The following is a 57,671-nucleotide window of genomic DNA, read 5'->3' on the forward strand; positions in this document are numbered from 1 at the left end:
GCCGAATGTGTACGGGAAATTATAAAACGGTACACCCGTGATATGGAAATGTAGCTTAGACGCCCAGAAATGCGGATGGTATTCATCTAGTGAGTCACCAAAGGCTTCTTTCTGCGCTTCTACCATCAGCTCATTCAACCGATCCGCCGGCACTTCTCCTTGTTTACGCTCTTCATAAAAACGCTGTTCAAATAAGAAACGAGATTGAATGTTCATGAAAAATGCTACACTCCGCTGCAGCTTATCCTCTAACAAGCTGAGGCGCTCCTCTTCATTTGCCGCTTCTTTCAATGAAGCATCAGCCACAATCATTTCTGCGAATGTCGACGCCGTTTCAGCTACATTCATCGCATATTTGCGATTAAGAATGCGAACATCCTGCATCACTTCTTGATGGAACGAATGACCAAGCTCATGCGCAAGTGTCGCCACATTGGATGGACTTCCTGAGAAGGTCATAAAAATGCGGGACTCTCCGCTGTCAGGGAAATTTGTACAAAAACCGCCTACTCGTTTGTTCGGGCGATCCTCCGCTTCTACCCAACGCTCATTAAAGGCCTTTTCTGTAAAAGCAGCAAGCTCTTCTCCAAATCCAGCGAAATGCTTCACAATAAAAGCAGCTGCTTCCTGATACGGATAGATCTTGGTCTCACTGCCAATAGGAGCCCCAACATCAAACCAGCTTAGCTTATTCACTCCAAGCATGTCAGCCTTTCGATGTAAATAATCAATGAATGGCTGCTTATGTTCATCAATCACAGACCACATGGCATCAAGGGTTTCTTGTTTCATCCGGCAAATATCAAGCGGCTCTTTTAAGATATGATCCCAGCCTCTTGCTTCATATACTTGCAAACGAAAACCTGCCAAATGATTGAGCGTGCTTGCAAATAGATGTTCGTCCTGCGTCCATGCATGCTCTAGGTTATGATAAACAGCCTTTCTGACTTCACGGTCTGAATCATCCATCGCATTTTCCGCTTGGCCGACAGAGATCATCTGCGTTTCACCATGTTGTTCAAATGGAATCGTAATCTTATTCACTAAGCTAGAATAAAGCTCATCCCATGCATGGTAGCCATCTACGGCTAGCTTTTGAATCAATGTTTCTTGTTCAACAGGCAATTGATCCTTCACGCGTTCTCTGCGTTCATTTAATATGTAGCGAACATCTGAAAAGGCCTCTGAATTCATGAGATCCTCCCATTTTCCAGGAGAGATGGCAGCAAGCGCCTGATCAAACAGCGCAAGAATGGTACCTAAATCAGCTTCCAGCTTAGCAATCGTACCTCGAAGACTGCTAGCCTTCATATCCTTTGTATTTTGAGATTGAAGACAGGAAACAAATGAACCTGCTTGAGACAGTTTTTTATACGTGGTTTCATACGTGTCAAGGACAGACGTTAACCTATTCTCAATGTGTGTATCTTCTTTTGAAAAGGCATCGACCTTTTGTCGTAATTCATCTAATAGCTGCTGAATGTGTTGCAAGTATGTTTTAAATTCTGGTGAAGCGCTGCCTCCTTTAAAAAAGGCATCTAAATCCCACGTCTCTTGTAATGTTGTTAATCCCAAAATATTTCCCCCTTTATTTGCTAATTTCATCATACAAAGGATATAGAGTCAGTATGGCGTATGTATTCCTTTATATTCATTATATTTTCTCACAATAAAAAAAACCCGGCAAGAAGCCGAGTTTTTATGATAATTTCGAACGTAAGTAAGCATCGATAAATGAATCTAAATCTCCATCCATGACCGCTTGAACATTTCCCATCTCCGTATTGGTTCGATGGTCTTTCACAAGAGAATACGGATGGAATACATAAGAGCGAATTTGGCTTCCCCAGCCAATTTCTTTCTGCTCTCCTCTAATTTCATCCAATTCAGCCTGCTGTTCTTCGATCCGTCTTTGATAAAGTTTCGATTTCAGCATTTTCATCGCACGTTCTCTGTTTTTGATTTGTGATCTTTCTGTTTGGCATGTCACCACGACATTGGTTGGAATGTGTGTGATACGAACGGCAGAGTCAGTCGTATTGACGTGCTGTCCACCTGCACCGCTTGCTCGATACGTATCCACTTTGATATCTTCTGTTCGAATATCAATATCGATTTCTTCATTGAACTCAGGCATGACATCACAGGAAACGAAAGAAGTATGTCTACGGCCAGATGAATCAAAAGGAGAAATACGAACCAAACGATGGACCCCTTTTTCTGCCTTTAAGTATCCATATGCGTTATGCCCTTTGATGAGCAATGTCACAGACTTAATTCCTGCTTCATCACCAGGAAGGTAATCAAGCGTTTCAACCTTAAAGCCTCTGCGCTCTGCCCAGCGAGTATACATTCTCAGAAGCATAGAACCCCAGTCCTGTGATTCAGTACCGCCTGCGCCTGGGTGAAGCTCAAGGATGGCATTGTTTTTATCATATGGTTCACTTAAGAGAAGCTGCAGTTCAAAGTCGTTAAATTGCTTAGTTAAGTTCTTCAGCTCTTTCTCAAGCTCTACATGAAGCTCCTCGTCATAATCTTCCTTTAACAGGTCATGTGTCATTTGCAGCTCTTCATGAGATTCACTGAGCTCATGGTATGAATTCACATTATCCTTTAGTGCATTGGCTTCATTGATGACGCCTTGTGCCTTTTGCTGATCATTCCAAAAATCAGCCTCTGACATGGTCGCTTCAAGTTCTGCAATTTTGGCTTCTTTTGTTTCGAGGTCAAAGAGACCCCCTAAAATCAGCTAGCCTGCTAGCCATATTTTCAAGCTCTTGTCTAATTTCTACTAATTCCATATCCTTCACCTCATAGATGTAGGGCTGACATGAATAGAAAGAGGTTTTCACCTCTTTCCATTACTTATTCTGTCTTCCCATGACAATTTTTATATTTCTTGCCGCTTCCGCAGTGACATGGTGAGTTTCGACCAATGTCTACGACTTTACGTACCGGCTTCTTTTTCACTGTCTTCTCCTCATCACCCTCTTGAGGCTGATGAGCTGTTGTTTGACCTTGAACGACTTCTTCACGTTCTAAGTTGTTTTGGATTTCTGATTTCAAAACATATTTGGCCACATCATCTTCGATTGAAGCGACCATGTGCTCAAACATCGCAAATCCTTCCATTTGATACTCACGAAGCGGATTTGTTTGTGCATACGCACGTAAATGAATCCCTTGACGCAGTTGATCCATTGCATCGATATGATCCATCCACTTTGAATCCACCGCACGAAGAACGATGACTTTTTCAAATTCTCGCATTTGTTCGTCGCCATATGTTTCTTCTTTTGCATCGTATTTTTCTTTAATACGATCCATAATGAAGGAAGTGATTTCATCTGCTTCTTTACCGTAAACATCCTTGACCGAAATGGCTCCTTCATCTAAATAGTTCGTGTTGATTAATTCAACAAGACCATCTAGTTTCCACTCTTCTGGAAGCTCTTCTTTCGGCGTATAAGAACCAACAGCGCGCTCAATTGAAGACTGAATCATATTGATCACAATCGATTTTAAGTTATCAGAATCAATGACTTCAAAGCGCTGCTTGTAAATCACTTCACGCTGCTGACGAAGCACATCGTCATATTGCAGAAGCTGTTTACGGGAATCAAAGTTGTTCCCCTCAACGCGTTTTTGAGATGATTCAACGGCTTTAGACACCATTTTACTTTGGATAGGCGTAGTGTCATCCATGCCAAAGCGGTCAAGCATGGCCATCGTACGCTCTGCACCAAATCGGCGCATCAATTCATCTTCCATGGAGAGATAGAATTGGGTAATCCCTGGGTCTCCTTGACGACCAGAACGTCCACGCAGCTGGTTATCAATACGTCGTGATTCATGACGCTCTGTCCCAATTACAGCTAGACCGCCAAGCTCTTTGACGCCTTCGCCAAGCTTGATGTCCGTACCACGTCCTGCCATGTTGGTCGCAATGGTGACGGCACCCTTTTGACCAGCCTCTTCAATAATTTGTGCCTCACGCTCATGGTTTTTCGCATTTAACACTTGATGAGGAATCCCTTTATTTTTAAGCAGCTTAGAAATAAGCTCAGACGTCTCAACCGCTACTGTTCCGACAAGCACTGGCTGCCCTGTCATATAGCGCTGCGCAACATCTTCAGCCACTGCTTTAAATTTACCTTCCATTGTGCGGTAAATTAAATCAGGTCTGTCATCACGAACCACTGGTTGATTGGTCGGGATTGTCACAACCTGCATGTTGTAAATGTTACGGAATTCTTCTTCTTCCGTTTTCGCTGTACCCGTCATACCAGAAAGCTTTTCATACATGCGGAAGTAGTTCTGGAATGTAATCGTTGCAAGGGTCATACTTTCGTTCTGCACTTCGAGACCTTCTTTTGCCTCAATGGCTTGATGCAGACCTTCACTATAACGGCGTCCTTTCATTAGACGTCCTGTGAACGAGTCAACAATAACGACTTGACCTTCTTCAACGACATAATCCACATCTTTTTGCATCGCAACATGTGCCTTTAGCGCCTGGGCGATGTGATGGTTCAGTGCGACATGTTTGACATCAAATAAGTTTTCGATGCCGAATGCTTTTTCCGCCTTGGTCATTCCACTTTCTGTCAGCTGTACACTTTTTGTTTTAATATCGTATGTGAAATCATCTTCTATTTTTAATGTACGAACAAATGCATTGGCTTGTACGTAAAGCTTTGTAGATTTCGCAGCTTGTCCAGAAATAATAAGAGGTGTTCTCGCTTCATCAACTAAGATGGAGTCAACCTCATCAATCACGGCATAATGAAGCGGTCTTTGAACCATTTGCTCTTTGTAAAGCACCATGTTATCTCGTAAATAGTCAAAGCCAAGTTCATTGTTTGTAGAATACGTAATATCAGCAGCATATGCTTCTCTTTTTTCATCTTTGTCTAAGCTGTTTAAGTTTAAGCCAACCGTTAAGCCAAGAAACTCAAAAATCTTGCCCATTTCCTCTGCATCACGGCTTGCCAAATATTCGTTGACTGTCACAATGTGGACGCCTTTTCCAGAAAGAGCATTTAGATAAACAGGCATTGTTGAAGTCAACGTTTTACCTTCACCTGTTTTCATCTCAGAGATGTTGCCTTCATGAAGCGCGATCCCCCCCATGAGCTGCACCTTAAATGGGAACATTCCTGTCACGCGGCGTGATGCCTCGCGAACCGTTGCAAATGCTTCAACCAACAGGTCATCCACGGATTGTCCTTTTTCAAGTTTTTCTTTAAATTCGTTCGTTTTATTTCGTAAAGCCTCGTCAGATAATTTCTCAAAATCTTGAGCAAGAGCTTCAATTTCATTTGCTTTTTTTTCATATTTGCTGATCGTACGTTTCGTAGGATCAAACACTTTGTTTAAGATTCCAAGCATATAATAACGCTCCTCTATTTCATGCAATTTTTCGGCATGTCCAAAAGATTGACAGGTCCATATTTACCTGCATTTATCATACCATACCTTCCTTCATTTCCAAAGAATTTGCAATGATTTCGCACAAAAAACCCGCCCCTCATGGAGGGAACGGGTTTACTTTTTTTAGGTTGTTTTTAGATCAGATTAAGCGTTCGGCTCAATCAGTCCATATTTTCCATCATTTCGGCGATAGACCACATTGGTCAAATTTGTCTCAGCATTTGTGAAGACGAAGAAACTATGACCTAACATGTTCATTTGAAGGATGGCCTCTTCGCTATCCATCGGTTTTAAATTGAAACGTTTTTGTCTGACGATTTCTGTTTCATCAATTTCTTCGTCATCTTGAACAGCTACGTCAGCCGTCCCATTTCCTCCAGCAAATAAGTGCTTTTTGGCACCTTGTTCGCGGAATTTACGGTTTACTTTTGTTTTGTGTTTTCGAATTTGACGTTCTAATTTACTGGCTGCTAGGTCTACTGCATTGTACATATCTTCATTATGCACCTCAGCTCGAAGTGCTAGATCAGTCATTGGAATGGTAACCTCAACTTTAGATTCTTGATCATTGTAAAACTTCAAGTTCACGTTGACTGAAGCATCTACGTCTGTCTCAAAATAACGCTCCAGCTTTCCAATTTTTTTCTCGACATGATCTCTTAGTGCAGGTGTTACGTCGATGTTTTCTCCTCTGACATTGTAATTCATGTAAAGAACGCCTCCTTTAAAATTAAGGATATGTAAACCTATTTCTACTTTTCCCTCCTTTTCTCCTGCTCAAACGTAAAAAAAATGTGAATTTTTATTGAAATTTGTCGAATTTTGCGGTGCATCAATTGTTACTTGATAGGTGATGAATATATATTCGGCTCATTCTTGAAAAAGACCAGCGCACATTTAAATGGTGAAAGATGATATTGATGTTTTCAGCGATTGAGATAAGGTTTTTAAATCCTCCGCCGCTGCTTTCATTTCTTCATTTGCTGCCAATGATTCTTCTACAGCCGCAGACATGTACTCCGTCTCTTCTGAATTGCGTTTGGCTCCTTCTTCAATGACCCCAACCGTCTGAGATATTTCCTCTGTACTAGCTGAAATCTCCTCTGCAGTAGCTGAAAGTTCCTCTGCTTTCATCGAAATATCACGAATAGATTCCAGGATTTCATGAAAGCTCTGTTCTGACAATTGCGATACTTTCACACCTTCTGCTACATCCTGCTCAACCTTTGTCATCGAATGTGATGATTTTTCAGTATCTTTGTTCACGTTCGCGAGCAATTGACTAATTTGATCTGTCAGCTGACTAGATTCTTCCGCCAGTTTCCTCACTTCATCTGCTACCACCGCAAAGCCTCTCCCATGCTCTCCTGCTCTTGCCGCTTCAATAGCAGCATTTAAAGCAAGCAAATTCGTTTGATCAGCGATGGCATGGATATGACCTAACAAATCTTCAATGCCTGTAAACTGGGCTTGTACATGAGCCATTGTGGAATGGTGCTCGTTCACAGACGCTTTGATAGAGCTCATTTGTTTTACGAATTGCTGAATAAGCGCTGCACCCTCTTCAGCCTTTTCAGTCACTGAAATTGAGTGACCCGAAACATCGGATGTGTGTTCAGCTGCATTTTGCATACCAGTCGAGACTTCTTGAATGGCAGAAGCTACTTTTCCGACCGCGTTTGATTGTTCACGTGAAGCTTCACTGACCTGTTCAATCGAGCTAGATGTCTGCTCACTGGCCGATATGGTTTGATGAATCGTTTCCTCAAACTGAGCAGCAGAATCAGCTAATTGTCTTGATCCATGTTGCACCTGTAAAATGAGCTGACGCAAATGCTTTGTCATTTGATTAAAAGCAGTACCGAGTTGACCAATCTCATTTTTAGAGGTCACTTCAATCTCTTCAAGTGTAAGGTCACCATCTGCCATCCTTCTCGCAGCATTTGTGACAGACACAATCGGCTTTGTCATACGATAAACAAATCTTGTCCCAATCAACAAAAAGCCAACAATAATGACCGCACTAACTAGAATGAGAGTAAATAGTAATTGATTACTGTCTTGGTTGAGCTGATTGATTTTTTGGTCACGTTGCTTCAACTGGGTTTGAGCAAATTCTTTTGTAAAGGTATGTATTTCTTGTTCGATAGGTTGTAATTCTTGATTGAGGCGTGTGTTGAATTCTTTTTGATTTTGCATATTCAATGAATTAAATAGTCGGTTCGTTGAGGTGTAGTAGAGATAATTCTTTTCTGAGATTTGATCTAATAGATTTTTTGCTTGTTTGACAGAGCTCATTTTTGTAGCTTCCGTTGTTTTCTTATTAATCTCTTCATATGTTTGCTCAATTTTCTGTAAATTTTCAGCATCTTGCACGACAACATATGTTTTAATTTGTGCTTCCTGTTTTTGCAAAAGCGCCTCTAATTCCAGTGAGGTTTGATAAAGCTTTACTTCTTTGCTAAGAAGCGTCTTATAGGATTGATCTGTTTTGTAATAGATAAAGCTTGAGAATCCTAAAATACTGACAAACAATACACATATGACAATAAGCCCAAACAAAAATTGATTTTTTAGTCTCATAATTTCCTCCGAAAGTCTGAATTGAACAAAAATTAATGAATGACATACGGCCTCATACAGGCATGTATTTCATCCATCCACTTTCTATATTCAGGTATAAAATATGCTTTAAGGAATGATTGGAAGTGTATTGAAGGGAATGTATAGAAAGCTAGTATATCAAAACTTAAAAAAATTTGATCAAACGAACGAATCGTTTTGGCAAAGTGCTCATTTTCTATAATTGAAAGCAGAAGGGGATGTGTTGTCTCTAAATGAAAGAAGGCATGGATCAGATCATTAAAGATCCGATCCCCTTCTGTTTTAGCAAAATCCTTCTCAATTTCATCTAAATATTTTAGACTCTCTTCTATCGTAAATAGAAGTTCATAATATGTGGTTAATAAAATATAGTCATCTGAACGATACGCCACAGGTCTCACCTAATTATTTCCGTTTATCGTAATATACGCCGTCACTCGTCATAGGCTGGTATGGATTTTGATAATTCAGCTGTTTCGTTTTCTTTTTTTGAATGGCTTGAATATCTGCTTTGATCCCATTTTGGATCACAGTTAATTGCTTCGCCATCTGTTGATCTGTTTGGATGATTTCTTTGATTTTTTCTTTTTCTTGATCCGTCAGCTCATGCTGAATATCTCTCATTAATTCGTCTCTCTCAATTAAAAAGGCATCAAAGTCTTCAACCAAGGTGTCACTTTGCGGATTTGCCGTTATTTCGGCTGCCATTTTTAATGTTTGGTCATGCAGCTGGTCCACAATACTCATAGAGATCCCCCGATAGAGTGGTGACGCCCTTTTCGATCGGTTTGAATAACTTCCTTCCACGCATCACGAAAATCAGTTACGTATTGCTCTACTTCATTCAACATCTCTTCGTCATTTTGAAGATTGGCTTCAATCAGTCTGCGATAAATGTAATCATACATACTTGCCATACTATTTGATACGTCATAAGAACGATTTAAGGTGACATTTAATTCTTGAATGATGTTTTGAGCCTTTTTCAGGTTCACATTTCTCGTTTCTGCATCCTCTTTTTGAATGGCATACTTCGCGAGTCTAATGAACTTTAAGCAGCCTTCATAAAGCATAAGCGTCAACTCGGCAGGTGTTGCAGTCTCAATAGAATTTTTTTGATAGGCGGCATAAGGGTTCTGAATTGCCATATGTTATAAACCTCCAATTATTGTCCAAGCAGTTGAGAAAGATAGCCAGATTGGTTGTTTAGCTTTTGAATCGCGCTATCCATGGCGCTAAACTTTTTGTAGTAGCGGGTTTCCACCATTTTTAAACGATCTTGGAATGTATCCATTCGTTTTGTTAAAGAATCAAGGTCCTTACCAAGTCCGTATTCCTTTAATTCCATCGTTGTGCTTCCCGCCTTTGTTTGAATGCTCTTCGTGAAGGCAGTTAAGGAATTTTTGACACGATAAATGATTCCTTGTTCTTGATATTGTTGCTGTGCTTTGTCTTTATCTTTTGAATCCACATTTAAACTACCCGAGATGAACATTTGTCTGACTTTCTCCGGGTCTTCTTCAATGGCTTTTCTTAATTTCTCTACTCCATTAAGATCCTTACTAAATTCCAGCTTTCCACCATCTTTATACTTGGATGATGTCTCAATACCAATTTGTGTGAGCTGAATTTTATTCGCATCACTTGTCGTAATATTAGCATATAAATCACTTCTTATTTTAGAGGCACCAGCTCGTAAAATGGAATCACTTCTCAGCAAGCCAGACTTCGCGGTCGTTTCCCATAGCTCTATTTCTTTTTCAGACATCCCTTTTTTCTCTTCAGCCGTTAATGGTTGATAGTCTCTGTTTTTCTTTTCATTGACTTTACCATTAATTTGCTCAACGAGCTCATTGTATTTATCAACAAATTGTTTAATTTTATCAAAGATTGCATCCACATCTGTTGAAACGTTTAAGCTGACAGGCTGATCGGTTGTCCCTTTAAGCTCGTACGTAATACCAGCCTGCTCAAATATATTGTTGTTATTTTCCATTTTTAGGCCATTAATCTCGTATTGCGCTTTTTGTCCTTGAGTGGTCGCAACTAATTTGTTATCTCCATCTACTTGGAATCCTAATTGAGTGAAGAATGAAGCTGAATTACCATCAGCTGCTTTAATGCTGACACCTTCACCTGTTGTCCGAGAAGTAAGAGCGATTGTATCCACGTAGTTCGTTCCATCAAAGATCTGTCCTTTGTAAGCTGTCACACCTAATTGCGAGTTGTTCAGCTTTTTCACGATGTCATCAATTGTATCGGTATCAGCAGTATTGATCGTCACCGTTTTCGGTTTTGTCGAATCTGGTGTCGTCACCTCGAATGTAAACGTGCCATTTGCAGGTGTAAAACCAGAAGTACCAGACGATTTGAAGACAGAAGCTGTCGCTAGTTGGGTGACATTGATTGAGCCAGAGGCAGCATTTGTTGATCCAGTTGCTGTGACAGCAGATTCATTTGAGCTTGTCACTTTTTTGGCGCCATATGTAGTTGGACGCGTTAAGTTTAAACTATTGATCAAATCATCTAATTCTTTAATCTTCGAATTGACCTCGCGATAGCTGTCTCTTTGCCATTCAAGTGTTTGTTTCTGGCGTGTCATTTTATCAAGTGGTGCTTGCTCAGTTTTCATTAGCTTTGATACGATTTCATCAATATCAAACACATTTGAAAATCCAGTAATTCGATTGACCATTTTTTATGTTCTCCCTTCACTTACATTCTTTTATCTACAAATAAACCGACAATTTCTGTCATTGCCGCATAGAAATCAAGCCATTCCTTGGAAGGAATCTCTCTAATGACTTCTTCTGTTTGGTTATCTACGACTTTGACATAATATTCATTGAGTTTTTCATGTAATTCAAATTGCAGATGAAATTGAGTGGGTTCAATGAGCTTGTTTGCTCCTTGAAGCGTTTTTTCAATTTCTTCTTTTGAAACGACCTTGCCATTTGCTTGTAAATCAGAGTTTGCATTGTCATTCTGGTTATTAGAAACACGGGTTTGAAATGCATCGATAATTGGCTCTAGCGATGTCAACTTACCAACAGACATAGTTATTCAGCTCCTGTGCTTTAATCTACCTTTTATATCGGCTTGGAATTTTCAAATTAAATATAGATGGACCGATTTGTTAAAGTTTCATATAGATGGTGAACATCCAAACAGAAACGTGGAGAAGGATAGCTGAATCAGATAAAAAAATCCTCACTTTTTTTGTGAGGATAATTGAGAGAGGAGATCTACGGATAAACTCGCAGCACGACTGTTCTCTTCTTGAATAGACAGGTACACTTCTTTCCTGTGAATATCAATGTGCTTAGGAGCTTCAATCCCGATTTTCACTTGATCGCCTTCGATCGAAATAATCTTGATTTCAATATCATCGCCAATTTGAATCGACTGGTTTAATTTACGCGAGAGAACTAACATGAGGATGCCACCTCTAACAAATGTTTTGTATGATAGGCTGAATCATGCAAAATCACCTGCTTGGCTTTCATGTTTTTCCGGTTCACAATAATAGGCGCTCTTAAATTGGCTGTCGTTTTTTCAATAGAAGATTCCATTGTTAAAATCACCATAACTTCCACATCATTGGCATCTTCTACTTCTAGAATATCTACGACCGTTTCGTCTAGATCGAATTCATATTGATTAAAGAATAAAAACGGACTGCTGACAATAAAGCCTAACTCTGCATTTTTCAATGATTGAAGAACTAAAAATGGAGACTCTTCTGATAAAGGTAAAATGACAAACTGTTTTTGATCCAGAAATCCTGGTATTCCATTAGAGAAGTTGATGATTTGCTCCTCTTTGATTGTCACTTCACCATGGTATTTTGTTTGAATGATCATAATTCACGACCTTTTTCATTTTTCTTAACTATACCTTATCACCATTTTGGCCCGTTTCGTCAACTTCTATTTTTAAATCTGGGTATTGTAACATATCAATATTGACCTTACCTGGCTGATAGTTAACGATTGGTTTATGAGGCGTTGCCTCTATAATAGCTTTTTGAGGCTCCACTTCAATTTGAAGCTCAGATGGCTGATAGTGAATTTTCACACTAAAGAATGAAGGGATCACACCAATATTGAATTGTTTGGCTGGAGGAGTGCCATTGATTTTGGCAAACTCGGCAATTGCATTCCCACCATTCTCGATCTTGATGAGTTCACTGCCTTCTTCCGCTCTTCGGCCCATTCCCTCTCCAACAGCACGTTTCCCCTCAGCTGCCCATTCTTCAGAACGCCTAAAAATTGACTTGATATCCATATCGGCAAATGCTTCGGTTTGATCTATTGTTAATTTTGACGGTGTCCTTGTCATATTCATGACGGCTCTGGGCTGCTGAATCTCAAGGTCTGCTCTTGGCTGCTCTACTTCTTGCCGAGAAGGAGTTGTCGACATTTGCAGCTTTGCATAGGTTTGTTGCATTAACAATCTAGGGATTTGCATATAGGTACACCTCCATGATGCAAAAAAGCACCCAACGGATGCTTTTTATTATCTTAAGAAATCGACAAGGGATGGCTGAATAACTTTAGCCGTCGTTGCTAAAGCAGCTCTATTCACAACCTCTTGTTGAAGAAGATCAATAATTGCTTTTTCACTTTCTACATCTTCATTATCTGATTTGGCATTTTTCAGTACTTCGAATTGTGAAGTCAAGCGACTGCCTACTAAGTCAACACGATTTGAACGGGCTCCTAAGTCCGAGCGCTCAGCACTCATCACTTCTTTAAACTGATCGATACTTCCTAACGCATCATCAGAATTTGCGAACGTTCCATTTTTCAATGAGTTTTCTAAATCCGTCAGCATTTCAATGACATTTTGACCGCTGGCAGTCTGTCCACCAAACGCTGAAATTGGATTCGAGTTCACATTTAAAGTGATACCATCAGAAATGTTCGACTTAACAGAATTTGCATCTGTATAGTTTTCAAAGTTAAACGTAAACGTACCATCTGCGTTCTCAACAACTGGTTTGACATTTGTATTTGTTCCATTAAATACGAACTTACCTAACATCTGAGTGTTCATCGCGTCAATGATTTGTTTCTTCATCTGACCAATTTCCACGCCGACAGCTGCTAAATCTTCTGGCTGCTTTGTTCCATTAGCCGCATCAAGCACTTTATCTCGTACATTTGACATAATATCAATGATTTCAGTGACACTTGTTTCAGATGTATCAATCCAGTTCTGTGCTTCATTTAAGTTTTTTTGATATTGATCATTTCGAAACATTGCTGTGCTATATTGAAGGCTTTTTACTGCTGCAACGGGATCATCAGACGTTTTTGTGAAACGTCTCCCTGTTTGTGCTTGCTCATTTATTTTAGAAAGTTTTTCATAACTTTTACTAATATTACGAAGTGAGTTTTGAGAAATCATACCTTGTGTGACTCGCATCAGTTATACCTACCTTCCTACGACACCCATGCCGTTTATTACTTTATCCAATATTTCATCTTGTAATGTCACAACTCTCGCAGCTGCATTATATGCATGCTGAAATTGGATCATATTCGTCATTTCTTCATCAATGGAAACAGCACTCGTTGACATTCTACGCTCATTGGCTGAATTGACAAGAGCGGCTGAACTGCTTTCTAGCGTTATGTTCTTTTTCCCTTGAATCCCCATCTCAGCAATGACATTTTGGTAGTAATCCTGGATCGTCGTTGTATTGCCGCCGATTGGTACCTTTAAGTCTTGAATACCAGCTAATTTCGTAGCATTCGAACCGTCACCTTTTGTTTGATTGAGAGATGCTGCAATATTATCTGTTGATGCTAAAATAACATCACTCACTTTGATACGAGCAGCTAAACCTTTATTCAGATCATTATTATTCTCGATATCAAAAAAGTCTTGTCCACTTGTGCCATTTAATGTGTACCCCTGCTTATGCACATCATTAAATGTATCCATGAAGACTTGTGCTACTTCATCAAGCTCTGCAAGCATGTCTGGATACATGCCTTTTTCAGCACCATTTGACATGTAGCCATAAGCCTCAACAAGTGCTTTTACTTTACCATTCACTTGAAGCTGATCTGCTGCAATGGTTGTTGTTCCGAATTGAAGTGAGTTAACAAGTCCCGTTGTATTATCATAGGAGATTTGCAGTTCAGATTTTTCGTTCGTAATACCATTCAAAATCGTTCCAGCAGATTGTCCATTTGCACCGATAATGTCGATGTTGACAGTTCCTTCTGCAATTTTGAGTGCATTCCCGCCAGATGGATTGTAGCTCACTTTAATATCAACGAGTGAAGATAATTGATCTACCAACGCATCACGCGTATCATATAGATCATTTGGAAGATACCCGTTTGGTTCAACTGCTGCAATTTGTTTGTTCACTTCATCTATTTGAGATAAAATCGTGTTCACATTTTTGGCTGTTGAATCGAGTTCTGTTTTTAAATTCTTCTGTATCGTTGTTAAAGAAGAATTAAGTAGACGGAATTGATCTACTAAAGCCTGTGCACTTGTTTTAACAACTGTACGCGCAGACGCTGTATCAGCATTTTTGGTTTCGGATAGGACCTGCAATGATTTCCAAAGGTTATCAAAAGCTCTGTTTAAGCCTTCATCCGTCAAATCATTCATGACTCCCTCCATTTGCGAAAGGGCATCAGATTTTGTTGAGTAGTAGGACAAGTTATTGTTATGATCTCTGAATTGCAGATCTAAAAAGCTGTCTCGAATTCTTTCAACGGTTCCAACTTGAACTCCTGTCCCCATTTGGCCATACGTCTTGCCGTCATAAACTGAAATGACTGGATAAGGATTATCTGCTTTAAAGGTAACTCTTTGTCTTGAGTAGCCATCTGTATTTGCATTGGAGACGTTGTTTGATGTGACATAAAGCCCTGCACGCTGGGCTGTGATTCCTCTTTTTGCCGTTTCTAGTCCCATGAATGTAGAACCCATTGGTATCCTCCTTGTTTACGCCTTTGAATCAAACAAAGCCCTCTGCTGTTTAGGCTTTGAACTCTCAAGACCATTTTGTCCGTAATTCATATTTTCTTTATTAGGGTTAACGAGATCGAATGTCAGTGAAATAAATTGAAGCGACTGCTGAATGAGCTGTTTGTTCAGTTCATTTACATCTTTCAGTTCCACCATGATGTCTTTTAATTTGTCATATAACGAAATGAGCTCTTCTTGATCCGAACCTTCAGCCTTTTCGATACACGCTGTGATGGTTGGCGGTTCATCATTTTGTAAAAATTGAACTGTCGCTTCAATTCTTTTTTCTTCTAATTGAGAAATGGCCTGAATATATTTTTGCTCTAAATTCAGAACCTCTGAAAGAGCATCAATCTCATTACTTTTCAGCATTTCTGTTTTATCTTTCGACAGCTTCAAAAGCTGTTCATGCAATCCATAGAGACGATGCAGCTCTTCAATGATTATTTTAACTGACATTCACGCTACTCCCTTTTGTTATTGTTGTTTATAAAAATTCAGCATTTTATCAGCAATGCCCTTTGTATCTACTTGATATGTTCCGGCTTCAATGCTTTTTTTAATTTGGTCTATTTTATCTTGGCGTTCTTTCATGATATTCGGCACCTTTTGCATTTCGATTGCCTTTTTAGAAATTTCGACTTTATCAGTTGATTTTGCTTGATTTGATTGCAACGTTTGTTTCTCATATGTTTTCTTGTAAGGATTTACTGGTTGTGTTCCATATCGATTAATTTTCACGGGATTCCTCTCGCTTTCCGTTACAGTCTGTCTTGATTCTATCCATTTTATCGACCAAACTGCAACTTAGTTTAGGGAATCAATCGTTTTTAGGATTAATGGCATAATAGGTGTCTTTTTTCCTAGATTCAATCTCCCTTTTACGCTCTTCTTCTTGGTTCATTTGACTCATTTGTGACTGAATGTCCTGTTCACATTGACTGCACAGCTTGTTTTTTCTGATCGGTTGGCCACATCTTTCACAAGGATAGTTGATATTCGGAAATTGGCTAATTTGAAGTCTTTTCAAACGGATAAATTTCAAGATTAATTCTTCATCAACTTCTGTTGCATCTACTATTTCAGCAATGGTTGATTGTCTATTACTTTGCTTTCGCAAGAATTTATAAACGATATCAAAAGAACGTTCTTCTTCTTCAAAGCATTTGTTACAAACCGTTTGGATGGTCGTTTTTAAAAACAGCTGATTACATTGCGGGCAGTTTGCCAATTGATTCATAACCAAAACCCCTTACGTTATTTTCTCTTCTTATTATCGGTTAATTATCCTGAATTTTAACTACGGATCAACGTAAAAGAGGAAACACTTTTGGCACCTGCTTCTTTTAAAATTCTCGCCGCATCATAAATGGTGGCCCCTGTTGTATAAATGTCGTCAATTAAGATAACATCCCTTTGAACGATCGCATCTGTCTGCTTGATTTGAAACATTCCTTTTTGATATAAACGTTCATTTTTCTTTTTCTTGGACTGTTTGCTTTGATGTATTTTCACAAGCGGCTGAAGGATCGGCTCACCAATCAAGGAAGCAAGTATGACGGACTGATTAAACCCTCTTTCCTTTAGTCTTTCTTTACTTAAAGGAATCGGGATCAGCACAGGTTCTTTCATTGAAAAAGAGCGCTTAAATACTGCTCGGACATCTTGTTTAAAAAGCTCAGCTAAAGCTGTATCACCTCGAAATTTAAAGCGGGAAAGGACATCTTTCATCAAATCGTTGTAAGCATAGACAGACCTATTTTTCACAAGTACTGTAGTAGAATCAGGGCGTTCTTTCCACATGGAACAGTCTTGACATAATTGATCGTTCGACTGTGCTCTCCCGCAGGCTGGACAAATCGGGCGTTGAATTTTTTCTAGGTGATGCTTACATGCTATACATAGACGATCATCATTTAATAGAAGTAATGATTTCCATGTAAAAGAAGCGACAAAATGTCCCTCACAAATGAGGCAGATCAATTGTTATCCTTATTTATCGGCAGACGATTTTCGCATCTTGGAAATGTGGAGACCTTTGAGGCGGCTTCTGTCAGAATGACCAGCATGGCCGTATTCTTCTGTTTGTCCACCATCTCAGATTTACTGTAAGATATTTTATCGATATCTGTTATATACTGAGGCTTCACTTGATTTAGTGAAATCGCTAATACATCTTCTATACACTTTTCACAGTGACAAATCATGTTTAATTGGTTGAGATATTGATAGAGGATTTCCTTGAGTAGTGTTTCTTTTGCATTGAGTAGCATATTTGTCTCTCCTGCCATTTGTGTATTGTGAATATAAATGTACCATGAAATTTAGTTGAACCTACATTATTTTTCGGAGAACTCTTTTTCAGCTGTATCATTCATTTTTACAATATGCTTCATTGCTTGTTTCATACTTCTCGTTAAACCAAAATGAAAAAAGAAAACATCTCCTTTAAAAAAATCGGGATGTCTACCTGCTCTACCAGAAATCTGAACAAGTGCACTTTCTGTAAAGATAGTAGATTCTGCACCTAGTACCCCCACTTGCACATTTGAAATGGTTACACCTCTTTCTAGAATTGTGGTTGTAACTAGTACATCGTATTTGTAATCTCTGAATTGCTGGACCTTTTGTTTCCTATCTGGATCATCAGCAGACACCCCTTCTACATTTAAGTGGTGCTTTCTAAGAACCTTCGTTACCTTCTTCATAGTAGAAATAGAAGGAACAAAAAGTAAAACCCTTCTCTTTTTTGTAATATGTTTCTGCATCCAATTCATTACTTTAGGTGGGAGCTGATTCTTTTTAAATTTCTTCTTCCAATGTCCAATCCATTGAAAGGATGGGACCGGTAAAGGTTGTTGGTGAAAGCGCAGAGGAATTTTTATGGCTTCTAGTTGTCCACGAGATACATCTCTTATCATTTTCTTAGACGGCGTCGCACTTAAATAAACCCTAACCCCTTTCTTTCTCATTGCCTTTAAAACAGCAAATTGGAGACGTTCATCGATTGAATAAGGGAAGGCGTCGACTTCATCTATAATGAGCACATCAAATGCATGTTTATATCTCATCAACTGGTGAGTTGTAGCGATTACTAACGGTGCTATTTGGAACCTTTGAGGACTTCCTCCATAAAGAACAGCTATTTTCATTCCTTGAAAAGCTTTTTTAAGCCGCGGCTCTAGTTCAAGGACAACATCAGTTCTAGGTGTCGCAATGCAGACACTCATTCCTTGATGTAAGGCATATTCTATTCCGTGAAAAAGCACCTCTGTTTTCCCTGCCCCGCAAACTGCCCAGATGAGTAGATCAGATTTGTTTTTTATCGCTTCGATCAATTTCTCTGACGCTCTTTTTTGTCCTTTAGACAGGTTTCCCTGCCATGTTAATTCCGAGTGACATGCTTCTTCCATTTGTGGACCCGTCCATTCATAAAGAAAGCCACATTCCGTTGTTTTCCCCATCATGATGCATGATCTACAATACACACAATCTTTTTGACACTTGTCACACGAAGAGTGGGCAAAGTACCGATTTTTTGATACACCACATCTGCAGCAAATAAGACCATTTGCTTTCCTCTCAATAGCAGGTGTTCGGATAACTAACCCTTTCTCCTCCAGCCAATCCAAATCAGACTGTGAGCATCTTGTTTCAGCAGTAAGCAGGTGGCGTGACTCCAGGTGCTTCCTTAGTTCCATTGCTTTGTCCATGTTCAATTTCAACAAACACCTTTCAACTGATGTTTGCCTATTATGCGCAAAGACATGACCTTTCGTCCAACAGCTAAAAAAGAAAAACAAAACCCCTTTTCTAAGAGAAAAGAGGTTTTTAGGATTTATCTAATCAGCCAGCCAAGAGCTAAAGAGCCTTCGCCTAGATGAGTGCCGATTACGGCACCAAAATAACTTTTATAAAATTCAACATGAGGATATTTATCTGATAAGTGCGCAATCAAATCGTCTACTTCTTCTTCTCTATTACCATGTATCACTGTTGCTCTCATCGGGACACCACGCGATGCATCTTCATCAAATAGTTCAAACATACGTGAAATGGCTTTTTTCCGTGTACGAATCTTCTCAAAAGGGACAATTAGCTTGTTGTCAAAATGCAGTATAGGCTTTACCTTTAAGAGGCTCCCAATAAAAGCCTGAGCACCATTTAATCTGCCGCCTCTTTGTAAATGAGTTAAATCGTCTACCATAAAATAAGCTCTCTGATTCTCTTTCAGGTAATTGAGATGGGCTAACACTTCTTCTGGAGAAGCACCAGCTTGGATTTTCTCAGCAGCTTCTATCACATAAAAACCTTGTGCCATACAGCTAGTTTCTGTATCAAACGGATAAATGTCAATTCCGTCAACTAGGTCATTTGCTGAGGCTGCACTATTATATGTTCCACTAATTCCGCTAGAAAGGTGAATACTAATCACGGCATCATATGTTTCACTTAGTTTTTCATATAATTCTATTAGTTCACCGAAAGCAGGCTGAGAGGTGGTTGGAAGGTCTTTATGCTTTTTGACTTCTTCATAATATGTCTTCCAATCCATTTCTATTTCTTCACGGTATGATTCATTGCCAAAGATGACATTAAGAGGGATCATATGAATATGATGTTTATCACGCAGCTCTTGTGGTATATAAGCAGTACTGTCTGTTACAACGGCTATTTTCATTCTTAAATACCTTCCTTATCCGTTAAGTTGCTCTTTTTTATTTTCAAAGAATGATCATTGTTATTCATTAGATTTATAATAGTAATCAAAAAAGCCTGCCTAATCAATAGGCAAGCCCGTTATATCCGAAAAAGACTCCTTATCTACCTATCATTTCTCTCAAATTAACATGTGAGAAAATCAAAAACAGGCGAAAAAGGAGTACTTGTCCGGAATATTATCTCATTTCTACCCAGCCGTTCTTAATTGCTACAACAACAGCTTGTGTACGGTCGTTTACATTCATTTTTTGTAAAATGTTACTCACGTGGTTTTTGACTGTTTTCTCACTAATAAAGAGCGACTCACCAATTCCTCTATTGCTCTTTCCGTCAGCTAACATTTGAAGTACTTCGCACTCACGTCTCGTTAAGATATGAAGTGGTCTGCGAATTTCAGGATATACTTCATGCTGTGGATGTGCTGAAACGCCACTAGTCGCTAGGCGTCGGAATTCATTTACTAAGTTATGAGTAACTTTCGGATGTAAATAAGATCCTCCGTCAGCTACGACTTTCACTGCTTCAATGAGCGTGTCTGCATCCATTTCTTTTAACAGGTAGCCTCTTGCTCCTGTTTTCAATGCATGTGTCACATAGTTTTCATCATCATGAATAGATAGAATAATGACTTTTGATTCGGGATAAAGCTCAACTAGCTGCTTTGTAGCCTCTACACCATTTACATTCGGCATATTAATGTCCATAATGACAACATCCGGATGATAGTGTTCTACGATACGTGCAGCTTCGTCTCCGTCGTCTCCTTCTGCAACTACTTCAAAAGTAGGTTCAAAATCTAAAATCCGTTTGACACCTTCACGGAATAATTGGTGATCATCAATAATTACAATATTTACTTTAGTCACAAGCTACGCCTCCCCATGTTTATTGTTCTACACCTGAACTTTATGGTCAATATGTCTTTTGTCTCTATTTTACAATTTTATTTTGCAATGTTAATGGCACGCGAATCATGATGAATGTCCCTAGACCTATTTTTGAGTCTATGGTCATTTTACCTTCCAGTAAGTCTACGCGTTCTTTCATGCCAAGTAAACCGAAGGATTTGTTTTTGTTTGTTTTCACATCTTTCATATCAAAGCCTTTTCCATCGTCTTTGATAATTAACGTAACAAAGTCTTTCGTGACTTCTACTTTTACAGAGATTTCTTCAGCTTCGGAATGCTTTAGTGAATTTGTGACAGCTTCTTGGGCTAGTCTAAACAGTGCCACTTCAAATTGAGAAGCAATTCTTTCGCTTTCTGTATCCCCTAGGCATTGGAACGTGATCTTGGTTTTTCCATCATACTCTTCGATTGTGTTTAAATATTTTCTTAGCGTCGGAATGAGACCCAAATCATCTAAAGCCATTGGTCTTAAATCATAAATGATTCTTCTCACTTCGTACAGAGCATTTCGCACATTCTGTCTGAGACTTCTAATTTCTTTAAAGCCTTCTTCTGTCCCACGGTCTCTGAAAATACGTTCAATTAATTCGGAACGCATCATTACGTTTGCCAGCATTTGGGCCGGACCGTCGTGAATTTCACGGGATACCCTTTTACGTTCTTCTTCTTGGGCTTCAATAATTCTAAGTCCAAAATCTTGTTTTGCTTGAGCATCTTCAAGTAACACGCCAACTTGACGTAAGTCCTGATTGAGATAGTTGAGAACAACTGTGATCTGACTCACAAGAGTTTCAGAGCGTTCAATGACGTCTTGTAGGCTTAACAATCGTCTTTCCAGATCGTCTCTTCTTTCTCTCAGCTGCTTTTCGCGCTGCTGGATCATAGTGAGTTCCACTTGCAGATTATGTGCTTTTTCGTAGGCCTCCCGTATTTCTTCTTCGCTAAATTTGTTGAAGTTTCTGCTGACCTCAGATAAGCGATTTCTAGCATGTCTCGTATGGACTTCTAGTTTATCCCCAAAATCAATTACTTCGTTTACTTGCTGCTTGATTTGCTTCAGCTCTTCTACAAGGCTTTCATATTGTTGACGGGACTGTTCGCCTATCCTAAATACTTCGTCCTTGCTGCCATCAACTGTACTAAGCATTTTCATGATGATTGAATCCAATAATTTCGGATCCATTTTAGGTGTTGTCATGGCTTTTCCCTCCCGTAACAGTGATGTCATCTTTTTTTATTATAAATGTCATTGATCTGCATTTTATGTCGAATTATAATGAAAGAATGCGTATAAATCATGAAGTTTTTATGACGACCCTTTTTCTACCCCTATCATCATAACAAAATACGCTGTAAAATTCTAAAATCAATGCAAATTTTCTCTAGTCTTACAATTTGCTTTTCAGGAGGGTATGTCTTTTGCTGCATCGCTATCTTACAGTAAAAAGTCGTGGCGAGCATGAGATCGTCATTGAAAAATCACGTTTTATTTGTCATATACAGCGTGCTGTCTCAGAAGAAGAAGCACAAGCATTTATACAATCCATTAAAAAACAACATTGGAATGCCACACATAATTGTTCTGCCTATCTCATTGGAGAACATGACCTGATTCAAAAAGCGAATGATGATGGTGAACCAAGTGGTACAGCAGGTGTGCCAATGCTTGAAGTGTTAAAAAAACGGAAGCTGAAAGATACAGTCGTAGTAGTCACTCGTTATTTCGGCGGTATTAAGCTAGGCGCCGGTGGTTTGATTCGTGCCTACGGAAAATCTGTATCAGAAGCCATCAACCATGTTGGGATGGTAGAGCGCTGTTTAATGCGTACGATGCACACAACAATAGATTATACATGGCTTGGAAAGGTAGAGAATGAGCTTAGAGCCTCATCTTTTCAGCTAAAAGAAATTCATTATGCAGAAGATGTTATTTTTGAGACGTATGTAGAAGAAACACAAACAGAGCAGTTCATTGAATGGATGACAGAGCTGACAAATGGAAAGAGTGTTACAAAAGAAGGCGAACTGATTTATTTAGAAAAGGACATTGGTCCGATAAAGGAGACAGATGAATGGCACAACGAGTAAAAGTGCGTGTACGAAAGAAAAAGAGTAAGAAGAAGAAAATTTTCAAACGTATCCTGGTTTTATTTTTGCTTCTTATCATCTGCATGGGCGGATTTGCAGTCTATAAAATAGTCAATACACTTCAAGCCGCTGACAAAACATATGACGAACTAAACCGCGGAGAGAAATCGAAGCTTCGTGATGCGGTCATTGATATTAAAAAGAAACCCTTCTCTGTACTTTTTGTCGGAATTGAGGATTATGCCACAGATGGTGATCATGGCCGTTCAGATTCACTTATTGTCGCAACAATTAACCCTCAAGACAAAACGATGAAAATGGTTAGTATCCCCCGTGACACACGCGTACAGCTTGCAAGTGACACGACAGGAAGTAAAGAAAAGATCAATGCAGCATATGCTAAAGGCGGTAAAGACGAAACGATCGAAACTGTCGAACAATTCTTGAATATTCCGATTGATAAATATGCGACCGTTGATTTTGACGGATTCAAGGATGTCATTGATGAAGTCGGTGGAATTGATATTGATGTTCCATTTGACTTCAATGAAAAAAGTGATGTGAAAAAATCGAAAAAGATTTATTTCAAAAAAGGCAATATGCATTTAAACGGGGAAGAAGCACTTGCTTACGCACGGATGAGAAAACAAGATCCACGCGGTGATTTTGGACGTAATGATCGTCAGAAACAAATTTTACGTGCAATGATTGATCAAATGTCGAAGGCAAATAACATCGCGAACGTGGATAATATCGCTAAAGAAGTCAGTGATCATATTACGACCAACTTCCGTATCACAGAAGGTCTAGCGCTTCAGCAAATCTACAGCGGGTTTAAGGGAGACGACACAGAAACACTTTCTATTAAAGGGTCGGATCTTTATTTAGGGCCAAATCGAACGTATTACTTTGAGCCAGATCAAACCAATCTAGCTAACGTACAAAATGCATTACGGACGCATTTAAAGCTTCCTACTGAATCTGGTGAAACAGGATCAAGTGATACAACTAATCCTTCCAGCACATCAGGACAATAATAAAACAGCCCAGTTCCTAGGAACGGGCTGTTTTTTATTGTCTTTTCACCATTCGTTTATAGAATTTCGTAAATGGTTTGAACTCTTCGTTGACCAAACCCGTGACTTCCGCAATCACTTGCATAAACATCACCAGTAAAAAGATAATGATCAGCGATAACCAAATGGTCGCGCTTGTCAGCAAAATCGCACTTAAGCTAAAGACTAGCCCAATCATGTAAATCACGATGACAGCCATGCGATGGGACAAGCCAAAGGCCATTAGTCTATGATGAATATGGGATTTGTCCGGTGATGAAATGGGCTGTTTGTTTAATATGCGTCTAATGATTGCAAAGGTCGTATCAAATATAGGAACACCTAGAATGATCACAGGAACAACAACACTAAACAAAGTGACACTTTTGTATAACCCTAAAAGTGACAGCACCGAAATCATATAGCCTAAAAATAGCGAACCGGTATCTCCCATAAAAATCTTCGCCGGATGGAAGTTGTAAAAGAGAAAGCCGATCGTACTGCCAATGACGACAAGAGATAAAGAAAGAATCAGAATCTTATCAGCAGAAAATGCCATCACTGCAATCGTTGATAAACCGATGACAGAAATACCGGCAGCTAGTCCATCAAGGCCGTCAATTAAATTAATGGCATTTGTGATACCCACAATCCATAGCACGGTGAGGGGGTATGCCATCCAGCCTAACTCAATTCGATCTGTTAAAAAAGGAACAGAGAAGAAGTCCATTTTTAAGCCCGTGCTCACAATCAAACAAGCAACTAGGACTTGTACGAGAAATTTAAATCTTGCACTTAAATTATATTTATCATCAAATATACCTAAAATGACGATGAGTACGGCACCAACTGAAATTGCTGTAATTTTATTATGTAGAAACAGCCCACCTGCTAATGCTCCAGCCGCTACTCCAATAAAAATTGCCAAACCACCCATTCGAGGCATTACTTTATCATGAACTTTTCGTTTATTCGGCTGGTCCACTGCACCAATCTTAATTGCAAACTTTTTGACGATTGGTGTCACAATTAAAACTGTAGCCAGAGAGACAAAAAACGCTAATAAGGCGCGTTCGTAATCCATAGGTCAGTCTCCTTCTAAATTGAAATCTGTATTTTGTATATTGGCCGCTCTTTCCATTATACAATTGAATAGAGGATGATCACAAGCTCCCCCTGTGAGGAAGAAACAAATAAAAACGCACAATCCCGAATGAATTATGCGTTTTCTTTAATATTCGTTAGTTCCACCATGTTTGTGAACAGCGCGTGCCAATCTTTTTTCTTCGCTCGGCTTTGTCTTAGATGTCTATAGCTCGTGTCGTCTTTTTTGCTGATCACTTTCAGGCAGGCTTCTACGAAGAGCGCAGGATCATCGCCCTCTAAATATTCATACACATCCTTCTCTTTTAGCCTTTCCGTTGATGGGAGATTTAAACCGACAACCGGTATTCCAGCGGCTAAAAATTCATAAAGCTTGAGAGGGAACACCGCTTGATTGTAAGGGGATTGTTTATATGGCATCATACCTACATCAATCAGCTTCATATAAGCAGGCACTTCTTCTGGGGCAACAGCACCTGTCCAAATCACATTAGGCAGTTTGAGTGCATGCTGAAAAGATGGATCTCCATTCGTTCCATCCGGACCGACAAATAAAAATGTCCAATCAGGCCGCATGCGAGCAGCTTCAGCCATCATGTCAAAATCGAGCTTTGGCTTGATTCCTCCGATAAAACCAAGCACAGTCCCTTCTCTTCCTTCCAGCACATCTTCTTTGCACGGAAGATTGCTTTTCGCAAACACATCGTATTCGACGCCATTTTCCACCGTAAACACATCTTTCGGTTCTCCCATAAGACGTTTTTTGATTTGATCGTGTAAATATTGAGAAGAGCATGTAATGCTGTGTGCGTATTTAATGATTCGATTTTCTGCTTTGACAATGACACGCTGCCTCATATAAGAAAGGATGTTATGGTTGCCGCTTATCGGCTCTCCCCACAGGTCACTGCAATCATAGACAATATGTTTCCATTCAAATAAAGAAGATAAGAGCGGAAAGCCCGGAAACGTATACCATAAACAAACAGCGATCCCCTTCTTCTCCTCATGCCGCAAATGTTCAAGGAGAGGGGATAATTTATGAATATAGAACATGTCTTGATATCGACCAAAGCGAAATAATTTGCTCTTGAGCACATCAGGAATGGTCAATTGCTTCATTCGATCTGTTATGGGCTGAAAGGGAGCTGTATGACGAGATGATGACGGGCATACCCAGATGACCTCTTTTGTTTCTGGATCAGATGCTAGAAATTCGGCCAGCCGATGCCGTCTGTACCTCAGTCCGTCCTGTCCCCATTCTCCCGTCGCTACGACAACATGTATGATCGAGTCTGCTTTCACCTTTATCACCTTTTTTCCCTTCTGTTTATAAGCGCTTCTTCACAGCATTTGTCGCATAGTGCATAAAACACCAAGACGCTTTGACAAAATGAAGCTGCTCAATTTCTCTGTAGACAAACCACGTTTTTTTCGCTGCTTTCCACTTGTTACTAGAGATGGAGTTCCCAACGATGCGATATTCACTGAGCGGTTCACTCATACCATAGGCTATAAATCCTCTTTTTAATATAGACAGCCATGTAGCTAAATCCTGCCTTGTGCGAATGTTCGGCATTTCCACATGTCCTACCTTTTGAAGATCAAGCATGACCGTTAAACAGCCGATAATGGTGTTTTTCAGGGCTTCATTATAGTCTAATCTCGCTGGCGCAGTGACGGTTTTTTCTAATGGTTCTCCGTTTTCTGCAATGATGTCATATGCCGTAAATGTAAAGGCATAATCATTTGTCAGCATGAAGTCTACCTGTTTTTCAAGCTTCGTCTCTTTCCACATATCATCGCTGTCTAAAAAAGCGATAAAGCGTCCTTTTGCCTGTTTGATGGCTGCGTTTCTAGCAAAGGCAGCTCCCCCATTTTCCTCTAAATAAATGACGTTGATTCTGTCGTCCGCTTGACTTAAATCCCCTAATAGCTTTCGAGTTCCATCTGTAGAACAATCATCTGCAATGATCAGCTCCCAATTGGAATAGGTTTGGGCAAGGACGGAATGAACTGTATCCGTTAAATAACGTTCCGCATTATACGCAGGTGTAATGATGGATACTAACGGTTGATTGTTCACCTAAGACTCATCTCCAGTTCATTATTAAGATTCTTTGAACACTTCGGGTAAGACCACAAACATAAGCGAGATACTAAAGCCAATGACAAGCCCAAGAAGTGCCCGTTTTTTGGCTGACATGCCTTTATTGCCTTCATCAAGTACTTGTGCAGGATCAACAATTTTTGCCTGTTTCATTCCAAGCTTTGTTGACTCCAATTCATATAAGAATCGTTCTTTATCGACTTTGGAATCATTGCTGACCAATTCGTCTTCAAGAGCAGCTAATCTACTTTCAATCACCTGCTGCCTTTTTGTAAATAATGCTTTATCTTGCTTGAGAAATGTATCCGACACTTGCTTCACGACAGCCAAAGCACGATCCTTATCGGCATCCGTGAAAGACAGCTGTAATTGTGTATCTGATTGATTAGTAAGGATGAGACGAGTTTTCACATCCTGTCTTTCTTCTTCTTTCACATCACTGAGTGCTTCATTTAGAAATGCATCGCTTTTTAATAGAGATGTCACTTCTGCCATGTTGTTATACACCCCATCATCATATTTACCGAGAGTGAGGGTAACAGCAGCTGTGTAACTAGACTGCTGCGTAGTTCCTTTAGCAAAAAAGAAACCAAAGGCGCCTAATACGACAGGCAGCAGTATGAGCCATACGATGTACTTTTTGATTCGCTTCCCTATCCTAGATATGAAACCAGACATGTTCATTCTCCCAACATTGACGTATTTGCTCTTTCACTAGTGTAGCCATACAAACGCAGCATCACACACGGTTTACCATAGCTTGAGTCGTTGTTTGTTTTTCAACATATTCACCGCTGCGATCACCAGTCCTAAAAATACCCAATGGAAATATAAATTCGAGACAGAGCTAGGACTGATACTTGAAACGAGAAAGCTCAGCATGGCTGCAAACAACCCCTCAATGATCATTTTTGCCGATCTTGTGTCAGCCCATTGGTATTGTTTGTACAGTGTGAACATGAGATAGGCGTATACAGAGATATAGCCCAGCATGACTGCAAATCCGAAGTTCGTCATCAATTCCAGCAGCCAATTGTGCACTTCTACGACCTGGTCTGTGTCAAAGATCGAAAAGTGAGCTAAGTAGTAAGACACATTCCCCGCTCCAACTCCGAATCCGTATGAATTCGTAAAGAAGTGCCAAGCATTTTTGATTAAATTCGCTCTCGCGATGTTAGACGGGAGTGGTTCACTAAAAGAATGCGCGACCTGAGAAGCGAGAAACAAGTCATAAAAGACCGAATAAATCTTAGCTGAAAAAACAGCGATACCGATGACGACAAGTCCGCTTGCTGCAATGATTGACCACTTTTTGAGAAAACGCGGCAGCAGCAGCCACACATAGATCGCCACTCCTGCAAATATCCCAAGCAGACTAGCGCGGGATTCGGTTAACAAAATGAGATACAGCGCGGCGATTGCACCTAATAATCCAAACGCTTTGATGTAACCGTTTTTCATTTGACGCATGCATGCTAGATATAAGAAGAAACTAATCGATAAAAACGTTGCAAAGTCATTCTGATTAAAAAAGACAGATGTAGGATAGTGCTGTTTATACGCTGGCCCTAGATACAATGAGGTATTCGGTAAATGGTTCAATGTAAAATGATTATAGAACCCAATCCCCATCACAAACACAGTCATGACCAGCCAAATGCTATAAAAGGTCACCACTTGATCCATTCGCTGAATATACATGACGACTAGAAAGACAAATCCCATCCCCATTGCAAGAAGGGACATATATTTCAGGCCGTCTGTGACCGAATGAGCCCAAAGCAGTGAGATGAGACCGTAAAGAAACCATACAGCGAAAAAACCAAGAATTCCTTTGACACGAATCTGCTGCCACTGCGATATGTACGTCCCCTGATCTCTCATCCGCCATATAAATAAAGCAAAGGCGGCGATGAGCATGATACGGTAGAGAAAAAGACTAAAGAATCCTGCACTAATAGAAAAGAAAGCGTTGTTGAGAAAGGTCAATGTAATCAAAAGATAGATGACTGACATGAAGATTTGCTCACCATTCATGTACAGCTTCATCAACACGAGAGCAGCCGACAGGATCAGAAGTATAACCGGAACAGCCACCATCTTCTTTAACCCGACGGGCTGCGCGGCTGCCATTTGTACAAGACCGATCCCTGCTGCAAACAATATACATCCAATCATGATTTGCCATGCTGTATGCTTCACACTCATACCCATTTTCCTCCTAAGCAACCCATCCGATTTGAGGGATTAAGCCTTGACTTCCTGTTCATAGTAGGAAATGGTACGAGCCAAACCTTCCTGTAAACTCACAACAGGCTCCCATGCTAAGACTTGTTTCGTTTCCTCATTTGCCAATGTACTATGCACAATATCTCCTGCACGCTGCGGCTTGTAAATTGGTTCAAGATGCGACCTCGTTACTCGCTTCATCGTTTGAAACAGCTCATTCACAGTGATTGAATCACCACACGAGATATTTAAACAAACGTTTGATTGAGCTGTTAAAGCCGCAACATTAGCCGCTGCTAAATCACCTACATAGATGAAATCTCTTGTTTGTTCTCCGTCTCCGAAAATGAAAGGAGCCTCATCCTTTGCAAACTTATCAGAGAAAATAGAGACAACCCCGCCTTCGCCAAGTGCATCTTGTCGCGGACCATAAACATTGCTATACCGAAGAATACAATAGTCCACATCATACAGTGATTTTGCCATTTCTAAGTATCGCTCTACTGTGAGTTTCGATAAACCATAAGGCGAACCAGGCTTTAGCCGGTGAGCGGTATCCACTGGCAAATACACTGGATCTCCATAGACAGCTGCCGATGAGGCAAATACCACCTTCTCCACCCCTGCTTCAGCCGCTGCTTTCATGACGTGCAGGGACCCTTTGATATTGACCTCTTCGTCATAAACGAAATTCTGAACAGACACGGCGACACTCACCTGTGCTGCAAGGTGAATGATATAATCCGGTCTTATTTGTTTGATCAAATCGACCGTTTCTGATTTTGTGACATCTGCCTCAATGCATTGAACGGAAAGGTGGGCAATATTTCCCCGAGATCCAGTTGAAAAGTTATCAAGAACGATGGGCTCGTAGCCTTTTTCTAGTAAAGCCTCTACCGTGTGTGATCCAATAAATCCGCTTCCCCCAGTAACCAATACTTTCTTCATCCAAGCTCCCCCTGTTATTGTGCCTTTGATACCAATTCTGCTTCCCATACGCCTGGGCGGCCGATAGACTGGTAAATAAATCCTCTCTCTTTCATTTCTGCTGGATCAAACAAATTCCTTCCATCAATTACAATCGGTGAACGAAGCAGCTGCTTGATTTGATCTTTATCCATCTTCTGTACGTCATCCCATTCTGTTAGGATGAGGCAAGCATCCGTATCTTTTACTGTTTCATACAGGTCATTACTGAAGACAGCCTGCGGGCCAAGCTCTCGTTCTGCTTCTACATAAGCAACCGGATCATAGGCCTTCACAAAAGCACCCAGCTCTCTCAGCATTGGGATAATGTCTAATGCAGGTGCAGAACGCATATCATTCGTATTCGGTTTGAATGCGAGACCTAAAACAGAGATGGTTTTTCCTCTAATATCACCGAATACACTCATCAATTTGCTGACAAGGTGCGCTCTTTGGAGATTGTTCGTTTCAATCACGGACTCGATCAGCTTGAACCGGTAGCCGGCTGTTTCGGCAATTTTGAGAAGAGCCATCGTGTCTTTCGGGAAACAAGACCCACCAAATCCAATGCCCGCTTTTAAAAATTTATGCCCGATACGGCTGTCTAATCCAACGCCTTCGCTAACTTTTTCAACATCAGCGCCCACCCGCTCGCAAATATTTGCAATGTCATTGATGAATGAGATTTTTGTGGCAAGCATGGCATTTGCAGCATACTTAATCATTTCAGCACTTTCTAAATTGGTCTCCACAACCTCTGTTTGAAACGGATCATGCAATCTTTTGATGATGGTCGACGCATGGGTGCTTGTCGAGCCGATTACTGCCCGCTCCATATTCATCGTGTCTTGGATGGCAGATCCTTCTCTGAGAAACTCTGGATTGGATACGACATCAAAAGGATATTTACTGCGCGATGCTTTTTCGACAATGGCTTGAACGAGCCGGCCTGTTCCAACGGGCACTGTGCTTTTATTGACGATGATTTTATAGCCATTTAGATGTTCACCAATTGTTTGAGCGACAGCTTTCACGTACGTTAAATCTGCTTCCCCCTGTGCTGTCATCGGTGTCCCTACAGCAATATAGATAATCTCTGATTCCCGGATAGCAGCAGGAATATTGGTTGTAAAAAACAGTCTTCCTTCTTCCGTATTCTTTTCAATCAATTCCTTTAAACCCGGTTCATAAATGGGAACGACACCACTTTTTAAGCTGTTGATTTTTGATTCATCGATGTCACAGCAGATGACACGATTTCCGATATCAGCAAAACAAGTACCTGATACTAACCCGACATACCCTGTTCCAATCACAGCAATTTTCTTCAACATTTTTCATCCTCTCAGTAAAAGCATATTGTCCGTTCCAAGCTGTTTATCTATCTATCATTCTTTGCACATTTCATCTTGTTTAAACGATGGATCTTGATTGATGAAGCACCTTTTCATATTGCTGTATGAGCTGCTTCGTATTATTTGCTGATGAATATTCTGTATGAACGATTTGATGAAGATCGCTTTTCACTTGCTCATTCCATCTGTTTTCATAAAGGTAGGCGTGAATGGCCTCTTTTAACTGATTTGTCGAATGCGGATCAACGAGCAGATGTTGATAGCTAGAAAATAAGGTTGGGAGACCACCGACTCTTGTCGCAATGACAGGTACTTTTAAAGCGAGTGCCTCCAGAACGACGGTTGGCATTCCTTCACTATAGGACGGAAGTGCAAACAAATCGGCTGCGATTAAGTAGTCTTTCACCTGCTCATTCGGCACCTGCCCTGGGAGTAGAATAGATGCTCCAGCCCGTTCTGTGAGCTCCTTTGCAAGGGGGCCTTTTCCAACAAAAACTGCTTTCACACCATCCAAGCCGCTGACAGCATCAGCTAATTCAAGTAAGCCCTTCTCTTTGACTAACCGCCCGACGAAGACAACGAGCTTGTCGTGAAGGGGTAAGCCTAACTTTTTCCTGATGAATTGTTGATCTTCTTCCGTTTTAGAAAATGACTGGAGCGGAATACCGAGCGGGAGGCATTTCGCTTCTACCTTTGTCATGTCATTTGTCTTTTTAGCAAGCTCCTCGCTCACCGTCAGAACAGCAGATGCCTGTTTCACCGCCGTTTCAAAGGCTGCATGTGCCCCTTTGCTATAGCCCGGATACACGTTCACATCACTGCCATGTAAGGTCAAAAGATAAGGAATTTGCGTTTCTTTCTGAATCACAGCCGCCGCTCCGCCAGATGGCATCGCAAAGTGCGCATGGATAAAATCTGGTGACAGCTGATAACGCTGCATGGCGCTGAGAACAGTAGAAGCTATTCGTTTACTCGGCTGTGCCCATTTCAGCTGTCCAGGAAACGCTGTATAGGGCGGCCTGTATACGGTCACTCCGTTTCTCACTTCCTGTTCGGGCAGATCCTTTTTCTGCCGATAGGACGCCTTCAGCATCCGCAAAACCGGTGGATTGACCGGGTTGGGACAGATGACGGTCACTTGTATTCCTTGTTTGAGCAGCTCCTGCACTTGCGTTTCATGGAACACACCTTCACTTGGATGTTTTTCACTAGGATATACACTTGTCAGCCATAGCACCTTCATGACGAACGACCTCTTCTCAATAATTTGCCTGCCACCTGCGGATACATTTTGATGAGCAGCAAGCCATACAATGCTGCGCTGACACAAATCGTCAATCCTAATTGAAGTAAAATGTCGGCTGACGTCAGCTTCATGCCTTGATGCAGGGCTACCGCACAGGCGGCCATCAATAGCGTCATAGTAGCAGGCTTGCCAAGTGATTTTAAATAAACCTTCATATCTAGCTGAATGACATACGCCATGAGCCATCTGCCGACAATGAAGTTGAGCAGGCTGACACCTGAGTAAACCCAAGCTACTGTGAGCAGACTGCCTGTGCTGACACCTACATATAAGGTGCATCCATACACGATGAGCATCCCCGTATCCCAATAAAAGGCTAAGTCCGCTCTCCCCTTTGCAAGGAGTATTGACCCGTTTGGATTCATCAGCACACGCAGAAGTCCGACAATGCATAATATATTAAGAACCGGAACAGCTACGAGCCATTTCTCACCAAACACTACTTCTATAAAGCTATCTGATACGGCAGCAAGACCGATTAATAACGGAAAGCTAATCAATGCGAGCATATTCGTCATACTGAGGAAGCCCTCTCGCAGCATGGAGTGATCACGCTGACTTTTTGCGAAAACCGGGAAAGCCACTCTCGTCACGATTGGGTTAATTTTCAGCACGGGGATCGTCACGATTTGATACGCCAAGCTATAAATACCTAACGCTTCTGCTCCTAGAAACCGGCCGATTAAAATCATGTCTATGTTCGATCCTGCTCGATTGACTAGTCTGGACGCGAGCTGGAATGCACCGAATGAGAAAAATTCTTTCACTTCTCCTAATGCAAAAACAGGTGCTGGGCGCCACTTCTTCCAATAAGCTGCGGCATACATAAGCCCTTTTCCAGATTGCAGAAGCACTTGAGAAATGACATAGGCTACAATCGGATTGATGAAGAAGGCCAAAGCGAGTAAAACAAACAGCGATATCATAGTTGCAATGGCTTCAATGGCACTTAATGTTTTAAAGGCTAAGTCCTTTTGCATCATGTATTGGTATTGCTGGCCAATGGGTGCAATCAGAAACATGATCGATAATAGTTTGAGCAACCCCTCCAGCTCTGGCCGGTTATAAAAGGCGGCAATCATTGGGCTTACTAGAATGAGTAAACAGAATAAGATAATGCCAGTGAGTAAGTTGATCCAATATAATGTGGATAATTGACGTTCTGTTGTTTGTTCCTTTTGGATGATCGCTGCCCCGATCCCTAGATCAAGTAAAATCTGCGTAAATATTGTGACAGTTGTGATCATGCCAACGAGTCCAAACTCTTTCAGTGACATCACGTTCCCTAAAAAGGCGAACTGTGCAATTTGGATGATCGTGATGATAAATGCGGACAAGCTTGTCCATTTTGCCCCGCCCAGCATGTGTTTTTTCATACTTGCCATTTCTCTTCCCTACTTTACTTATCTGGCTCCGTCACCCGTCATGATGACTTTTAACGTTTTTACCATAATCTTCGTGTCGAGAGAAAATGTCAAGTTTTGAATATACTGTAAGTCATGTGTTAATTTTTCACTTGGACTCATTTCATATCCTCCATTTACTTGAGCAAGACCTGTCAGTCCCGGCTTGACCGTTAATCTTTTCGTAAAACCTGGAATCGTCCGATTAAATTCTGCGGTAAACATCGGTCTTTCCGGACGCGGACCTACGATACTCATTTCTCCTTTTAACACGTTGATGAATTGAGGGAGTTCATCGATTCTTGTTTTACGAATGAAGGCTCCCACTTTGGTGATACGTGGGTCGTTTTTTTGTGCCCATTTCGCTCCTCCGCTTTCAGCATCGGTTCTCATCGATCTGAGCTTCCATAATTTAAAGTAAACACCGTCTTTCCCGACCCTCTCCTGCATATAAAAGGCTGGTCCCGGTGTTTCCAGCTTAATCAAAAGAGCAAACAGCAAAATGATTGGCGTACTCAACATCAATCCGATGAACGAGAACATTAAATCTATGAAACGTTTTGCAAATAAATAACGAACCATATGTTCTGTTAAGGCAAAAGAGTGGTTTCGTCTCACTTCATATTCTCTATAAAGATTCATCGCTTTCTCTGCACTCACTGACCTGCACCTCACCATTCAAAGTAGTTGTTGTGTAAAGAGATGTTCTATGAAGGTCAGTTTAGCAGAGCAACATTAAGCAAATGTAAATGCGCTGTTAAGTCTTGTAAAACTGTGTTAAGAATGTGCACTTATATCAAGTTATGCCCTTTTCAACGTAAAAAAGACCCGCAATTCTGCGGGTCTCTGGGTCTTTTTTTATTTTGCTTTAACGGATTCGATCGTTTTTAATCGAAGGGTTCCGTTTGCATCTTTTGTATAAGTGACTTTCACTTTTGATTCTTCTTTTAAGCTGTTCACTTGTTTAGAAAACGTATTTCCGAATTGAATAGCAACTTCTTTGCCATCAATGTTCACAGCAATGGTATGTCCATCAGCCAAGCCGACATATGTGCCTTCCTTGGTGACTTCATTTTTCTTATTTGTTGTTGATTCTTTCTTTGTTTTAGAATCAGTTTTTGATTGTTCCTTAGTAGGTTCTTCTTTTGTGATTTCTTTACTTGAGCTGTCTTTTGCGTCTTCATCAGATTGACCAGATTGCTCTTCTTTTGGAGCAACTGTTTCTTTGCTTTGATCATCTGCTTTTTCATTTGATGACTGATCTTCTGTTTTTTCCTTTTTCTCTGAAGCATTTTCTTTCTTTTGATCAGCTGCTTCGGTTGTTTCCTTTTTGCTATCATCCTTATTGTTGTCGCTTGATTGATTTGTTGTGCCGCATGCTGTGAGTAGTACACCTAGAAGCAATACTAGAAACGGCATTGTGATTAATTTTTTCAAAATTGTCACCTCTTCATGATTTGTCGATTGGCTGTCGCTTAGATTCATGCGTAAACCATTCACCTTTTATGTTTCAATTATAACAAAGATAACTAGAAATGAAATGTATTTTTAACTTGACACATTATTGACGACCCGATCACTTCATAGACTTTTGAAAAAAGGCTGCCGAGAGACGTTCTCGAGCAGCCTAAGAGGAGTATCTGAGGCACCCCTCATGTTTGTTTTTTCTTATCTAAAGTAACCTGACACACCGCTTGAAATGCCTGACGCTAAACGATCTTTATACGTAGCCGATTTCAAGATGTTTGAATCAACTGGACTTGACACAAAACCAGTTTCTAAAAGAACACTCGGCATTTTAGAATATTTAATCACGTAGAATCCAGCTGTTTTCACACCACGGTCTCTTGTACCAAGTGCACTGACCATTTTCGGCTGAATGTTTTGCGCAAGCTTCAAGCTGTTTGCAGACGCATATGTTTTGTCATAATACGTTTCTGTTCCGTTTGCACTGCTGTTATCATTTGAGTTTGCATGGACACTAATGAAGATATCTGCATTTGCTGACGCACCTTTGCTCACTCGTGTTTGAAGACTGTCAAATGTGTCTGATGTTCTTGACATGGTAACAAGTGCACCCGCGTTGTTTAATTTCGTATTTAAACGCTTAGCTACATCTAAATTCAAGTTCTTTTCATATAACCCGTAGCCTACAGCTCCTGAATCATGTGCGCCATGACCTGGGTCAATGAATACTTTTTTCCCGACGACAGGGTTTTTCAATTGATTCACAACAGTTGGTGTCACCGTATTTGCACTGCCTACGACAGTAAATTTGGTGATTTTTTTACTGCTAATAGTTGCTCTTGTTACTTTTGGTAATGTTTTTTCATTCGTTAGAAGCAATGCTTTGTTTTGCTTCGCTGCGATCCCTGCAGCAGAAGATGAAGTGGCGTAGCCAAACCCTCTTCCTACATAGGTATTGTTCGTGCTCATATTATACTTTTTCACAATATTAGCGGCAACGTCATAACGAGTGGAGCCTTTAATTCGTGTTGGAGATTTCAATTGATTATAAGCTGCTTTTGTGACGTAATTTTCTCCGCCGACTACAATGGTTTGTTTGACATTGCTTGCTTTTGCAACAGATGCGATTTCAGAACGAAGTCCCTTTTTATCTGTGTAGAGAATCGGGAAACCTTTTTGTGCTGCTACCGGTGCAATTGCAATCCCATGAGCATAGAAGGAACCTTCAACGACAACGACGCCTGCTGGCTTTTTCATTTTCTTCGCGATATTTGCAGATAGCTCATATCGATTTTTTCCTGAAATACGTTGTGTAGAGATGCCCATCTTCTTCACTTCATTGATTACGTTATTTGACACACTTGATGTACTGCCTAAAACGATCACTGTCTTTGTTTTTAAAGCCTTTAGGGCTTTTTTCGTATCACCTGAAAGACTCTTACTGTTTGTATAAAGAACTGGTCCATTTTTTTGGTGTGCAAGTGGAATCCCTGCTGTTGCATCCGCATACGCAGTTTTCCCTACTATTACGACTGTACTTGCAGTTCCCCATCCCTTTTTCGCTACGTTTGCTGCTACAGCATATCTGCTTCCGCCATCAATTCGTGAGACTGAATTATCTGCTGAAGCTGTTGGAACAATAACGAAAATGGCGATGAGGCTGAGGATGGCTGTTTTCATGATTGAGCGCATCATCTATGTCCTCCTTTAACCCTTTAATAGTTTGTTAGTTTTGTACCTGGATAGTAGAACGAAAGTATGGAAGAATATGAGTTTCCAGATTCTGCTCTAGCTTTGGCACCGTATTGGCTCATGCCAATGCCGTGACCATATCCTTTTCCTGAAATCGTAAAGTCATTTGTATTGTTTTTGACTGACGCAAATGTGCTCTTCACCTTTGTTGCGCCCATGATGGATCTAAACTCGGTCATCTTCATACTTGCCGTTGTACTTTTGTTTACTGCATATGTGCCTGTTTTATTTTTCAGATGATATGTCAGCTTGATTGATACCGTCTTCGCACGTTGTCCTTTTGTTTTTCCTGAGAACGTCAGGCTTGAGATGGATGCAATCTTCATATCAGATGCAGCTGTTTCTTTGTTTTTGAGCAGCCATGATTTGAGACCAGCAAGATCCGTTGCATTTGTCTCTTTTGCCTTAGACCACTGAGATGCTGCTGTACTAGCAGTCAATGTTGTGCCTAGCTGTTTTTTAGAGAGTTTTAATGTCCATGCATTGATCGGATCTTTTGTATCCTTTTTGGCCACTAAGTACGGCAGTGCATTTGCCCACACTTCTTCACTTGCCTCTGTATATCCGCCATTACTAGAATAATAGGTGGCTGAAATGAGCTGATTGTTGTATTTCAGTACTTTCCCTTTTGTGGCATCGACAGCTTTTGTCGAATTTGTGTACCAGTTATATCCTCCATATACTTGGAAGGCAGTTGTATCAGGTACGACTTTTCCAATACTTTTCACTGAATACGTTCTAGCGGCCACTGCCTGTGCTTTTAGCGCTTCAACATGCCAGCTTGCAGGCATTTCATTTGGTACCACGCCTTTTAGATAGTCTTCAAATGGAATATTTTCGAGAGTCGGCCTGATATAACCTGATTCAATTGCAAAGTTGACGCTGCCTAGGTAAGGCTTCCCTGCAATTTGAAGGATATTTTTCGTTGAATATTTCTCAGGAACAACTCTTACATTGTTATACGTCTTTATGCCTTTTAATGAAATTTTTCCGTTAGAAATATTCAATGGGTAGTTTTGATTTTTTTTCAGATAGACTTGTTTGGCTAATGAGTTCTTCAAGCTATCTTTAATCGCACTTGTGCTACCAGCAAGGTGATAAGCATATGTACCCTTTTCTTTCAGCAGTTTTTTTAGTGACGCTGTGACAGAATCCGGTTTCACATACACAACAGTACTATTAGACTTTGCAGCCAATTGAGACAGCGGCATAGCATAAATATAGCTAGAGGCTTTTGCCAAATAAACTTTATCTGCATTGATATTTAATTTCTTCATTATATTCACAGAGAGTTCATAGCGATTGGCACCACTGATTCTTGTTACCTGTGACGTTTTTTTAATTTGATTCTCTACTTTTTGTCCCGTACTTTTCGTACTACCGATGATGATGACTTTGCTTGGCAGCTTGTAAGACGGAATGGAATCTTTTTTTGTTAAAAGGATTGGGTATCCCTTTCTCGATGCATAGGATGCAATCGCAATCCCATTCATAAATGAGTTTCCACCGACAACGACAGCTTGCTTATAGTTACCCATTTCTTTAGCAATTTTTTGGGAGATTTCAAACTTGTCTTTTCCACTAATGCGTCTGACTTTCCCATACTTTTTAATAGATTTCTCAGCAGCTGTTGAAATACTTTTCGTGTTACCAACGATCAGGATGTTATCCGGCTTCATTTTCTTCAGCTGATTTTCAGTTGTTTTTGTTAGTTTTTCAATGTTTGTATACAAAATGGGTGCGCCTAGTTTGTAAGCTAACGGTGATACAGAAATGGCATGATCAAATGCATCACGGCTCACAATGACAACTGTTGATGGATTCTTCCAGCCGGCAGATGCGATGCTATTGGCAACTTCGTATCGATTTTTGCCATCATATCTTTTCGTGACAGCCACATTCGATCCTGACAGCTTGTATTCTCCAGCTGTGGATAGATCCATCGTTTTTTTATTTCCGATATAATTAGACAATTTCACTGAAATTGTCGAGCTAGCCATGGCAGACTGAAAGGGTGCGATTAGTAGAGTCATTGTCATGAGAACAATAAGTGTAAAGCCTGTTTTCTTCAATTTTTTTCATCCCGCCCATCTTTTTTACTTCTGTTTTTCAATCTTTTGAATTTCCTTTTGACCACTGTCATTGATAAAGTAAGAGATTTCTACTTTGTCTCCTGGTTTGAATTCATTTAACACATCTTTAAAATTATCCGTAAATTCATAGCTTAAGGTCGTATTCACTTTTTTCACTTCGACTGTATGTGCATCAGCCATTCCAATAAATTCAGCTTTTTCTTCCAGCACCTGAGGAGTTGAACTGCTTGTGTTGTTTTCTCCCGAGGACTGCTCAGCCGTTCCACATGCTGTGAGCACGATACCAAGTAGTAGTATTAAGAACGGTAAAACGACGATTTTCTTCATTTTTTTCACCTCATGTCTTTGTATCGTCTTATAACTTAATATTTTAAGGTAAATTTAAGGTTTTTTGAAACCTTTTTTTTGTTACAACGTCTATATCTAGGTTCAGAGTAAAAAAATAACTTGTTTATCAAGATTCGTAAACCTATAATCATGGAAGAATCATAGAAAAGGTGAGGGACATTATGAGAGCTGAAAGAAAACGAAAGAAGAAAAAGGTTCTTTGGATTGTTTTATCGATTATTGGCTTATTCGTATTAGCAACTGGCGGATATGCATATCATCTTTGGAATACAGCAGCATCAACCGTGGCAGGCATTCAGGAGAATTTAAAGAAGTCAGATAAGCGTGACAAAGATGTCGATTTAAATAAGAAAGACCCGATTTCTATTTTAGTCATGGGTGTTGATGAAAGAAAAAATGACCGCGGCCGTGCGGATACATTAATATACATGACCGTTAACCCAAAAACCAAAACGACTGAGATGGTGAGTATCCCGCGTGATACGTATACGAAAATTGTCGGAAAAGGCACAATGGATAAAATCAACCACTCCTATGCATTCGGCGGCACACAAATGGCAGCTGATACTGTAGAGGAATTGCTTGATGTACCTGTTGATTACTTCGTGAAAGTCAATATGGAAAGCTTTAAGGATATTGTCGATACACTTGGCGGCATTACAGTGAACAGCACATTTGCTTTCAGCTATGATGGTCATTCATTTGGTACAGGAGAAATTAATCTAAATGGCGATCAAGCCCTCGCCTACACAAGAATGAGAAAACAAGATCCAAAGGGTGACTTCGGACGTCAGCAAAGGCAGCGTCAAGTCATTGAAGGCATCATTGCTAAAGGGGCAAACATTTCATCTATTACGAAGTTCGGCGATATGTTCAAAGTCGTGGAAAACAATATGAAGACTAATATGTCATTTGATGATATGTGGACGATGATGAATGACTACCGTGACGCAAGACAGCGTGTGAAGCAGCACGAGCTGAAAGGAACGGGAGCACGCATCAATAATATCTATTATTATCAGCTTGATGATAGCAGTTTGGCTAAAGTGAAGAAGGAATTGAAGGACAGTTTGGAGCAGTAAAAAAAGAAGACTACATAAATGTAGTCTCAGATTGTTGACAAAGGGCTAAAATGGTTTTTATTTTAGCTCTTTGTCTTCTTTTTTTATGATTTAAATGGGGCAGGTTTTTCTTCACTTAATCCAAATCGATGGAGGAGCTCCTCGACAATTCGTCTCGATGCTTGTCCGTCACCATAAGGGTTAGACGCCTTCGACATGCTGTCATACTCCTTCTGATCTACTAGCAGCTCTTTAGCCATTTTGTAAATGGTCTCTTCATCCGTACCTGCAAGCTTAAGTGTGCCTGCTTTCACGCCTTCTGGACGTTCTGTTGTATCACGGAGCACTAAAACTGGCTTCCCTAGAGAAGGCGCCTCCTCTTGTACACCGCCAGAATCCGTTAAGATAAAGTGCGAAGCGGCAGCAAAGTTATGGAAATCAACGACTTCAAGCGGTTCAATTAAGTGTACACGATCGAGACCGCTAAATTCTGTCTGAGCTGCATCACGTACGGCAGGGTTTAAATGAACAGGATAAACGACCTGAACATCTTCAAACTCTTCTACAACACGTCTAATGGCTCTAAACATATTTTTCATCGGCTGGCCGAGATTCTCTCTGCGGTGGGCCGTTAACAAAATCATTTTATCCGTGCCTATTTTCTCTAAAATAGGGTGCTGATAATGCTCAGTAACTGTAGTTTGCAGGGCATCAATCGCTGTATTCCCTGTCACACAAATGGTCTCTTCTTTTTTATTTTCAATTAAAAGATTCTGCTTCGCTTCCTCTGTAGGAGAGAAATGAATATCGGCAATAGTGCCTGTCATTTGACGGTTCAATTCCTCTGGGAACGGCGAATACTTATTGTGTGTTCTCAATCCTGCTTCGACGTGCCCAACTGAAATTTGGTGATAAAATGCTGCCAAGCTTCCTGCAAAGGTTGTTGTAGTATCCCCATGGACAAGGACAATATCAGGTTTTTCTTCTTGGAATAATTGGTCTAGCTTTAACAGTGCATTTGATGTGATTTCAGATAATGTCTGGCGCTGCTTCATGATGTTTAAATCATGATCTGGCGTAATTGAAAAAGCCTCAAGAACTTGATCAAGCATTTCTCTGTGCTGGGCTGTCACAGTGACAATCGAATTTATCAGTGGATGTTTATTTAATTCAAGGACAAGTGGTGCCATTTTGATCGCTTCAGGTCTAGTACCGAAAATAGTCATTACATTTAGTTTTTTCACTTGTTTAATCCTCTTTCCTAGTATAGTACTTTCAATTATACACAATTTGGAGGATAAATTTAATGGTATAAAAAAAGAAATTTACATTGAATTAACGTTAAATTTCTCTTTCCTTTACATTTAACATATAAAATATGAATTATCTAAAATTCATTTTAGTGAAATCATTTGTCTTTCCTATGATTTGTAAGTTACACTTTAAACAGACGACCACGAACAAACATTGAGTGATTAAATCGGTTATCTATGTAAGGAAGGTGCAAAGTTCATTGAAAAAAGTACGTAAAGCCATTATACCAGCTGCAGGTCTTGGGACACGTTTCCTCCCTGCAACAAAAGCTATGCCTAAAGAAATGCTGCCAATCGTTGATAAACCAACTATTCAATATATTATTGAAGAAGCTGTTGAATCAGGAATTGAAGACATTATTATCGTCACTGGAAAAGGAAAAAGAGCCATTGAGGATCATTTTGATTTTGCACCAGAGCTAGAGCGCAACCTAGAGGAAAAAGGGAAGAGCGAGCTTCTAGAGAAGGTGAGAAAATCCTCTAACATTGCTGACATTCATTACATACGTCAAAAGGAACCTAAAGGACTTGGACACGCTGTTTGGTGCGCACGCAACTTTATCGGTGATGAGCCATTCGCCGTTTTATTAGGTGATGATATTGTTCAAGCGGAAACACCAGGGCTTCGCCAGCTGATGGATGAATACGAAAAGACCCTTTCATCTGTGATTGGTGTTCAGCAGGTAGCAGACAGCGATACGCATCGCTACGGGATCATCGACCCTCTTACACAAGAAGGACGCCGCTATCAAGTGAAAAACTTTGTGGAAAAGCCACCGCAAGGTACAGCACCATCCAATCTAGCCATCTTAGGACGATACATTTTCACGCCAGAGATCTTTATGTACCTTGATCAGCAAGAAATTGGTGCAGGCGGGGAAATTCAACTGACAGATGCCATCCAAAAGCTGAATGATATCCAGCGTGTATTCGCCTATGATTTTGAAGGAAAACGATACGATGTTGGTGAGAAGCAAGGCTTCATCGAGACGACTCTCGAGTTTGCCCTTCAAGATGAGGATCTGAAAAAGAAACTCATTCCATTTATGAAACAGCTTCTCGAAAAAGAAGAAGCGAATTAAAAAAAGCTGCCGGAATCGGCAGCTTTAGATTGTTGACAAAGTGCTAAAATGATTTTTATTTTAGCACTTTGTCTTCTTTTCAGCGTGATAGAAAACCTTTGAAGTCTAGGAAGGGCGAGCACTGGCGCGGAGCGAATTGAATATTCGTGAGCACCAGCGCGCAGACCTGACAACGAATGCGAGGGTTTGTCTACACGCTGAAGCTGTCGGAATCGGCAGCTTTTTATTTCATCACTGAAATCGTCAGTGTATGCTGTTCATTATCAATGACAAACAGATTGCTTTCGCCCTTTACTGCGAATTTCGTTTGTTTCTCATTCATCCAAACCTTCTGTTCTGTCAGTCCAAGTGTCGAAGGAGAGATCGGCATCACCTCATGAAAGACAATAGCATTTGCTTGACCATTTTGAATGACATAGTCAGTTTTCTCTGTGGTCAATCGCTCAATCGTACCGCCTTGATCACTTTTGATCGAGCTCAGCGTTTGCATTTTTTGCTTAAGCACAGATTCCTCTTTTCCAAGGAAAGAAAGTAAATACTCATACGAGCCAGCAGATGCGGGCGATACATACGAGTTGAACTGTCCAGGTCCAATGGATAAAGACTTTAATTCCTCTGCAGGTTGAAGCCCTTCAGGTTTGACAAAATACGTCTCTGATGCTGTTTTGATTTGAACGGTTTGTTTATTTTCAGCGACAGCTTGTATCTCTTGCCCGAATGGCAAAGTGACACCTGCCTTCTTTTTCATGGCTTGATCTTTGTACACCGTGAGTGGATCTGCCGTGACAAGCGTCTGTCGATCCACCTTTTTCATATCAGGCGCCCCTTTTGTTAGCTGGTTCTTTGACTGAGGCGATTCTGTCTTATCTGCTGGGATGGCGCCAAACGTCGCCAGTGTACGAAGTGGACGATCCGAAAACATCGATAAGGCAAGTAAAATCGTTAAAACAGCTATTATCGTCACTTGAAAGGCTGGTCCAAAAAAGGAACGTCGTTTTCCGTTCTCATCATATCGAGACACCTTCTCTGTCTTTTTTTGTACACCTTTGCGACCTTCTTTGTGTTTCAATTGATATTCTTTTTTTTCTTTTTTAGAAAGCTTGTTAAACCATTCAACAAACTCCTTATACTCTTTCACAACCTTCTTCGTCTCATCAAACATACGAAGCTCACCATAATGCATCCAAGCCACTCGGTCACAGATTTTTTGAATTTGGCTAATGGAATGGCTGACAAAAAAGATCGTCTTCCCTTGTTCTTTAAATTCTGTGATTCGATCCACGCATTTTTGATAGAAGGTTTGGTCACCAACAGACAACGCTTCATCAATAATCAAGATATCTGGATCGATATGCGCTGAAATGGCGAAGCCAAGACGTGACTTCATTCCGCTTGAATAGCTTTTCACAGGCTGATCAATAAAGTCACCAATATCCGCAAACTCTACGATTTTTTCATATAGTTCGTCTATCTCTTTATTCGTCAGCCCCATCATCAAGCACTTGAGGCGAATGTTGTCTTTCCCGCTTAATTGGTTGTTTAGCCCTGCCGCAATGGCAATTAACGAAGGCTGACCGTCCATATCAACTTCACCACTTGTCGGTGGAATGATTTTCGCAAGAAGATTCGACATCGTTGATTTTCCAGATCCGTTGATCCCTACAAAACCAATCGTCTCGCCTTCATATACATCAAAGGACACATCACGAACAGCAAAGAAACCTTTTTCATTTTTATTAGGAAAAAACAGCCCTTTAATCTTATCTGACTGCTTTTTATATAGGACGTATTGCTTGGATACGTTTCGAAACGAAACCTTTAGTTTCATCGTATAATCTCCTTACTTTTTAAAGAAAATCGACAAATTTATCCCTAAATTTCATATGAAGCAATGAACCGACTGTTAAAAGAAGTAGCGTGATCAGCCAAAAGTAAAGCGTATATTTCACATCATGGAAGAACCATTCTCCCTTTAACAAGCTATTTCTAAAACCATCAATAATGTAGAAAAGAGGATTCAATTTTAGTATATCCCCGATCCATGCTTTGTCTCCAGTGAGCTTCTCTGAGATATTCCAAAAAATCGGCAGCAAAAAGAAAAGTAAACGTGTCACTGATTGTAAAAGAAATTGATAGTCTCTCACGAGTACGCTAATCGTGGAATTAAACAAACTAAACGAAAACATAAACGCGATCATACAAATAAGATAGTATATATATTGTAGCCAATGCGCATCAGGATATATGCCATAGGAAATCAGCACAATCAGATAGACACCCATCATGACAAAGTAGCTGAACAAGTTGGACATAATCACTACAGACGGCAGCGCACTAATCGGGAAATTCATTTTCGATACCATATTAATACGTTTAAACACACTGTTTGATCCATCAAGTATCGTCGGACTAATGAAGAACCAAGGGATTAATCCAGCCAGCATCCAAATGATAAACGGAACTTCCATCCCTCCAATGACAATTGGCTGTCCTCCGCGAATTCCCAGACCAAAAACAAACCAGTAAGCCAGCATTTGAATCAATGGATTTAAAAACTGCCATAAAACACCTAAATAATTCATCTGATATTTTGATTTTGTTTCATAAACAGCAAGTCGCATAATCAGCGGAAATGAGCTGATTTGCTCCTTTAATATCGTCAACATTGCGTTCATTCTAATCTTCCTTAGATATAAGTTTTTGGGATTACTTTTTTAAAAAGCACCGCTCATAATTGTAACAGATAACGATACACATTTCATCTTATAACAAAAGTCATGCACGTCAAACTAGAAGACAAAAACCCCCTGAATCCTTTCAATCGTTGATTCAGAGGGTCCTCACATATTAGATAATTTGGTGTTCTTTTAAGAAATCCGTAATTCTTTTCGTATTCTGATTATCGTTAAAGCTGTTGATTTTCAGGTATTTTTCTTTATATTCATCTTCCACAACATACTGACAATCGATCGCATGTTTCACGATTCGAATCAGCTCTTGTGTATTATATGCTATCGGTCCTGGTGCATTTTCATCGTTTACAGGAGGAATCGCCTTATACTGTCTAATCAAGTAATCTTTTTCTTCCCAATAAAAAATAGGGTAGGCACCTCTATATTGTGCATCATAAATAGCAGATGAATAATCAGTAATAAACACTTTTGACACTTTTAGCGCTTCCGATGGGTTATCAGAAATAATATGTTTATACTGAGGCAGATTTTGATAAACGTACTGTGAAAATTTGTTATGCGGTACAATTAACAGACGATCAAGAAGACCTGCTTCTTCAAAGCTTTTGATGATTTTAATTAGAACTCTATAGTAAGATGTTTCTTCAATTCTATTCGTATAAATAAGTCCCTCTTCCCAATATCGGTAAGTTGGCATAAAGGCGATCTTATCTGCACCTTCTACTAATTTGGCATGATCAAAGGTTGCCAGACCTGTCAAAATCAAATCCTCACGATCATAGTTCATTTTATAAAATTCACCGGCCTCTAATTCAGAGCTGATGACTGATTTATAAATATTGTATTGATTCTTGTCTTTATGGAATCCAAAGGCCATTGGATTATCAACCGGTTTAGCAAACATAATGCCATGCTGTAAAAAGACGAGTGGGACACTCATGATTCTCTCTCTGAGATGGTCAATATACAACCTATCATTCAGAACATGGTTAGATAATTCACTTGATATAAAATAACTGGCATTAAATATACTTAAATAATGTCTGAGACTGTATTTCGGTATGATACCCTTTCCATATTTCGCTTTCAATGCTGGATATGCGTTTGATTTCTTATTAAGAATAAAGTAATTTTTTGAGTCTGTTTGACAATTTTCCTGTACATAGTCATACACTCTAATAGCTGATTCATCTGCTTTATCACTCTTTTTCTCAAAAAACAAATTCACACGATACTTTTTGTCTTTATAGAATGATGATAGGATACTCGCTATTTTTATTTTCACTTTACTAAATAAAGAATATTCCTGTGAATAAGGAATAATGGTTGATGTCACATTTCCAAATAGATTGGTTCTTAGGACTTGCAGCTTGTCCCCATTCTTTTTCGTGATATATGTTTTGACCTTCTTATCCCTCTTTTTCAACCTTAAACTATGGATAATTCGGTGATCATTTCCTACGAACAAGTTATTGTGGATTCTGCTGTCTAAATCAAGATCATTTAACGAAATTTTAAAGAAACCATATCTTTTCAAGAATTTAATTTTTCTAAATGGTCTTATAAATTTTGCCAGCTGATGTTCAGAGTTTCTAATGTAAAGATATTCATATTTTTGGTCTGAATTATACGCATAATGCGTCAATCTTCCAAAAACATAAAAACTATTAAACAAACTAAAGATGCGTAATCTCGATGTATGTTTAGTAACGAGATATGGGTTTCCTCTAACTAAGTATACGCCATTCGTTCTGACATAGATGTAATATCTTTGCTTATTAATCACCAAGATATTAAGAATATTGTCATCTTTGAACTGCTCCAAGGTATCTTTACCAAAAACTTTTAGCGGCTGATATCTAGGAACGAGTCTAAAGTTGACGATTTTCTTTTGATCCGTCACTTTATTTAAAATTTTGATTTGATTACGATTATTCACAATCACTTCAATATCTTTATGTTCCTGCATCACATCAAACAAAATTTTCCTTACATTTAGTTCTTTATTCTGACAGTCATAGGTAATCACAAAGTGGAAAGCACTGTATTGAATAAAGGAGATATCCTCAAATCGTCTATCTGCCTCTTCGATGGGCAAATCTATTTTATAATTGCAATTGATTTCATCTACATTCAGCAGCCCTGAAAATAATAACAATTCCTTTTCGCCGCTGTATAAGCCGTAGCGATCTAACCCTAATTGCTTGACATAAATATCAGCAAATTGATTGTTAATTTCAATAGGAAGTATTTGATCCGGCTGGATCATGTCTGAGCATTCTTTGACAATATACAGGTTATGCTCCTTTGCATAGAGATAGATCATTTCATTAGAATTGTCTATTGTGGATTCAAAAATCATCTGATCCTTTACATCAATTTCACAAATCCACTTTGACTCATTTACATTTAGCTCTTTAAATTCAAAAGTGCACAACTTCTCTATGTTATCAATATATATAACTAACTTGTGTTCATCTAAATTAAGAATTTCTAAAAAATTATGATAAAGTTTGTACATTGAAGCACCTCTATATTATTTTCAGCAAATTTACATTACCGGATAATCTTATCTAAATTTAGCATGTTTACTGTTAAAATTCTATGTTTTTTTATTTTTACCATAACTTTTAAATATGTGTACATTGGAATAAAAAACACAAAAAAGTACCGTTCAAAGGTGAAGAACGGTACTTTTTAAACTATTTTTCAGAAAACACCACTTCCACCACACGCTTCGAAGACTCCCCACTCTCTAAGTAACAGAATTTCTCATAAAACGGTGCGAATGAAGCTGGCAAAGTAAAGGTTGGCTGTTCTGTTTCTCTTACCCAGTCAATGACGCTGGCTGTTTCTTTCACAAGAGGTCCAGGTGCTTCCTGTTCAAAGTCAAAGTAGAAGCCTCTCAGCTTGTCACGATATGTTTCGATGTCTGGCACATAGAATAGCATCGGACGTTTAAGGTTTGCATAATCAAAGAATACAGATGAGTAGTCTGTGATGAGCAGATCAGAAATCATATAAAGGTCTCTGATGTCTTCATAATGAGAGAAGTCATAGGCAAAGCCTTCATATGGTCCTAAATCAAAGTTTTCAGCTACTAAATAGTGCATACGCAGAATGATAATATATTCATCTCCGATAGCGGCTCTCAGCTCATGCAAATCAAGGTCTAAATCAAATTTGTACTGCCCTTTTTTATAAAATTGATCGTCTCTCCATGTTGGTGCGTATAAGATCAATTTTTTATCAAGCGGCAGGTTCATCTTTTGTTTGAGTGCTCTCATCGTTTCTTCATTGTTTTGATTGTGAAGGAAGTCATTTCTCGGATATCCTGACTCAATCATGGTCTTTTGAAATTGGAAGGCACGTGTGAAGATTTCAGTCGAGTAAGCATTTGGAGAAATGAGGTAGTCCCAATTCGACGCTTCCTTCGTGAAATTCTTTTTGTATTTTTTCGTGTTTGTTCCAGGCATATGCACCTCGTCCATATCCATCGCCAGTCGTTTTAACGGCGTACCGTGCCATGTCTGCAAGTATGTTGTATGCTCTGGTTTTGGAATCCACAGCGGCAAACGGCTGTTGACGACCCAATACTCAGCTCTTGCCATCGCAAAAATCCATTTCAATGACAGACGATTGATATAGTAAATATCCTTTTCCTTAAACGGTGCTTCGTGCCCTTTTTTCACGCTCCAGATCAACGTATATTCAGGATGATTTTCTTTCATATACTCATAGATCCCACGTGGGTTACAGCTAAATTGTTTTCCATTAAAGCTTTCAAACATAACGGTTTTCTTTTTCACAGACAGCTTGCTCGCCAGCTGAAAGGTCGTTTTAAAGGTCCTTGTTACAAGACGGTTACGGACTTTTTTGATTTTACCGATTTGCTTTTTGAACTTCTTCCACTTGCTTTTGACATAGTACTTCGCACGTGTTTTCATTGTATAATCATTAATTCGAATGCCAAGCGTTTGTCTTTTTTTCTTTCGATACACCTCATATCGAATCGGTACATCATTTCTTTTATGAATTTGAACAAGCCCTTTGAGTTTGTTTGAGCGATCTCCAAGGACTAAAGAAGTGGTCGTTAAAGTCTCCTCTACTCCACCTACATCGCAAATAAATTCAAAATAGAAACGATATACAAAACGTTTGTTTAACGAATAGGTCAATTCCTCTAAAGGAACTTCTGCTAGAAATTGATAAAGCTGAGGTACCTGTTGATCATCACGGTATTTGACCACTTCATCTTTTATTGGGGTCATATTTACCGGAAAGCGATGCTCAATTGGCTCTTCGCCATTTCTCTTCACTAGAAGCTTTACTTCCTTGATTTCATAAGGATGCTCTGCACTGAGAACGCCTGCATAACCAGATAAAGATAACGTACATTCTTTGCTGAGCTCGATATGATTGAATTTCACAACCTTTAGCTCACGCTTGATTTTAAACGATGCATTTCCTTTATCCGTACGATACGGGATGACATACAGCATCGCGTCTTTATTTTCTAAATAAGTCAGCTCTGGCTTCTCTATTTCCATTTTTAAACGGCGTTTATAGTATGGCGTCTTCTCTTCTACTTCGGCATGATCCGTTTCTTTTAGTTCTTCTTCCTCTTCTTCTGAATCAGAATCATAGGCTGAGTCCTCAAGCTCGTCCTCATCCTCTTCTTTGTTTGCACTCAGATAGTCTGTCACATACAGGTTGTATGTCTGACCCTGCTCTAATGCAAGCGGAAGCGATGGTTCACTCAATACCAATTTAAATAGATTGTCTTCTTGATGAACAAGCGGAAGGAAAAGCTCTTGTTTTGATACCCTTTCCCTCATAAACAAATAAAATTCTCTATCTGTTAATGGCATGTCATCGTCGATGCGAATAAGCATTTCTAGTTTCTCATGATGATTTTTTAACCCTTCAACGACACTCTTCTTATGAATTCCCTCTTCAATCATTAATCGTTAATCTCCTCTGTTCAGAAATCTTACCGTTGTGTTGTCACATTATTTTACTTTCCAAGAATAGTTTCCTTGTTTCGTTTGATACGACCACCCATCGATTGACGATGGTTTATTGGTGAGCAGCTCTTCCTCTACTTCTAGACGCTGCAAAACTTCCTGAAGTTCTTCTGTTTTAAAACGAATGTAAAAATCAACGTATTTTGTTTGATTGGTTTCAATGTTTTTCTTTGTTTGAAAATGCCCAATTGGGAAGCTGACTTGATGGTTTTCATCGATTGTTTGAGATATGATTTCAGCTCCATTCACTCGATCATATCCTGCGAAATCGATTTGCACATGATCTGCATGACTCATTTCGTCCTTCAGCTCAAGCTGAAGATGAAGAACATGATGTTCAGCGCTTAGATCACGCAAAACCCATTTCATGCGGTCCACGATCCTTCTCAGTTCATCTTTACGCTCACGATTTTCGAGCATATGATGTAGCCTTGTATTCCAAAGAGACATTTCATCAGAAGGCACAAGATAAAAATAGGCTTGTTCTCCCAATACCTTCTCAACATCTACCTTATGCTTAGTATCTCCAAAGAAGACGGCATCCACTTGCTGTTTTCTTATTTGTTTAAATAATTCTTCATATTGAGAATTGAGTTGATGCGGATCTTCTTCATAATGTGCGTCATGTACAAATGCAGCATAATACGTTGTTTCGGGCTGATCGATTTTAAACAGGTGACGGTCTTGATCCCGGTCTTCTGTAATCATCAGTTTCAAACGGTCATTTTGTGTTTGAATACTAGATAACCATCGTTGCTTTATATCTGTCTTCTTTGTAAAAGTTTGAATTCCTGTTTTTTTATACCAATTAATATGCCGTACTGGATTCTTTTTTGTATCTCCAGGGTAGATGATCTCCATATAGATATTGCCATCGTCATTGATTAGTTCTTCCAAGTATAGGGCACCTGTATGAGGAACAAAGCTTTGTACTCTGCACAAAACGCCCTGCCAATTGTACTCTTCCCTCTTTACTAATTCCTGCTCTTCATTATATTGATCAATATAACAAATAGGGGAAGATGGCAGTTCATATCTCGTCACCTGCACTGTTGATTCTTCTGCTGGCATCACTGCTTCATTGATCGATTGAAAAGATGTACCGATGATAAATTCCGAGTAACGCCTTTTACTTCCGCTTTCCGGTAGAATATAGTGCTCAAATACATTCAAGATGTCAACTTGGTGCAGAAGGGTCTCCTCCAAGCTATGAATATGTTCTTTCACATTTGCATCATAATTCAAAGTTAAAATGGCATTACGTTTATGTTTGTCAGCCAATGGCTTTAATCTTGCTTTTAAAGACTTCGTTAAGTGCTCATCCTGTTTTGGTACATCACCCATGATAAAGTAGTAGTCCATATCAGGCATGTCAACTGATGTCATTGTTTCATGTTGTTCAGGTTGATCCAATGAGTGTTCAACTTTTTTCTTCATCCAATTTTGAAACAAAGGAAGCTCTCCTTAAAAATAATGATAACTTGCTCATTGTATTTTACATGAAAAAGCACTTCTCACCAAAAGATAAGAAGTACTTTTTTTGATCTATTAAAGTCCAGCAATTTCTTCCTTAATTTGTGTTGTCGAGATGCCTTCTGTTCTTTTCAAGTACACGACTTCGCAATGCTCTTTTAAGAAATCGAATTTACCTTCCCAGTCATCTCCCATGACAAACACATCAATATCGTGCTCTTGCACGTCACGGACTTTTTGATCCCAGCTGTTTTCTGGAATGACTTCGTCTACATAACGAATCGTTTCAAGAATGAGCTTTCGATGCTCGTAGCTATGATAAGCCTTTTTTGATTTTTGTAAGTTAAACTCATCTGTCGAAATGGCCACCACTAAGTAATCTCCAAGCTGCTTTGCACGTTCGAGCAGCTTAATATGCCCCCAGTGTAATAAATCAAATGTACCGTAAGTAATAACTTTCTTCATCGCAAACATGAACTCCTTTCTTCATTCCTTATTCAACTGCTTTCATGCAGTAACGTTTATCCGTAATCCTATGATCTTCGTTCGTATTTTTTCGCTCTTCGGAACCTCATTATATCACAGCGCCCATCAAACGTTAAGCAGATGTAAAGACAAACTATTTCCAATTTATTGGGCGCAGAAGCGAAAGTCCGAAGAATCAATGTTTCTCGCAGCAGCCTCCTTATGAATTGATGAAAATGTCATGAAATTTAAAGGTTTGTAAAGTTATTGTTAATATTTCATGGAGCATCTGTGATAAAATGATGAGTAGACGAAGAATGAATTTACAATGAACGTTCATAGATAACAAGATGAAAAAGGAGGTCTAAACAATGCAAACAGAAGTGGTCTCTAACCTTTCTTATGTAAATGGCGACCTAGATGAATTTATTAGCTATATGAATCACCATCATATTTCTCAAAGAAGAGGCGCCATGATTGCGACTGTCAATCCAGAGATTGGCTATGCTGTTATGAAGGATCAGACGTATCATCAAGTTGTCTCTTCTGCGGATTATGTGCTGCCGGATGGTGTAGGCGTCGTCTTAATGTCACGTTTGACACAAAGTCCGCTGAAGTCAAGAATTGCTGGCTTTGATGTCTTCATGTCTATGCTTGATCTAGCAAACAAGCAGTCTAAAAGTATCTTTTTATATGGGGCGAAAAAAGAAGTGCTTGAGGCTGTTAAACAGCGAATTGATACGGAATATCCAAATGTGGTCATTGCAGGCAGCTGTGACGGTTATCAAGCCGATAAACGTTTCGTAGCAAAACAAATCGCTCGCTCGAAAGCAGATATGGTGTTCGTTGCTTTAGGTTACCCAAATCAGGAGAACTTTATTTATGAATACCGTCATTTATTCCCGCAGGCTGTTTGCATCGGTTTAGGCGGAAGCTTTGATGTATTTAGCGGAACGGTGAAGCGTGCACCACGCTGGATGATTAAAACAAATACAGAATGGCTGTACAGACTTGTTGTGAATCCATGGAGATGGAAGCGAATGTTGAATATTCCTAAATACGCTTTTGCCGTATTGAAAGAAAACAAAGGAAAAAAACGTTACTATCCTGAGCAAGTAAAGGATCAGACGAAGCAGCTGTGAGAGACTGACCAATGATAAATATACGCTCAATGATCATTTCAAGCTATGCAGCTTTCGTTTCTTTTATTGGATGGCTGATGAGCGGCGTGAAACCGCGTGAAAACCAGGTGACGCTGCTTGTTTCATTTCAAGAGAATGCAGCTGCTCTTATTGATACTTATCAACAACAGGCGAACATGACGATGAAGCTTACTGTCCTCTATACGAAGCATGCTTCTGCGATAGAAAAGGACGAGTCTCATCTGTCATTTCGCTATTTTCATGAAAAAAATCCTCTCCATCTCATTCAATGTATTTATACGATGTTTAAAAGCAAGGTTGTCGTAACAGATAATTACTTTCTCATGACAAGCGTACTCAGAAAACGTCCTTCTACCACCTGTATTCAAGTATGGCATGCCAATGGGGCGTTGAAAAAATTCGGTCTTGAAGATGCTTCAAATTCGGAACGAAGCCGTCGTGACATCAAACGGTTCAAACGAGTCTATGCGTCTTTCGATTATATCGTTACAGGCTCAGATCATATGCGCGAGATTTTTAAGTCTTCGTTTGGGGTGAATGATGAACGTTTTTTACCAACAGGTGTACCGATGACGGATGTGTACTATGACCAGCGCCCGTCTTCCTTGAAGCCGAATGATTTTCCTAAAGGGAAAAAGATCCTGCTTTATGCACCGACCTATCGAGACTTTGCAATGGACAGTCTTGTCCTGCCTTTTTCAAAGGAGCAATTACAAACAGAGCTAAACGGAGATTATATTCTGCTCGTCAAGCTTCATCCTGCGGTCAAACATTTAGCGAAGGCGGAAACAGACGATGAATGGATATTTGATGTGTCCGATCAGCCGCTTTATCCATTGCTTTGTGCATGCGATGTCCTGATCACAGATTACTCATCGATTGTGTTTGAATATGCACTGCTTGAAAAGCCTGTTTTGTTCTTCACTTATGACTTAGACACTTATCGAGAGAAACGCGGCTTAGTCGATCGGTATGAGGACATCATTCCTGGGAAGGCTTGTATCACTCAAAGCATGCTCTTGAAGGAGCTACTTCATCTAAATGAATCAGATCAACTAAAACGAATTAAAACCTTCGCAGAGGAATGGAATCAATATTCAAAGGGAAGGTCCAGTGAGCAGCTCTTATTCTTTATTGAACAGCAGCTCTTACACAAAAAACGTCCGGCTTCTCATTAGGAAGCACGGACGTTTTTTTATTTGTTATAAACCGGGATATCGTAATAGAGCGTATAGTTATCAAGTAAGTTATACAAGCTATACATACGAGTGACTTGCTTATATGCCCAGCCAATATCTGTTGCATATTGATGAGTCGCTGAACTAGACCAGCGCATTTTATAAATCGTATCTTGTTTGTATGTGGCGTGGTTGATATAGCTGTTGCCAATGAATTTTGCCCCGCCAATAATGGCTGCCTCTGGCGTGAACCATTGCTGTTCATACGCATATTTTGCACCGAGGTAATTCGGATTGCTGTCGTATGCGCCAATGCCATACATATTATATACTTTCTTTCCATTAAACATCGTACCATTCGCTAAAATGGAACCTCCGTTACCTGTTTCAAGCAACGCGTGAGAAATGAGATAAATTTCGTTGATATGATACGTTTTCGCTGCCGTAATAAAGGCTTGTCCTTTACCTGCTAGAATCCCTTTGCCTGCTAGAATCTTTGAATTGACTTCTGCCGGATTGAGATTCGCAGCTTCAGAGAGTTTCAGAAATTGAAAATAAGATTGAGTGCCCTCAGCAATATTGGCTGGGTCTACATATTTTTGCACCTCTGCTGAGCTTGCATTTCTCCAGCCAAGGCTGATCTTGATCCAGTTTCCTTCTTTCCCAAGCTGTTTCACTTTTGCTCCTTTATTCAGCTGCGCCACGATGTTGCTCGCAGAGCTCGAATCAGGTGTCGAACGAACATTTAAGCCGTCCGTATTCACAGTTGACGTCGCCGGGTCGACATATGGTGCATAGACATAAGCTGCGCCATCTGTCTGTGGTGACACCTTCATTTGCTTGTTCACCATCTCATTGACAGTGAGGTTGTAGTTCGTTTGCATGACCATTGGGCCATTTTTAATTTTTACAGCTGTAGCTGTCCAGCCATATTGACTTTTCACAAAAGCAATCGCTGCATTTACAGTTGGTAATCCTGTGAATTGCTGCGTAATGTTGATTTTGTAGGTTGGTTTCGTTGTTGTTTGATAGGCAGCTGGTTCATTCCGTTTTTTGAAAAATGCCATGCCTTGATCGCGCAATGCAGCTGTTGAGATGGCGCCTGTTTTGATCTGATATTGACCATAATCAGTTGTCCCTGTTTTTTGAGCAGCTGCTTTCATTTTTTGTTTCGTTAAATAGCTTAGCGCTTGATTCAGTTTAGTCTGATTCACCGTCGGCTCTGTCGTGATCCGGTATTGTTTAACCGCTTCTGTCAACGTTTTTGTACTGCTGGCAACGCCATTTTTCTTGATAATCTCTTGAGCCTGCTTGACTTTACTTTGCTCATATACAGGTGTTGTCTTGAGACTATACGTTTTGCTGACAGCTTGGCCCTTACCAGTTGTAATGCTGCTTGTCACTTTCTGCGTTTTTAAATATGCGGCACCTTTATTTATTTTGGCTTGCTCCGCTGATTGATTGACGACAAGTCGATACGTGCTGTCAGATGCTTTACCTGTTTTTTTCGTTGTTGCTGATACCTTTTTCTTTTGGAAGAAAGCTGCTGCTTTTTTCGCTTGATCATCTCCTAATAGGTTTCCAGTCACTACTTGATATGGCTGTGTAGAAGAGATCTTTTGCGATGTGTAGCGCCATTTCTTTTTCTTGAAAAAGGCCACCGTTTTTCCGTATGCTGTATCGTTCAGTTGATTGAGCTTCACGATATAATTTTTTGTTTTTCCCACTCGCTGCACAGTCCCTGTAGCGCCGGTTTGTTTCTTAATCTGGGCCGCAGCTGAGGATGCCTGTTTGTTGTCTTTGAAATAGCCTGATTCCAAGCGATACACATTTTTTAAAGCGCCTGTCTTTTGAATCTTCCCGCTGATCTTTGCTTCTCTTTGAAGCTGGGTAAGAAGCGTCTGTGCTTTTGACTGGTTCGCTTGTGCAGCTGATGTGACGATGTAATATGGCTTGCCTGCTGTCACCGTTTGAAGCACCGCTTTTAAACCAGACTCTTTTTGAAAGCCTTGCAGGATCGTATTCGCCTTACTTTGCCCAACGATACCGCCTGAAATCAGCTGATACACAGTGCCTGCTTTGTTTTCAGTTTGGTATGTACTAGTGACACCGGCCTGCTTTTGTAATTCGGTTTGAATATTTTTGACTTTCGTTTCAGAATCAATGGTCCCTGAAATGACCTGATAAGAAGGTCTGCTTTGATTGATGACTTCATAGGTGCTACCGAGCCCTGTTGTTTTCGTTAGCTCGAGCGAGAGCTTTTTCGCCTGAGCT

At 39.9% G+C, this 57,671-nt stretch carries 52 protein-coding genes (2 of these 52 cut by a window edge); 6 read left to right on the forward strand and 46 right to left on the reverse strand.

Going from position 1 to position 57,671, the window contains the following annotated elements; translation table 11 throughout:
• From MKZ05_RS16070 to MKZ05_RS16185, 24 genes are all read right to left on the reverse strand, one after another.
• Positions 1-1,575, reverse strand: partial view of a M3 family oligoendopeptidase gene (locus tag MKZ05_RS16070; RefSeq protein WP_339160549.1) — the 5' portion only. The gene continues 219 nt to the left of window position 1, outside the view; 1,575 of the gene's 1,794 nt are visible here — the first part of the coding sequence; it begins with the start codon at positions 1,573-1,575; the stop codon falls past the left edge of the window.
• A gap of 124 nt (positions 1,576-1,699) precedes the next feature.
• A protein-coding gene (gene prfB, locus MKZ05_RS16075) for a peptide chain release factor 2 (protein WP_106030063.1) occupies positions 1,700-2,801 on the reverse strand; the annotation gives its coding sequence in 2 pieces (ribosomal slippage) (positions 1,700-2,728 and positions 2,730-2,801; 1,101 coding nt in all).
• Between the two features lie 64 nt (positions 2,802-2,865).
• Complete coding sequence (gene secA, locus MKZ05_RS16080) at positions 2,866-5,391, reverse strand: preprotein translocase subunit SecA (RefSeq protein WP_003213679.1); 2,526 nt, start codon at positions 5,389-5,391, stop codon at positions 2,866-2,868.
• Positions 5,392-5,577: 186 nt separating this feature from the next.
• The gene (raiA, locus tag MKZ05_RS16085) at positions 5,578-6,141 is read right to left on the reverse strand and encodes a ribosome-associated translation inhibitor RaiA (RefSeq protein ID WP_003213481.1); all 564 of its coding nucleotides are present in this window, start codon (positions 6,139-6,141) and stop codon (positions 5,578-5,580) included.
• Positions 6,142-6,330: 189 nt separating this feature from the next.
• Entirely contained in the window at positions 6,331-8,016 is a 1,686-nt protein-coding gene (locus MKZ05_RS16090) for a methyl-accepting chemotaxis protein (protein ID WP_003213333.1), read from the reverse strand.
• A gap of 32 nt (positions 8,017-8,048) precedes the next feature.
• Positions 8,049-8,429, reverse strand: a complete 381-nt coding sequence (locus tag MKZ05_RS16095; RefSeq protein WP_003213093.1) for a hypothetical protein — start codon at positions 8,427-8,429, stop codon at positions 8,049-8,051.
• Between the two features lie 13 nt (positions 8,430-8,442).
• Positions 8,443-8,784 (reverse strand): flagella biosynthesis regulatory protein FliT, encoded by a 342-nt coding sequence (gene fliT, locus MKZ05_RS16100; RefSeq protein WP_003212921.1) that lies wholly within the window; start codon positions 8,782-8,784, stop codon positions 8,443-8,445.
• Positions 8,781-9,185 (reverse strand): flagellar export chaperone FliS, encoded by a 405-nt coding sequence (fliS, locus tag MKZ05_RS16105; protein WP_003212886.1) that lies wholly within the window; start codon positions 9,183-9,185, stop codon positions 8,781-8,783. Before fliS ends, fliT begins: the two co-directional genes overlap by 4 nt.
• Positions 9,186-9,202: 17 nt before the next feature.
• The gene (locus tag MKZ05_RS16110; RefSeq protein ID WP_339160552.1) at positions 9,203-10,732 is read right to left on the reverse strand and encodes a flagellar hook-associated protein 2; all 1,530 of its coding nucleotides are present in this window, start codon (positions 10,730-10,732) and stop codon (positions 9,203-9,205) included.
• Positions 10,733-10,752: 20 nt separating this feature from the next.
• The gene (gene flaG / locus MKZ05_RS16115) at positions 10,753-11,094 is read right to left on the reverse strand and encodes a flagellar protein FlaG (RefSeq protein ID WP_003213002.1); all 342 of its coding nucleotides are present in this window, start codon (positions 11,092-11,094) and stop codon (positions 10,753-10,755) included.
• A 153-nt stretch (positions 11,095-11,247) separates the two neighbouring features.
• Complete coding sequence (csrA, locus tag MKZ05_RS16120) at positions 11,248-11,472, reverse strand: carbon storage regulator CsrA (protein ID WP_144523407.1); 225 nt, start codon at positions 11,470-11,472, stop codon at positions 11,248-11,250.
• Positions 11,466-11,900, reverse strand: a complete 435-nt coding sequence (fliW, locus tag MKZ05_RS16125) for a flagellar assembly protein FliW (protein ID WP_044139341.1) — start codon at positions 11,898-11,900, stop codon at positions 11,466-11,468. The genes csrA and fliW overlap by 7 nt, the downstream gene beginning before the upstream one ends.
• 28 nt (positions 11,901-11,928) lie before the next feature.
• A complete protein-coding gene (locus tag MKZ05_RS16130; RefSeq protein ID WP_003213106.1) occupies positions 11,929-12,507 on the reverse strand; it encodes a DUF6470 family protein in 579 nt (192 codons plus the stop codon).
• A gap of 48 nt (positions 12,508-12,555) precedes the next feature.
• Positions 12,556-13,467 carry a flagellar hook-associated protein FlgL gene (gene flgL, locus MKZ05_RS16135; RefSeq protein WP_106030071.1) on the reverse strand — a complete coding sequence of 304 codons (912 nt, stop codon included), beginning with the start codon at positions 13,465-13,467 and terminating at the stop codon, positions 12,556-12,558.
• Between the two features lie 9 nt (positions 13,468-13,476).
• Positions 13,477-14,997: a flagellar hook-associated protein FlgK gene (flgK, locus tag MKZ05_RS16140; RefSeq protein WP_003213544.1), complete on the reverse strand. Its 1,521-nt coding sequence runs from the start codon at positions 14,995-14,997 to the stop codon at positions 13,477-13,479.
• Positions 14,998-15,012: 15 nt separating this feature from the next.
• Positions 15,013-15,495 carry a flagellar protein FlgN gene (locus tag MKZ05_RS16145; RefSeq protein ID WP_050944342.1) on the reverse strand — a complete coding sequence of 161 codons (483 nt, stop codon included), beginning with the start codon at positions 15,493-15,495 and terminating at the stop codon, positions 15,013-15,015.
• An 18-nt stretch (positions 15,496-15,513) separates the two neighbouring features.
• Complete coding sequence (flgM, locus tag MKZ05_RS16150) at positions 15,514-15,777, reverse strand: flagellar biosynthesis anti-sigma factor FlgM (protein ID WP_003213252.1); 264 nt, start codon at positions 15,775-15,777, stop codon at positions 15,514-15,516.
• A gap of 79 nt (positions 15,778-15,856) precedes the next feature.
• Positions 15,857-16,276: a TIGR03826 family flagellar region protein gene (locus tag MKZ05_RS16155; RefSeq protein ID WP_003212865.1), complete on the reverse strand. Its 420-nt coding sequence runs from the start codon at positions 16,274-16,276 to the stop codon at positions 15,857-15,859.
• Positions 16,277-16,332: 56 nt separating this feature from the next.
• Positions 16,333-17,019, reverse strand: coding sequence for a ComF family protein (locus MKZ05_RS16160; protein ID WP_212045588.1), 687 nt, complete (start codon positions 17,017-17,019; stop codon positions 16,333-16,335).
• Positions 17,016-17,309: a late competence development ComFB family protein gene (locus MKZ05_RS16165; protein WP_106066158.1), complete on the reverse strand. Its 294-nt coding sequence runs from the start codon at positions 17,307-17,309 to the stop codon at positions 17,016-17,018. Before MKZ05_RS16165 ends, MKZ05_RS16160 begins: the two co-directional genes overlap by 4 nt.
• 66 nt (positions 17,310-17,375) lie before the next feature.
• Positions 17,376-18,500 carry a DEAD/DEAH box helicase gene (locus MKZ05_RS16170; protein ID WP_339160557.1) on the reverse strand — a complete coding sequence of 375 codons (1,125 nt, stop codon included), beginning with the start codon at positions 18,498-18,500 and terminating at the stop codon, positions 17,376-17,378.
• A 374-nt stretch (positions 18,501-18,874) separates the two neighbouring features.
• The gene (locus tag MKZ05_RS16175; RefSeq protein ID WP_226804196.1) at positions 18,875-19,717 is read right to left on the reverse strand and encodes a DegV family protein; all 843 of its coding nucleotides are present in this window, start codon (positions 19,715-19,717) and stop codon (positions 18,875-18,877) included.
• 217 nt (positions 19,718-19,934) lie between these two features.
• On the reverse strand, positions 19,935-20,624 hold the full coding sequence (gene degU / locus MKZ05_RS16180; RefSeq protein ID WP_008348273.1) for a two-component system response regulator DegU: 690 nt from the start codon (positions 20,622-20,624) through the stop codon (positions 19,935-19,937).
• A 64-nt stretch (positions 20,625-20,688) separates the two neighbouring features.
• Positions 20,689-21,864 (reverse strand): sensor histidine kinase, encoded by a 1,176-nt coding sequence (locus MKZ05_RS16185; RefSeq protein WP_003213166.1) that lies wholly within the window; start codon positions 21,862-21,864, stop codon positions 20,689-20,691.
• Between the two features lie 221 nt (positions 21,865-22,085).
• Here MKZ05_RS16185 and MKZ05_RS16190 point away from each other — a divergent pair, with 221 nt between their 5' ends.
• On the forward strand, positions 22,086-22,754 hold the full coding sequence (locus MKZ05_RS16190) for a YigZ family protein (RefSeq protein ID WP_003212936.1): 669 nt from the start codon (positions 22,086-22,088) through the stop codon (positions 22,752-22,754).
• Positions 22,739-23,791 carry an LCP family protein gene (locus MKZ05_RS16195; protein WP_339160560.1) on the forward strand — a complete coding sequence of 351 codons (1,053 nt, stop codon included), beginning with the start codon at positions 22,739-22,741 and terminating at the stop codon, positions 23,789-23,791. The genes MKZ05_RS16190 and MKZ05_RS16195 overlap by 16 nt, the downstream gene beginning before the upstream one ends.
• A 34-nt stretch (positions 23,792-23,825) precedes the next feature.
• Here the strand turns inward: MKZ05_RS16195 and MKZ05_RS16200 are convergent, their stop codons facing one another.
• The 14 genes from MKZ05_RS16200 to MKZ05_RS16265 all read right to left on the reverse strand — a co-directional run bounded on the left by MKZ05_RS16200 (position 23,826) and on the right by MKZ05_RS16265 (position 39,921).
• On the reverse strand, positions 23,826-24,893 hold the full coding sequence (locus tag MKZ05_RS16200) for an MraY family glycosyltransferase (protein WP_003212692.1): 1,068 nt from the start codon (positions 24,891-24,893) through the stop codon (positions 23,826-23,828).
• Positions 24,894-25,027: 134 nt separating this feature from the next.
• The gene (locus MKZ05_RS16205; protein WP_226805380.1) at positions 25,028-26,218 is read right to left on the reverse strand and encodes a glycosyltransferase; all 1,191 of its coding nucleotides are present in this window, start codon (positions 26,216-26,218) and stop codon (positions 25,028-25,030) included.
• A gap of 25 nt (positions 26,219-26,243) precedes the next feature.
• Complete coding sequence (locus MKZ05_RS16210; protein ID WP_339160562.1) at positions 26,244-26,999, reverse strand: glycosyltransferase family 2 protein; 756 nt, start codon at positions 26,997-26,999, stop codon at positions 26,244-26,246.
• Between the two features lie 24 nt (positions 27,000-27,023).
• Entirely contained in the window at positions 27,024-27,701 is a 678-nt protein-coding gene (locus tag MKZ05_RS16215; protein WP_339160563.1) for a hypothetical protein, read from the reverse strand.
• Between the two features lie 72 nt (positions 27,702-27,773).
• The gene (locus MKZ05_RS16220; RefSeq protein WP_212045590.1) at positions 27,774-29,231 is read right to left on the reverse strand and encodes an O-antigen ligase family protein; all 1,458 of its coding nucleotides are present in this window, start codon (positions 29,229-29,231) and stop codon (positions 27,774-27,776) included.
• A gap of 39 nt (positions 29,232-29,270) precedes the next feature.
• Positions 29,271-30,200 (reverse strand): NAD-dependent epimerase/dehydratase family protein, encoded by a 930-nt coding sequence (locus MKZ05_RS16225; protein ID WP_106035662.1) that lies wholly within the window; start codon positions 30,198-30,200, stop codon positions 29,271-29,273.
• Between the two features lie 14 nt (positions 30,201-30,214).
• Positions 30,215-31,552, reverse strand: a complete 1,338-nt coding sequence (locus MKZ05_RS16230) for a UDP-glucose/GDP-mannose dehydrogenase family protein (RefSeq protein WP_339160566.1) — start codon at positions 31,550-31,552, stop codon at positions 30,215-30,217.
• Between the two features lie 79 nt (positions 31,553-31,631).
• The gene (locus tag MKZ05_RS16235) at positions 31,632-32,816 is read right to left on the reverse strand and encodes a glycosyltransferase (RefSeq protein ID WP_339160567.1); all 1,185 of its coding nucleotides are present in this window, start codon (positions 32,814-32,816) and stop codon (positions 31,632-31,634) included.
• Positions 32,813-34,264, reverse strand: coding sequence for an MOP flippase family protein (locus MKZ05_RS16240; RefSeq protein WP_327839590.1), 1,452 nt, complete (start codon positions 34,262-34,264; stop codon positions 32,813-32,815). Before MKZ05_RS16240 ends, MKZ05_RS16235 begins: the two co-directional genes overlap by 4 nt.
• 18 nt (positions 34,265-34,282) lie before the next feature.
• Positions 34,283-34,942 (reverse strand): exopolysaccharide biosynthesis polyprenyl glycosylphosphotransferase, encoded by a 660-nt coding sequence (locus MKZ05_RS16245; protein ID WP_044140051.1) that lies wholly within the window; start codon positions 34,940-34,942, stop codon positions 34,283-34,285.
• A 198-nt stretch (positions 34,943-35,140) separates the two neighbouring features.
• Positions 35,141-35,719: a hypothetical protein gene (locus MKZ05_RS16250; RefSeq protein ID WP_170965966.1), complete on the reverse strand. Its 579-nt coding sequence runs from the start codon at positions 35,717-35,719 to the stop codon at positions 35,141-35,143.
• Between the two features lie 231 nt (positions 35,720-35,950).
• Positions 35,951-37,441 carry an N-acetylmuramoyl-L-alanine amidase gene (locus MKZ05_RS16255; RefSeq protein ID WP_044140362.1) on the reverse strand — a complete coding sequence of 497 codons (1,491 nt, stop codon included), beginning with the start codon at positions 37,439-37,441 and terminating at the stop codon, positions 35,951-35,953.
• A gap of 23 nt (positions 37,442-37,464) precedes the next feature.
• Entirely contained in the window at positions 37,465-39,573 is a 2,109-nt protein-coding gene (locus tag MKZ05_RS16260) for a SpoIID/LytB domain-containing protein (protein WP_327839587.1), read from the reverse strand.
• A 24-nt stretch (positions 39,574-39,597) separates the two neighbouring features.
• Positions 39,598-39,921, reverse strand: coding sequence for a hypothetical protein (locus MKZ05_RS16265; RefSeq protein ID WP_003212891.1), 324 nt, complete (start codon positions 39,919-39,921; stop codon positions 39,598-39,600).
• Positions 39,922-40,103: 182 nt separating this feature from the next.
• On the opposite strand from MKZ05_RS16265, the gene MKZ05_RS16270 reads away from it, so the two are divergent.
• Complete coding sequence (locus tag MKZ05_RS16270) at positions 40,104-41,024, forward strand: LytR family transcriptional regulator (RefSeq protein ID WP_050944362.1); 921 nt, start codon at positions 40,104-40,106, stop codon at positions 41,022-41,024.
• A gap of 83 nt (positions 41,025-41,107) precedes the next feature.
• On the opposite strand, the gene wecB is transcribed toward MKZ05_RS16270, so the two are convergent.
• On the reverse strand, positions 41,108-42,247 hold the full coding sequence (gene wecB, locus MKZ05_RS16275) for a UDP-N-acetylglucosamine 2-epimerase (non-hydrolyzing) (RefSeq protein WP_050944364.1): 1,140 nt from the start codon (positions 42,245-42,247) through the stop codon (positions 41,108-41,110).
• 269 nt (positions 42,248-42,516) lie between these two features.
• Between wecB and galU the strand changes: the two genes are divergently transcribed.
• On the forward strand, positions 42,517-43,398 hold the full coding sequence (gene galU / locus MKZ05_RS16280; RefSeq protein ID WP_034318540.1) for a UTP--glucose-1-phosphate uridylyltransferase GalU: 882 nt from the start codon (positions 42,517-42,519) through the stop codon (positions 43,396-43,398).
• 223 nt (positions 43,399-43,621) lie between these two features.
• On the opposite strand, the gene tagH is transcribed toward galU, so the two are convergent.
• From tagH to tagD, 6 genes are all read right to left on the reverse strand, one after another.
• Positions 43,622-45,226, reverse strand: coding sequence for a teichoic acids export ABC transporter ATP-binding subunit TagH (tagH, locus tag MKZ05_RS16285; RefSeq protein ID WP_212045593.1), 1,605 nt, complete (start codon positions 45,224-45,226; stop codon positions 43,622-43,624).
• Positions 45,227-45,245: 19 nt separating this feature from the next.
• The gene (locus MKZ05_RS16290) at positions 45,246-46,073 is read right to left on the reverse strand and encodes an ABC transporter permease (protein WP_003213689.1); all 828 of its coding nucleotides are present in this window, start codon (positions 46,071-46,073) and stop codon (positions 45,246-45,248) included.
• Positions 46,074-46,245: 172 nt separating this feature from the next.
• Complete coding sequence (locus MKZ05_RS16295; RefSeq protein ID WP_327839581.1) at positions 46,246-48,612, reverse strand: CDP-glycerol glycerophosphotransferase family protein; 2,367 nt, start codon at positions 48,610-48,612, stop codon at positions 46,246-46,248.
• 181 nt (positions 48,613-48,793) lie between these two features.
• Positions 48,794-51,055: a CDP-glycerol glycerophosphotransferase family protein gene (locus MKZ05_RS16300; RefSeq protein ID WP_212045596.1), complete on the reverse strand. Its 2,262-nt coding sequence runs from the start codon at positions 51,053-51,055 to the stop codon at positions 48,794-48,796.
• A 48-nt stretch (positions 51,056-51,103) separates the two neighbouring features.
• Positions 51,104-52,570, reverse strand: coding sequence for an alpha-glucosyltransferase N-terminal domain-containing protein (locus MKZ05_RS16305; protein WP_339160571.1), 1,467 nt, complete (start codon positions 52,568-52,570; stop codon positions 51,104-51,106).
• Positions 52,571-52,666: 96 nt separating this feature from the next.
• Positions 52,667-53,056, reverse strand: a complete 390-nt coding sequence (tagD, locus tag MKZ05_RS16310; RefSeq protein ID WP_008343212.1) for a glycerol-3-phosphate cytidylyltransferase — start codon at positions 53,054-53,056, stop codon at positions 52,667-52,669.
• 371 nt (positions 53,057-53,427) lie between these two features.
• On the opposite strand from tagD, the gene MKZ05_RS16315 reads away from it, so the two are divergent.
• Both MKZ05_RS16315 and MKZ05_RS16320 read left to right on the forward strand, forming a co-directional pair.
• The gene (locus MKZ05_RS16315) at positions 53,428-54,198 is read left to right on the forward strand and encodes a WecB/TagA/CpsF family glycosyltransferase (RefSeq protein ID WP_003213336.1); all 771 of its coding nucleotides are present in this window, start codon (positions 53,428-53,430) and stop codon (positions 54,196-54,198) included.
• 11 nt (positions 54,199-54,209) lie between these two features.
• Entirely contained in the window at positions 54,210-55,397 is a 1,188-nt protein-coding gene (locus MKZ05_RS16320; protein ID WP_277551580.1) for a CDP-glycerol glycerophosphotransferase family protein, read from the forward strand.
• 17 nt (positions 55,398-55,414) lie between these two features.
• Here the strand turns inward: MKZ05_RS16320 and MKZ05_RS16325 are convergent, their stop codons facing one another.
• Positions 55,415-57,671: the 3' portion of a glucosaminidase domain-containing protein gene (locus tag MKZ05_RS16325; RefSeq protein ID WP_327839576.1), read on the reverse strand. 374 nt of this gene lie beyond the right edge of the window; the window shows 2,257 of its 2,631 coding nt (coding positions 375-2,631); the start codon falls outside the window, past its right edge; it ends in the stop codon at positions 55,415-55,417.

The organism is Bacillus sp. FSL M8-0277 (genome assembly GCF_037975305.1).
GTDB classification, from domain to species: domain Bacteria; phylum Bacillota; class Bacilli; order Bacillales; family Bacillaceae; genus Bacillus; species Bacillus pumilus.

Excerpts from the sequence above, each read along its gene's own strand:
- MKZ05_RS16170 (WP_339160557.1), bottom strand. The coding sequence starts at position 18,500 with ATGGGGAAAACAACGGAATGTGGCTTTCTTTATGAATGGACGGGTCCA.
- MKZ05_RS16200 (WP_003212692.1), bottom strand. The coding sequence starts at position 24,893 with ATGGATTACGAACGCGCCTTATTAGCGTTTTTTGTCTCTCTGGCTACA.
- fliW (WP_044139341.1), bottom strand. The coding sequence starts at position 11,900 with ATGATCATTCAAACAAAATACCATGGTGAAGTGACAATCAAAGAGGAG.
- MKZ05_RS16265 (WP_003212891.1), bottom strand. The coding sequence starts at position 39,921 with ATGAAGAAAATCGTCGTTTTACCGTTCTTAATACTACTACTTGGTATC.
- MKZ05_RS16240 (WP_327839590.1), bottom strand. The coding sequence starts at position 34,264 with ATGGCAAGTATGAAAAAACACATGCTGGGCGGGGCAAAATGGACAAGC.
- MKZ05_RS16165 (WP_106066158.1), bottom strand. The coding sequence starts at position 17,309 with ATGCTACTCAATGCAAAAGAAACACTACTCAAGGAAATCCTCTATCAA.
- fliS (WP_003212886.1), bottom strand. The coding sequence starts at position 9,185 with ATGGCAATTCAGAACCCTTATGCCGCCTATCAAAAAAATTCTATTGAG.
- raiA (WP_003213481.1), bottom strand. The coding sequence starts at position 6,141 with ATGAATTACAATGTCAGAGGAGAAAACATCGACGTAACACCTGCACTA.
- MKZ05_RS16145 (WP_050944342.1), bottom strand. The coding sequence starts at position 15,495 with ATGTCAGTTAAAATAATCATTGAAGAGCTGCATCGTCTCTATGGATTG.
- flaG (WP_003213002.1), bottom strand. The coding sequence starts at position 11,094 with ATGTCTGTTGGTAAGTTGACATCGCTAGAGCCAATTATCGATGCATTT.
- csrA (WP_144523407.1), bottom strand. The coding sequence starts at position 11,472 with ATGTTAGTTCTCTCGCGTAAATTAAACCAGTCGATTCAAATTGGCGAT.
- MKZ05_RS16175 (WP_226804196.1), bottom strand. The coding sequence starts at position 19,717 with ATGAAAATAGCCGTTGTAACAGACAGTACTGCTTATATACCACAAGAG.
- MKZ05_RS16320 (WP_277551580.1), top strand. The coding sequence starts at position 54,210 with ATGATAAATATACGCTCAATGATCATTTCAAGCTATGCAGCTTTCGTT.
- MKZ05_RS16130 (WP_003213106.1), bottom strand. The coding sequence starts at position 12,507 with ATGCAAATCCCTAGATTGTTAATGCAACAAACCTATGCAAAGCTGCAA.
- MKZ05_RS16255 (WP_044140362.1), bottom strand. The coding sequence starts at position 37,441 with ATGCGCTCAATCATGAAAACAGCCATCCTCAGCCTCATCGCCATTTTC.
- flgK (WP_003213544.1), bottom strand. The coding sequence starts at position 14,997 with ATGGGTTCTACATTCATGGGACTAGAAACGGCAAAAAGAGGAATCACA.
- fliT (WP_003212921.1), bottom strand. The coding sequence starts at position 8,784 with ATGAGTATTGTGGACCAGCTGCATGACCAAACATTAAAAATGGCAGCC.
- tagH (WP_212045593.1), bottom strand. The coding sequence starts at position 45,226 with ATGAAACTAAAGGTTTCGTTTCGAAACGTATCCAAGCAATACGTCCTA.
- MKZ05_RS16155 (WP_003212865.1), bottom strand. The coding sequence starts at position 16,276 with ATGAATCAATTGGCAAACTGCCCGCAATGTAATCAGCTGTTTTTAAAA.
- flgL (WP_106030071.1), bottom strand. The coding sequence starts at position 13,467 with ATGCGAGTCACACAAGGTATGATTTCTCAAAACTCACTTCGTAATATT.
- MKZ05_RS16290 (WP_003213689.1), bottom strand. The coding sequence starts at position 46,073 with ATGAACGCAATGTTGACGATATTAAAGGAGCAAATCAGCTCATTTCCG.
- MKZ05_RS16195 (WP_339160560.1), top strand. The coding sequence starts at position 22,739 with ATGGCACAACGAGTAAAAGTGCGTGTACGAAAGAAAAAGAGTAAGAAG.
- MKZ05_RS16220 (WP_212045590.1), bottom strand. The coding sequence starts at position 29,231 with ATGAGTGTGAAGCATACAGCATGGCAAATCATGATTGGATGTATATTG.
- MKZ05_RS16110 (WP_339160552.1), bottom strand. The coding sequence starts at position 10,732 with ATGGTCAATCGAATTACTGGATTTTCAAATGTGTTTGATATTGATGAA.
- MKZ05_RS16225 (WP_106035662.1), bottom strand. The coding sequence starts at position 30,200 with ATGAAGAAAGTATTGGTTACTGGGGGAAGCGGATTTATTGGATCACAC.
- MKZ05_RS16315 (WP_003213336.1), top strand. The coding sequence starts at position 53,428 with ATGCAAACAGAAGTGGTCTCTAACCTTTCTTATGTAAATGGCGACCTA.
- MKZ05_RS16090 (WP_003213333.1), bottom strand. The coding sequence starts at position 8,016 with ATGAGACTAAAAAATCAATTTTTGTTTGGGCTTATTGTCATATGTGTA.
- tagD (WP_008343212.1), bottom strand. The coding sequence starts at position 53,056 with ATGAAGAAAGTTATTACTTACGGTACATTTGATTTATTACACTGGGGG.
- MKZ05_RS16185 (WP_003213166.1), bottom strand. The coding sequence starts at position 21,864 with ATGACAACACCTAAAATGGATCCGAAATTATTGGATTCAATCATCATG.
- MKZ05_RS16270 (WP_050944362.1), top strand. The coding sequence starts at position 40,104 with ATGAGAGCTGAAAGAAAACGAAAGAAGAAAAAGGTTCTTTGGATTGTT.
- MKZ05_RS16295 (WP_327839581.1), bottom strand. The coding sequence starts at position 48,612 with ATGTACAAACTTTATCATAATTTTTTAGAAATTCTTAATTTAGATGAA.
- MKZ05_RS16230 (WP_339160566.1), bottom strand. The coding sequence starts at position 31,552 with ATGTTGAAGAAAATTGCTGTGATTGGAACAGGGTATGTCGGGTTAGTA.
- MKZ05_RS16235 (WP_339160567.1), bottom strand. The coding sequence starts at position 32,816 with ATGAAGGTGCTATGGCTGACAAGTGTATATCCTAGTGAAAAACATCCA.
- MKZ05_RS16300 (WP_212045596.1), bottom strand. The coding sequence starts at position 51,055 with ATGATTGAAGAGGGAATTCATAAGAAGAGTGTCGTTGAAGGGTTAAAA.
- secA (WP_003213679.1), bottom strand. The coding sequence starts at position 5,391 with ATGCTTGGAATCTTAAACAAAGTGTTTGATCCTACGAAACGTACGATC.
- MKZ05_RS16215 (WP_339160563.1), bottom strand. The coding sequence starts at position 27,701 with ATGTCTGGTTTCATATCTAGGATAGGGAAGCGAATCAAAAAGTACATC.